Below are 57,671 nucleotides of genomic sequence, written 5' to 3'. Positions count from 1 at the left end.
TCGCCACAAAAGCTGGTTGACCACAAAAGTCCGATACAAAAAAAGGCGACACCCGCAAGGGTGTCGCCTTTTTCACTTACGCCGTCCTGGATCAGTCCGGCAGTTTGTAGGCAATCACATAGTCACCCTGCTTGGTGCCCAGCGAGCCATGGCCGCCGGCGACGACCAGTACGTATTGCTTGCCGTCCTTGCCGGTGTAGGTCATCGGCGTGGTCTGGGCGCCAGCTGGCAGGCGGCCTTCCCACAGTTGCTTGCCGTTCTTCACGTCATAGGCGCGCAGGTACTGGTCGAGGGTACCGCTCAGGAACGCCAGGCCGCTGGCGGTGGTGAACGTGCCGCCCAGGCTCGGGACACCCATGCTCAGCGGGATCGGTACCGGCGAGCTGTCACGCACGGTGCCGTTCTTGTGCTTCCACAGGGTCTTGTGGTTGGTCAGGTCCACGGCCGCCACGTAGCCCCAGGCAGGCGCCTGGCAAGGCAGGCCCATGGGCGAGAGCAGCGCTTCGAGGATCACACCGTAGGGCGCGCCCTTGTTCGGTTGCACGCCCTCGGTTTCGCTCTTGCGACCCGGGCCGCCGGCCACTTCCGCCGCCGGCACCAGCTTGGACTTGAACGCCATGTAGCTCGGGTTGACGAAGGCGATCTGGCGCACCGGATCCACCGAAATACCGCCCCAGTCGAATACCCCGAAGTTGCCCGGGTAGACGATCGAACCCTGCAGCGACGGCGGGGTGAACATGCCGTCATAGCGCAGCGACTTGAAGTCGATCCGGCACAACATCTGGTCGAATGGGGTCACGCCCCACATGTCCTTTTCCTTGAGCACGGGCGGCACGAAGTTCAGGTCGGACATCGGCTGGGTCGGCGAAGTGTGGTCGCCTTCCACCGCGCCCTGGGGCACCGGGATCTCCTTGATCGGGATGATCGGCTGGCCGGTGCTGCGATCGAGCACATAGATACTGCCCTGCTTGGTCGAAGCCAGCACGGCCGGCTTGACCCCGTCGGCGGTCTTCATGTCCATCAGGGTCGGTTGACCGCCAACGTCCATGTCCCACAGGTCGTGGTGGGTGAACTGGAAGTACCAGCGCACCTCGCCGGTGGCGATGTCCAGCGCCGTCAGGCCCGCGGAATATTTTTCCGATTCCGGTGTGCGATGGCCACCGAACTGGTCAGGGGTCTGGTTGCCCATCGGCAGGTAGAGCATGCCGAGTTTTTCATCGACGCTGAACATGGACCACATGTTCGGCGAGTTGCGGGTGTAGGTCTGGCCTTCGGCAATCGGCGTGGTGTCGTCCGGGTTGCCGCTGTCCCAGTTCCATACCAGCTTGCCGGTGTGCACGTCGTAGGCGCGAATCACACCGCTCGGTTCGTCGGTGGAAACGTTATCGGTGACGTGGCCGCCGATCACCACCAGGTTCTGGGTGACCGCCGGTGGCGAGGTGGAGTAGTAGCCGCCCGCCGTGAAGCCGCCGATGTTGGCGCTCAGGTCGACCTGGCCCTTGTCGCCGAAGTCTTCGCACATCTTGCCGGTGTCGGCGTTGAGGGCGATCAGGCGGGTGTCGGCGGTCGGCAGGAAGATCCGGCGCGGGCACACGGTGCTGGCCGGCGTGGTGCTGGCGGTGCCGGTGGGACTCTGCTCGGCCGAGGCGTACACCGCGTCATCGTGGTAGCTCACGCCACGACAGGTCATGTGGGCCCAGCCCTTGAAGTTCTCGGCTTTTTGCGTGGAGAGCTTCGGATCGAAACGCCAGATTTCCTTGCCGGTTTCCGGTTCGAGGGCGATCACCTGGCTGTGGGGCGTGCACACGTAGAGCATGCCGTTGACTTTCAGCGGGGTATTTTCGGCGGTGGTCTCGCCCGGGTCGTTCGGCCCTGGCAGGTCGCCGGTGCGATAGGTCCAGGCCTCCTTCAGCTTGCCGACGTTCCCGGGGGTGATCTGCGCCAGCGGCGAATAGCGGTCGCCGTGGGCGCTGCGCCCATAGGAGTTCCAGTCGCCCTCCGGCATGGCCGGCGCGGTGTTGCTCATGCCCGGTACGGCGTCACGGTCCAGTTGGCCCTTGATTTCACCGGGGTTGGTGAACTGGCTGGCGATGGCCGCGACGCCAGCGATGACCACGGCGGCGCCCAAGGCGCGAGTCCCGGTGGCCGAGGCATCGGCGGTCAACAACGGACGACGGAACCACGGCAGCAACATGACGATGCCCAGAGCGAACAGCATGGCCAGGCGCGGCACCAGTTGCCACCAGTCCAGGCCAACTTCCCACAACGCCCACACGGTGCTGGCGAACAGCACCAGCGCGTACAGGCCCAGGGCCGCACGCCGGGCCATGATCAGCAGCACGCCGGTCAGCGCCAGGCCAATGCCCGCCAGCAGGTAATACCAAGAGCCGCCAAGCGTGCCCAGCTTGATCCCCCCGGCCAACAGGGCCAGGCCCATCAATAGAAGCAGAATGCCGAGCAGGCTCGGTAGCAGACGGCTTCGACTCAAAGCACCCTCAGTGCTCATAGTGTGATTCTCCGTGACGTTTTAAGAAGGCCCGCGCCAGTTGTCACTTTAGATGACGATCTGGCGGGGGCATGGTTCAGTTGGAAAGGCAAATTCGGTTGGCGCTCTCGCAGCCCCGCCGAACAGACAGCGCTGTCTTTGGAAGGCGGAGGCGGCGCGAGAAACGTTTCAGCAGATGGGCGCAAGGATAATGATCCGTTCTCGTTTGAGAAAGGGCTTTAATTGACATGGATCATTTCGGTTTTAGTAACAGTGTGCCAGCCGCCGGGTCGTCCCGACGCCAGCGGGCTTCCACCCCGAGGGCTGCTCGGCTAAGGTGCGCGGCTTTACCTCTCTTTGCGCAGGGCCTCCGATGACCGAACCCAATAACAATCCGCTGCACGGCGTGACGCTGGAGCAGATCCTCAATGCCCTGGTGCAGCACTACGAATGGTCGGGCCTGGCCGAGCGCATCGACATCCGCTGCTTCAAGAGCGACCCGAGCATCAAGTCGAGCCTGACGTTCCTGCGCAAGACGCCGTGGGCACGGGAGAAAGTCGAGCGCCTGTACATCAAGCTCATGCGCACCAAGCGGCCGCAGTGAGCCATGGGCTTCAATAGCGGTCGGCGCCTCACGCTGCGCCAGCGCTTCGTGTCGGTGGTGGCACTGCTGGCTTGGGTGGGCCTTGGCATCCAGCTGTACCTGATCCTGCTCGGTCGCTGGGAGCTGGGCGCCAGCCTGTTGGGCGGGTTGGTCAACTGCTTCAGTTTCTTCACCGTATTGACCAACACCCTGGTGGCGGTGGTGCTGGCCTGGGAGCTGACCCCTCGCCCGTCCCCGGTTCGCCGCTGGTTCCTGGGCCCCGGCGTCAGCAGCGGCATCGCCGTGAGCATCGCCCTGGTCAGCCTGGCCTACAACCTGCTGCTGCGCCACCTGTGGCAACCGGAAGGCTGGCAGTTCGTGGCCGATGAATTGCTGCACGACGTGGTGCCGGTGCTGTACCTCGTCTATTGGTGGCGGTGGGTGCCCAAGGGCAGCTTGCGCCCGGGCCATATCGGGCTCTGGGTGCTCTACCCCCTGGTCTATTTCGCCTATGTGCTGTTCCGGGGCCATGTACTGGCGGCCTACCCCTACCCCTTCATCGATGTGGCGAAGCTGGGTTATCCACAGGTGTTCATCAATGCCGGGGGGATATTGGCGGGGTTCGTCGCGATTGCGTCAGGAGTGGTGGGAGTGGATCGGTGGTTGGGGCGGCACCCGCGCTGACGGCGGCAATATTTTTTGGAATATTCTGTCTTTCCGAATAAATAATGACAGTGCAATAACAGCTGCAATTCTAACTAAAAAATATCCGCCGAGAACTACCCTGCCGCCAAGAGCAAGCTGCGACCTTAGACCCAAAAAGCCACCATGAAATTGCTGTATATATGGAACCTCCCTTATTGCAGCAACTGATAAAAAAATTCAAACCTATTAGAAATCAGCCTATCGAACTGTTATTCCCTACAGTAGATCAAACTTATTTCCGTCCTTATCCTATTAATCATCGCGAACTGACTTGACGCGAGAGGCTGTCCAAAATCATCGGAAACATGAGGTGAGACATGTCATACCCAAAGGATTATAGGGGTTACAAAATATTCGAGGGCCCGACCGGCGGTCGATGGTCTAATGGAGTCTTAGTTGATCAGAAAATTGCGTACAGTTTTGAGGACTCGGATGGAATAAAGAGCACTCTAACTTATGAAACCGAAGAAAGGGCGCGAAAGGATATCGATTATATGCTAGATGGACCCCCTGAACAGAAGGGCTACTAATTTACAACTTTAAGATCTAAACATTGTACGCAGCGACCAACACAATGGTTCGCTGCGTGCAGTTTTACCCTTCCTATAGAACCAACTTATCTGCGTCAATGAGACTTGGTTTTTGGCGCGGTTACCGGATTGGGCAAGAAGTTGAGATTAAGGGAGCGGTTTTGGTATCTGAGTGAGACAATTTTGCTCCACTGTGGTCCTTCGAACTATAAGTCCTTTTGTATCACAGTGCTGATATCAACGCCTCGCCGGCAACATCCACACCAACCCACTGGCCTTGGCCCGTTCATGACACAACGCCAGGACACCCCGGCGCTCGTCATTGTCCATCCGGCTCCAACGGGTGATTTCCGCCACGGTGCGCTGGCAACCGGTGCAGATGTCGTCATCGTCCAGCGCGCAGATGTTCACGCAGGGCGAAGGCACCGGCCGTTCAGGGACGCTCATGGTTCCTGCTCGGCCAGGTCGCGGGCGTAGCGCTGGGAGTTGTGCACATAGTGGGCCGCGCTGGCCACGAGCATGTTCTTCTGCGCCTCGGTCAACTCGCGCACCACCTTGCCGGGCGAGCCCATCACCAGCGAGCCGTCGGGAATCTCCTTGCCCTCGCCGATCAGTGAGTTGGCGCCGATGATGCAGTGCTTGCCGATCCTGGCGCCGTTGAGGATGACCGCATTGATGCCGATGAGGCTGTAGTCGCCCACGGTGCAGCCATGGAGCATGGCGTTGTGGCCGATGGTGACACCGGTGCCGATGGTCAGCGGGTAGCCCATGTCGGTGTGCATCACCGTGCCGTCCTGCACGTTGCTGTTCTTGCCGATCAGGATCAGTTCGTTGTCGCCGCGCAGCACGGCGTTGAACCAGACACTGGCGCCCTCTTCCAGGCGGACCTTGCCCACCAGCGTGGCGTTGGGTGCGACCCAACTCTGCGGGTGGGTTTCGACACGGGCATCGCCCAGGCGGTATTTCATGGGAATCCTCGGGGCGTCAGGTGTTGATGAAGCTCTGGGGTGGGGTGTGCAGGTCGATGCCGGCGTCGTACAGCAGGTTGACCAGCTCGACGATCATGATCGCCGTCAGGCCCCAGATCTTGTACTCGCCGAAACGGTAGCTCGGCACGTACCAGCTACGGCCCTGGTAATCGATGCGATGGGTGTGTTCGCGGGGATCCTTGCGGAAAAACTCCAGGGGCACGCTGAACACCGCGGCGATCTCGGCATCGTTGGCCCGGTACTCGACGAAATCGGGGATCACCCCGACGTACGGCGTGACCTTGATCCCATGCAGCGAGATCAGCGGGCTCAAGGGGCCGATCACTTCCACCAGGCCAGGCGGCAGGCCGATTTCTTCCTCGGCTTCGCGCAGGGCGGTGAAGACCAGGTCGGGGTCCTCCGGGTCGCGACGTCCCCCCGGGAACGCCACTTCGCCGCCGTGGGTCGAGAGCCCGCTGGCACGCAAGGTCAATACCAGCTCCGGCTCGTCACCACGCGTGATCGGCACCAGCACGGCGGCTTCGGGAAAACGACGGTCGGCCTGCAGGTCACGCGGGGTATGGTTGCTTACTCGATGCAGTAGCTCGTCCAGCATGAGACTTCTCGATTCATTCGCTGCCTTGCATCATGCACCAATCGTTCAAGCGGCCCAACCCCCGTGCCGCGTCGTGTCGCGAAACGACAACTTGCCGACCCTGGCCGTGCACGCCAAGATAGGCGCAGCATTCAGGAATCCAAGCATGAAATTCTGCAGCCAGTGCGGTAACCCGGTCACCCAGCGCATACCCGAAGGCGACTCACGCCTGCGTTTCGTTTGCGACACCTGCCACACCATCCATTACCAGAACCCCAACATCGTCGCCGGTTGCGTGCCGACCTGGGGCAGCAAGGTGTTGTTGTGCCGGCGCGCCATCGAACCCCGGCGCGGCTACTGGACGCTGCCGGCAGGCTTCATGGAGAACGGCGAGACGGTCGAGCAGGCCGCCGTGCGCGAAACCGCCGAGGAAGCCTGCGCCCGGGTGCGCAACCTGAGCATCTATACGCTGATAGACGTACCGCATATCAGCCAGGTGCATGTATTCTTCCGCGCGGAGCTGGTCGACGAGGATTTCGCCGCCGGTCCTGAAAGCCTGGAAGTGCAATTGTTCGAAGAAGCCGACATTCCCTGGGATGAGCTGGCGTTCCGCACCGTGGGGCGCACCCTGGAATATTTCTACGCGGACCGTCGCGCCGAGGCCTATCGGGTGCGCTGCGAATCGATTCCGCCGCTGGCTCAACCTGCCAAAACCTGAACCCCAAAGGAATACCCTTTCAATGCGCTGGTTGCTTGTGCTGTTCTGCTTGTCGTTCACCGCTGTGTCCCAGGCCTCCGCTCTGGGCACCTACGACGGCAAGCCCATCGAGAAAGTGCTGGTGCTCAAGTCCGCCCATCAATTGCAGTTGATCAACGACGGCAAGCCGCTCAAGACCTACCGTATTTCCCTGGGCAAGGGCGCCAAGAAAGGCCCCAAGCTGATCGAGGGCGACAAACGCACCCCCGAGGGTTTCTACTGGATCGACTGGCGCAAGACCAGCGACCGCTTCTACCTGTCGATGCACATCTCCTACCCCAACATCAGCGACGCCGCCCGCGCCCGCCGCGAAGGCGTGGAACCGGGGAGCATGATCATGATCCATGGCACCCCGGACACCGAGGAAAACCCCGAGGAACTGTTCCACACCCTGGACTGGACCGACGGCTGCATCGCCATGCGCAACGTCGACATGCGCGAAGTCTGGAACCTGGTGCCGGATGGCACGATGATCGAGATCCGGCCGTAACCCCTGGACGCGGCATGGGGCGCCGGCACACCTGGCGTCCCGAACGGCCAGGTTCGACGAGTGCCGTATCTCCGTGAAAACCCTTGATTAAAAACTGTCGGGCAAACCTTCGCTACTGTCAGAAACAACAGGTATGGGTTTTTTCCGACCCATTGCACCCCCGCTGCTTCACCTGACCCTTCTCGGGCCGCCCCCCTCACAGCAGCTTGTTACAATATCGACCCATCACCCCCGCCTCCGTCATCTATTCTCAGTTCCACGCGGAACCGAGGCGCACCCGAGCGGTGCCTTCGCACTGCGCAATCTGCCTTAACACTGTCAATTCGAAGAATAGGTCGTAATGAAGTATGTGATTCGATTGGCGTCCTCGTCACAGGTGAGGTGTCCATCATGAGTAGACATAACGGTTTCATTCGGGCGGCGGCGGTCGCCTTGGTCCTGGCAGGCGCCTGGCAAGCGGCGCCCCATGCGTGGGCGGCGACCCCGGGCGCCGCCTCGAAGGAAGAACCTTGGTACGAAGCCTGGCGCCAGGTCGCGGCCGATTCGAGTGTGGACATCCGCGCCACCAATCCCTCGCTGCGCTGGCGAACCGACATGGATACGCTCTATCGGGGCGACACCACCAACCAGGGGCTGGAAGCCTTCCAGGAGGGACTGTTGCCCAAATCCGTCGCCTTTCCCGAAGATACCTGGATGTACGACTGGTTCGGTCATGGGGCTGGCGCCCAACGATCCGTCTATAGCAGCACGACCCGTAGCCAGCGTATCGCCCAGAGCTTCGCCAACGAATGGGTGTTCGAGTTCAAGGCGCCCCATGGCGTCGACCAGGCGCAATCGGGCGGGCCCATTCCTGTAGAGGAAGAAATCAGCTACCCCGGTGGGGTCAAGGGTGTCTTCATCAAGCAGGCCTGCAAGAAAACCGACCCGCACGACTGCGTCGCGAACCCGAACTACCGCGAACCCACCGGCCATGAAACGATGCAAGAGGTGGCCGCGACCCCCATCGATTGGACCAGGCTCGTGCCTGTCGAAGGATTGGCCTGGACCACGAGCAAGCAATCGCTGTGGGCGGTGAGCTCTGCGAAGATCAATGCGGTGCAAGGTGCGGATGCAATGGCCCAGGGACTGCGGGGCAAGAACGCCTTGCCGCCGGATCTGCGCCTTTCAACCACGCCTGAATCGCCCTTTGCACGATCGCTCATCATGGCGTTCCGCGACTATAGCGACGCCAAGATCTGGGCCGTCACGGAAGCCGAAAACGGCGGCTGGGTGTATGAAGTCAGGCCCAACAGCGTGGCGGTGGATCTGTCCGGGCGCTACACCGGCAACCGCGAGGGCGCGTTCGCGTTCATCGGCGGTATCAAGGGTGGTCTGTTGATGAACGCCCGGCGTTTTGAAAAAGGCGTGGGTGAACCGGTGGAATGCATTGGCATCGAGCGGGAAGCCTGCCGACTGGAATATCGGCATCAATAGGGCCGACAGGCCGGTGCCGGGGCTGACGGACCGCCCATAAAAAAACCCGCTGAATCAATCAGCGGGTTTCCCATACCAGCGGGTGACGGATCAGAAATCCTCCAACCGCCACACTTCATACGCCGGTGTCTCGTACGGATGGCTCTGCTTCAGCGCGGCCACCACCGGACGAACCCGCTCATCGGCCACGACCAGCTCCACCTTCCATTCCTCGACCTGCTCGACCTGGCCCGCTTCGCCAATGAACGGCTGGCTGCCCTCCAACGGTCGAAACTGGCCCAGGCCCGGCACTTGCCAGGCGCAGCGGTCATAGTCGCCGATCCGGCCGCCACCGGCGGCGAATACGGCGTCCTTGACCTCGTCCAGGTGGCTGGCCGGGACGAAGAAGCAGAGCTTGTACACCGACTCAGTTCACCCAGACGCGAGCGTTGCGGAACATGCGCATCCAGGGCGCGTCTTCGTTCCAGTCGTCCGAACGCCACGAGTTCTGCACCGCGCGGAACACACGCTCCGGGTGCGGCATCATGATCGTGACGCGGCCGTCGCGGCTGGTCAGGCCGGTGATCCCGCGCGGCGAGCCGTTCGGGTTGGCCGGGTAGGTCTCGGTGACCTTGCCATGGTTGTCGACGAAACGCAGCGACACACAACCGGACAGGTCGGCTTCGAGCAGCGCTTCTTCGCTTTCAAATTCCGCGTGGCCTTCGCCGTGGGCGATGGCGATCGGCATGCGCGAACCGGCCATGCCCTGCAGGAAGATCGAGTTCGACTCCTGCACCTGGACCATCGCCACGCGGGCTTCGAACTGCTCGGAACGGTTACGCACGAAGTGCGGCCAGAACTCGCTGCCCGGGATCAGCTCGTGCAGGTTGGACATCATCTGGCAACCGTTGCACACGCCGAGGGTGAAGCTGTCGTTGCGCTCGAAGAAGCCCTGGAACGCGTCACGGGCGCGGCTGTTGAACAGCGCGGACTTGGCCCAACCTTCACCGGCCCCCAGCACGTCACCGTAGGAGAAGCCGCCGCAAGCCACCATGCCCTTGAAGTCGTTCAGGTCGACACGCCCGGCGAGGATGTCGCTCATGTGCACGTCGATCGCGTTGAAGCCGGCGCGGTCGAAGGCCGCCGCCATTTCCACCTGGCCGTTGACGCCCTGCTCGCGCAGGACCGCCACTTGCGGGCGAATGCCTTTCTTGATGTAAGGCGCGGCCACGTCCTGGTTGACGTCGTAGCTGAGCTTGGCGCTCAGGCCCGGGTTGTCTTCTTCCAGCAGGGCGTCGAACTCCTGCTCGGCGCACTCGGCGTTGTCCCGCAGGCGCTGGATCTGGTAGCTGGTTTCAGCCCACTGGCGCTGCAACAGGCGGCGCTGGCCTTCGAAGACGGTGTCGCCGTTGAAGGTGATGTCGATGTGCGCGTTGTTGATCGGCTGGCCGATCACCGAGACGCACTCGGCCAGGCCGGCGGCGCTGAACTGGGCGAGGATGTCCGGAGTGGCGTCCTGGCGGACCTGGATCACCGCGCCGAGCTCTTCGTTGAACAGGATGGCCGGGATTTCATCGGCGGACTCGGCCACGCTGTCGAGGGTCAGGTTCAGGCCACAGTGGCCGGCGAAGGCCATTTCCATCACGGTGGTCAGCAGGCCACCGTCGGAGCGGTCGTGGTAGGCCAGCAGGTGACCGTCGGCATTGAGGCCCTGGATCACGGCGAAGAACGCCTTCAGGTCCTCGGCATCGTCCACGTCCGGCGCTTGCTTGCCGAGCTTGCCGTGCACCTGGGCCAGGATCGAGGCGCCCATGCGGTTCTGGCCACGGCCCAGGTCGATCAGGATCAGGTCGGTGGTGCCCTTGTCCATGCGCAGTTGCGGGGTCAGGGTCTGGCGAACATCGGTCACCGGGGCGAAACCGGTCACGATCAGCGATAGCGGCGAGGTCACGCTCTTGTCCACGCCTTCGTCGTTCCAGCGCGTGGCCATGGACATGGAGTCCTTGCCCACCGGAATGGTGATGCCCAGCTCCGGGCACAGCTCCATGCCAACGGCCTTGACGGTGTCGTACAGGCGGGCGTCTTCACCCGGATGGCCGGCGGCGGACATCCAGTTGGCCGACAGCTTGATGTCGGAGATCTTGCCGATGCGCGCGGCCGCGAGGTTGGTCAGGGCCTCGCCGATGGCCATGCGGCCCGATGCCGGGGCGTCCAGCAGCGCCAGCGGCGTGCGCTCGCCCATGGCCATGGCTTCACCGGTGTAGACGTCGAAGCTGGTGGCGGTTACGGCGACGTCGGCCACCGGCACTTGCCATGGGCCGACCATCTGGTCACGGGCCACGAGGCCGGTGATGGTACGGTCGCCGATGGTGATCAGGAAGCTCTTGCTCGCCACGGCCGGGTGGTGCAGGACCCGCTCGATGGCGTCGGCGAGGTCGAGGGTGGACGGGTCGAAATCATCCCCCAGCTCGGTTTCGCGAACGGCCGAACGGTGCATGCGCGGGGCCTTACCCAGCAGCACTTCCAGCGGCATGTCCACCGGGCTGTTGCCGAAGTGGCTGTCGGTGACGGTCAGTTGCGGCTCGGCGGTGGCTTCGCCGACCACCGCGAACGGGCAGCGCTCGCGCTCGCAGATGGCCTGGAACCGCTCGAAGTCGGCCGGGCCGACCGCCAGGACATAACGCTCCTGGGATTCGTTGCTCCAGATTTCATGCGGGGCCATGCCCGGCTCGTCGTTTGGAATGTTGCGCAATTCGAAGCGGCCACCGCGGCCACCGTCGTTCACCAGTTCCGGGAAGGCGTTGGACAGGCCGCCCGCGCCGACGTCGTGGATGAAGCTGATGGGGTTCTTGTCACCCAACTGCCAGCACCGGTCGATGACTTCCTGGCAACGGCGTTCCATTTCCGGGTTTTCCCGCTGGACCGAGGCGAAGTCCAGGTCCGCCGAGCTGGTGCCGGTGGCCATCGAGGACGCGGCGCCGCCGCCCAGGCCGATGAGCATGGCCGGGCCACCGAGGACGATCAGCTTGGAGCCGACCACGATCTCGCCCTTCTGCACGTGTTCGGCGCGGATGTTGCCCATGCCGCCGGCGAGCATGATCGGCTTGTGGTAGCCGCGCACTTCTTCACCGCGCGGGGTGGCGATGGACTGTTCGAAGGTACGGAAGTAACCGGTCAGTGCCGGACGGCCGAATTCGTTGTTGAACGCCGCGCCACCCAGTGGGCCTTCGATCATGATGTCGAGGGCGTTGACGATGCGCTCAGGCTTGCCATAGGGCTTTTCCCATGGCTGTTCGAAGCCTGGGATCTGCAGGTTCGACACGGTGAAACCGGTCAGGCCCGCCTTGGGCTTGGCACCGCGACCGGTCGCGCCCTCGTCGCGGATCTCACCGCCGGAACCGGTGGAAGCGCCCGGAAACGGGGCGATCGCGGTCGGGTGGTTGTGGGTCTCGACCTTCATCAGGATGTGCACCGGCTCCTGGACCGCACCGTACTGGCGGGTCTCGGGGTCCGGGAAGAAACGACCGGCGACGCTGCCGACGATGACCGAGGCGTTGTCCTTATAAGCAGAAAGAACGCCTTCGCTGTGCATCTGGTAGGTGTTCTTGATCATGCCGAACAGGCTTTTTTCCTGGCTCTGGCCGTCAATGTCCCAACTGGCGTTGAAGATCTTGTGGCGGCAGTGCTCGGAGTTGGCCTGGGCGAACATCATCAGTTCGATGTCGTGGGGGTTGCGCTTGAGGCCCTGGAAGGCGTTGACCAGGTAGTCGATCTCGTCCTCGGCCAGGGCCAGGCCCAGTTCGGCGTTGGCTTTTTCCAGCGCGGCGCGACCGCCGCCCAGCACGTCGATGGCGGTCAGCGGCTTGGGTTCGGCGTGGCTGAACAAGCCCGCGGCGTCTTCCAGGTTGCCCAGCACGATCTGGGTCATGCGGTCATGCAGGCCTTCGGCGATCAGTTGGGCCTCGGCCTCGCTGAATTCACCGGTGACATAGAAGGCAATGCCGCGCTCCAGGCGCTGGACTTTCGCCAGGCCGCAGTTGCGGGCGATGTCGCTGGCCTTGCTCGACCACGGCGAAATGGTGCCGAAACGCGGCAGGACCAGGAACAGGCGACCGGTCGGCTCCTGGACAGGAACACTAGGACCGTACTTCAGAAGGCGCGCGAGCACCTGCTGTTCGTCGCCGGTCAAACCGCCGGTGACTTCGGCGAAGTGAGCGAATTCAGCGTACAAGCCGCTGACAGCCGGTACTTTCTGGCTCAGTTGCTCAAGAAGTTTGCTGTGGCGAAAGGCAGAAAGGGCAGGAGCGCCGCGCAGGATCAACATCTTCGGGACAGCCTCGGGAAGGGGGTGTGCTTTGAGGCCGTGCATTCTAGCCTAAACCGCCGCCGACGGCACCCGAAACGGTACTGCGGATGCGGCCCGAATGTCGGTCTTTGCGCAAAAAACCGGCTTGGACGCCCGTTCCAATGTCTGCCCGCAGATTTTTTTCAACGGTGCAAAACCCGCCGCGCGCCAGCCGGCCTGAGTTGCGGACATGTTTTGCAATCGCTAGCAGACTGGCCATTTGCTGTCGAGATATGGCGGTAAGGGCCGTTTGCGTATACTGCGCAGATGTTTTCCCCAACGGCTTTGCGTCCGCGATATGCCAAGTGGCTGATCGCAACCGGACTCTTCCTGGTGCTCAGTGGTTGTGTTGAGAAACCCAACACACTGGAGCGCGTGAAGGAGGATGGCGTGCTGCGGGTGATTACCCGGAACAGCCCCGCCACCTACTTCGAGGATCGCAACGGTGAAACCGGCTTCGAATACGAGCTGGTGAAGCGCTTCGCCGACGATTTGGGGGTGGAGCTGAAGATCGAGACCGCCGACAACCTCGACGACCTGTTCAGCCAGGTCGGCAAGCCCAACGGCCCGGTACTGGCCGCTGCCGGCCTGGTCAGCAGCGAGCCGCGCAAGAAGCAGGTGCGGTTTTCCCATTCCTACCTCGAAGTCACGCCCCAGGTCATCTACCGCAACGGCCAGTCGCGCCCCACCGACGCGGCGGCGTTGGCGGGCAAGAAGATCATGGTGCTCAAGGGCAGCACCCACGCCGAACAACTGGCGCAGCTGAAACAGCAGTATCCCGGTATCGAGTACGAAGAGTCCGACGCGGTGGAGGTGGTCGACCTGCTGCGCATGGTCGACGAGGGCCAGATCGACCTGACCCTGGTGGACTCCAACGAAGTGGCGATGAACCAGGTGTACTTCCCCAACGTGCGCGTGGCCTTCGACCTGGGTGACGCCCGCAGCCAGAGCTGGGCGGTGGCCCCGGGCGAAGACAATAGCCTGCTCAACGAGATCAACAGCTACCTCGACAAGGTGCAGAAGAACGGCACCCTGCAACGCCTCAAGGACCGTTACTACGGGCACGTCGATGTCCTCGGCTACATGGGCGCCACCACCTTCGCCCAGCACCTGCAGCAACGACTGCCCAAGTACGAGCAACACTTCAAGACCTACGCCAAGCAGGAAAAGGTCGACTGGCGCCTGCTGGCCGCGATCGGCTACCAGGAGTCGCTCTGGCAACCGGCGGTCACCTCCAAGACCGGCGTGCGCGGCCTGATGATGCTGACCCAGAACACCGCCCAGGCCATGGGCGTGTCCAACCGCCTGGACCCCAAGCAGAGCATCATGGGCGGCGCCAAGTACCTGGCCTACATGAAGGACCAACTGGACGAGAGCATCGAGGAGCCGGACCGCACCTGGTTCGCCCTCGCCGCCTACAACGTCGGCAGCGGTCACCTGGACGACGCCCGCAAGCTGGCGGCCAAGGAAGGGCTGAATCCGAACAAGTGGCTGGACGTGAAGAAGATCCTGCCGCGCCTGTCGCAGAAACAGTGGTACAGCAAGACCCGCTACGGCTACGCCCGGGGCGGCGAGCCGGTGCATTTCGTGGCGAACATCCGTCGCTACTACGACATCCTGACCTGGGTCACGCAGCCACAACTCGAAGGCAACCAGGTGGCCGAGGGCAACCTGCATGTGCCGGGTGTCGACAAGAGCAAGCCGAGTACGGAAACCCCGCAGCTCTGATGGCCATACACAACCCTTAATGTGGAAGCAGGTCTGTGGGAGCAAAGCTTGCTCGCGATAGCTGACTGACAGTCACACCATTATCGCGAGCAAGCTTTGCTCCCACAGGCTCGCTCCCACAGGAAGTTGATGGTCGGCTCAGGCCTTGGCAGCCGCCAGGATCAACGCCTTCATCTCCTCCACTGCCGACTTGAACCCGACGAACAACGCATGGGCCACCAGCGCATGGCCGATGTTCAGTTCGTTGATGCCCTTGATCGCCGCGACGGCCTCGACGTTGTGATAATGCAGGCCATGGCCGGCATTGACGATCAGGCCCTGGGCCAGGCCGAAACTGACGCCATCGGCCACCCGCCGCAATTCATCGGCCACGGCCGTGGGGGTCTCGGCATCGGCATAACGACCGGTGTGCAGTTCGATGGCTGGCGCACCCACCCGCTTGGAGGCTGCGATCTGCCGCTCGTCGGCATCGATGAACAGCGACACTTCGGCGCCGGTCTTCGCCAGCCGCTCCACCGCCGCCTTGATCCGCGCTTCCTGCCCCGCCACGTCCAGGCCGCCTTCGGTGGTCAGTTCCTGGCGGGTTTCCGGCACCAGGCAGATGTGCGCCGGGCGGATGCGTTCGGCGAACGCCATCATTTCCTCGGTCACGCCCATTTCGAAATTCATCCGGGTCTGCAGCACATCCTTGAGCAACAGCACGTCGCGCTCCTGGATGTGGCGACGGTCTTCACGCAGGTGCACGGTGATGCCGTCGGCGCCCGCCTCTTCGGCGTCCAGCGCGGCCTTGACCGGGTCCGGGTAGCGCGTCCCCCGGGCCTGGCGGAGGGTGGCGACATGGTCGATGTTCACGCCGAGAAGAATGCGTTGGCTGGTGCTCACGAAAAACGCTCCTGAATGGGCAAAGGTCGGCCCACAGCATACGGGTTGATCAGGGCTTGCGAAACAACTCGCGACTGACCAACGGCTTGCCGCCCAGGTGAACCGCCAGGGCCTGGCGCATCAGGCGCTTGGCCGCCGACAAGGCACCGGGCGCCGTCCAATCGGCCTCGGCCATGGCCAACAGCTCGGCGCCATTGAACAAGCCCGGTTGCAACAGGTAGACCTGTTCGAGGCCGGCATCCACCTGCAAGCGGTACAGGCCATCGGCCGCGATGGGCGCGCCATGCAGGTCGGTGTCCAGGGCGAAGCCATAGCCGAGGTCATCCAGCAGCCGCCATTCGAACGAGCGCAGCAGCGGTTCCAGCGGCCTGCCTTCGGCGAGGGCCAGCAGGGTGGCGGCGTAGTGGTCGAAAACGCCGGGGTGGGGGTCTTCGGCGGGCAGCAGGCGGATCAGCAGTTCATTGAGGTACAGGCCGCTGAACAGCGCCTCGCCGTTGAGCCAGGCGGCAACGCCCTGGCTTTCCATGCGCCCGACATTCTTCAGCTCGCCCCGGCCGCGAAACTCGACCTCCAGCGGCACGAACGGCCGCGCCAGCGTCCCGGCCTTGCCCCGCGCCCCACGCAACACCGCCCGCAACCGCCCTTGCGGCGTGAGGAAGTCCACCAGGGCGCTGCTTTCGCGATAGGCGCGTGAATGCAGCACGTAGGCAGGTTGGGCGATGGGTTGGGTTGGGGGCATGGAAGAGCAGTCTCAATGAGCAAGCACAGTTTAATGAACTACCCACTATCAATGTGGGAGCGGGCTTGCCCGCGAATGCGGTGCGTCAGTTAAAGCAATCGCCAACTGATACACCGCATTCGCGGGCAAGCCCGCTCCCACAAGGTTCATAGCGTGTGCCGTCTGGCGAGTTACAAGTCGCCGTAACCCAGCGACCGCAACGCCCGCTCATCATCGGACCAGCCGCCCTTCACCTTGACCCACAGGTTGAGCATGATCTTGGAGTCGAACAGCAGCTCCATGTCCTTGCGCGCCTCGGTGCCGATGCGCTTGATCCGCTCGCCCTTGTCGCCAATGATGATTTTCTTCTGGCCGTCACGTTCGACGAGGATCAAGGCGTGGATGTGCAAGGTCTTGCCCTGCTGCTTGAACTCCTCGATCTCGACCGTGATCTGGTACGGCAGCTCGGCCCCCATCTGGCGCATGATTTTCTCGCGTACCAGCTCGGCGGCGAGGAAACGGCTGCTGCGGTCGGTGATCTGGTCTTCGGGGAAGAAGTGATCGTTTTCCGGCAAGTGCTCGGCGATCACGCGCTCCAGCGCGTCGAGGTTGTGGCCGTGCTGGGCAGAGATCGGGATGATCTGGGCGTTGGGCAGCTGTTCCTGCAACCAGGTCAGGTGCGGCATCAGCTCGGCCTTGTCTTCGATGCGGTCGGTCTTGTTCAGCGCCACGATAAGCGGGCCGGTCACGTACTGGACGCGCTCGAGGACCATCTGGTCTTCTTCGGTCCACTTGGTGCGGTCGACCACGAAGATCACCACGTCGACGTCCTTCAACGCCGCCGAGGCGGTCTTGTTCATGTAGCGGTTCAGGGCCTTCTCGCCGCCCTTGTGCATGCCCGGGGTGTCGACGTAGATCGCCTGCACGGCGCCCTCGGTCTTGATGCCCAGCATGTTGTGGCGGGTGGTCTGGGGCTTGCGCGAGGTGATCGCCAGCTTCTGCCCGAGGATGTGGTTGAGCAATGTCGACTTGCCCACGTTCGGCCGGCCAACAATGGCGACATAGCCGCAGCGGGTCAGGTTTGTATCAGTCATTGCCATTCTCCACGCCCAGGGCGATCAGTGCTGCGGCGGCCGCTACCTGTTCGGCAATACGACGACTCACACCCTGGCCTCGGCTTTTTTCGTTCAGTAGGACAACTTCGCATTCGACGAAGAAGGTTCGGCAATGCGGTTCGCCCTGGATATCCACGACTTCGTAGCGCGGCAGCTCGCAACTGCGCGATTGCAAGAATTCCTGCAGGCGCGTCTTTGGGTCCTTGTTGGTGTCCACCAGCGTCAGGCTGTCGATCTCGGAGGTCAGCCAGGCCAGCACGCGCTCGCGGGCCTTTTCCATGCCCGAATCCAGGTAGATCGCGCCGATCAACGCTTCCAGGGCATCGGCCAGGATCGATTCGCGGCGAAAACCACCGCTTTTCAACTCGCCGGAGCCCAGGCGCAGATAGTCGCCCAGGTCGAAACCACGGGCCAGCACGGCCAGGGTCTCACCTTTTACCAAGCGCGCGCGCAAACGCGACAACTGGCCTTCGCGGGCCAGGGGAAAGCGCTCGAACAGCGCCTCGCCGGCGACGAAATTGAGGATTGCATCACCGAGGAATTCCAGGCGTTCGTTGTTGCGCCCGGCAAAGCTGCGGTGAGTGAGGGCCAGGAGCATCAGGTCCGGGTCCTTGAAGGTATAGCCGAGCTGGCGCTCGAGACGGCTTAGAGAAACGCTCACGGTTTACCCACGTTGAGTTCGTGGCTGGATTCCACTGCCAGGGCGGCAAGGCGCCATGGGCTTGGGACAATTAACGCTGTGTTCAAGAATAACGTCCTGACTATCATTGGCTTCAGGCTTTCGGGTCGCCTTGTGCAGGCTCCAGAAATGCATTCGGCGCTGTGTTCAACAGCGCCGTGTGGGATTACTTGATCAGGCCAACCCGCGAGAAGTTCGGCAGGTGGCTGAGCTTGGGTTCCGGCCAGCTCATCCAGACTGCGAAGGCCTTGCCGACGATATTGCGGTCGGGAACCATGCCCAGCAGGTCCTTGGGGATGTTCGGGTCATCCCAGTACCGGCTGTCGTTGGAGTTGTCGCGGTTGTCGCCCATCATGAAATAGTGCCCCGCCGGCACGGTCCACGTATGGTCCGGCGTGGCGCGGTAGCGGCTCATTTCCTTGCGGATCAGGTGCTCGACCGCGCCGAGTTTTTCCTTGTACAGCTCGGCGCTGCCCAGGGTGCCCGGCTCGGAACCGAGCAACTGCTCGGCCACCGATTCGCCGTTGACGAACAGGCGCTTGTCGGCGGTGTAGCGGATCGTGTCGCCCGGCAGGCCGACGACCCGCTTGATGTAGTTGACGTTCGGGTCGCTCGGGAAACGGAACACCATGACATCGCCGCGTTGCGGGTCACCCACCTCGATGACCTTCTTGTCGATCACCGGCAGGCGGATCCCGTAGGAAAACTTGTTCACCAGGATGAAGTCGCCCACGTCCAGGGTCGGCTTCATGGAGCCGGACGGGATCTGGAACGGCTCCACCAGGAACGAACGCAGCACCAGCACGATGAACAGCACCGGGAAGAACGACTTGCCGTACTCGACCAGCAGCGGTTCCTTGTTGAGTTTCTCGACCACCAAGCCGTCAGGCTGGCTGACGCTGCCCTGGTAGGAGGCAATGGCCGCCCGGCGCCGGGGCGCCAGGAACAACAGATCAAGCAACGCCAACAGGCCGCAGACAAACACGGCGATGACCAGCAACAGCGGGAAATTTAGCGACATAGGACCTAACTATCCAACCTGAGCACCGCAAGGAAGGCTTCCTGTGGAATTTCCACGTTACCGACCTGCTTCATGCGTTTTTTACCGGCCTTCTGCTTTTCCAGCAGCTTGCGCTTACGGCTGACGTCGCCACCGTAGCACTTGGCCAATACGTTCTTTCTGAGCGCCTTGACGGTTGTACGCGCCACAATCTGCCCGCCAATGGCGGCCTGGATTGCCACGTCGAACATCTGCCGCGGAATCAGTTCCTTCATCTTCTCGGTCAATGCGCGACCTTTGTAGTGCGCGTTGTCACGGTGCACGATCAATGCCAGGGCATCGACCTTCTCACCGTTGATCAGCACATCCAGCTTCACCAGATTAGCCGATTGGTAACGATCGAAATGATAGTCCAGCGAAGCATAGCCGCGACTGGTGGATTTCAGGCGATCGAAGAAGTCCAGCACCACTTCGTTCATCGGCAGGTCGTAGGTCACCTGGACCTGCGAGCCGAGGAACAGCATGTCGTGCTGCACGCCACGCTTTTCAATGCACAGGGTAATGACGTTACCCAGGTGCTCCTGAGGCACAAGGATATTGGCCCGCACGATCGGCTCGCGCATGTCCTCGATCGCCGACAGGTCCGGAAGCTTGGACGGGTTGTCGACGTAGATGGTTTCACCGTTCTTGAGCAACAGCTCGAAAATCACCGTCGGGGCCGTGGTGATCAGGTCCAGGTCGTACTCGCGCTCCAGGCGCTCCTGGATGATTTCCATGTGCAGCATGCCCAGGAACCCGCAACGGAAGCCGAAGCCCAGGGCGTCGGAGCTTTCCGGGGTGTATTGCAGCGACGAGTCGTTCAGGGTCAGTTTCTGGAGGGCTTCGCGGAAGTCCTCGAAGTCGTCGGAGCTGACCGGGAACAGGCCGGCATAGACCTGGGGCTGGATGCGCTTGAAGCCGGGCAGTACATCGACATCGGGGGTGGAGCTCAAGGTCAGGGTGTCGCCGACTGGCGCCCCGTGGATGTCCTTGATACCGGCGATGATGAAGCCCACTTCACCGGCCTTGAGGTCGGTGGTGGCGGTGTGTTTGGGGTTGAACACGCCGACGCTGTCCACCAGGTGGATCTTGCCGGTGGACTTGACCAGGATCTTGTCGCCCTTCTTCACACGGCCCTGGCGCACGCGAACCAGGGAAACCACGCCCAGGTAGTTGTCGAACCAGGAGTCGATGATCAACGCTTGCAGCGGATCCTCGATGTTGCCGGTCGGCGCGGGGATGGTGGCGACCAGGCGTTCGAGCACTTCGTCCACGCCCAGGCCGGTCTTGGCACTGCAGGTCACGGCGTCGGTGGCGTCGATGCCGATGACTTTCTCGATTTCTTCCTTCACCCGGTCCGGATCGGCCTGGGGCAGGTCGATCTTGTTCAGCACCGGCATGACCTCGAGGCCCTGCTCGATGGCCGTGTAGCAGTTGGCAACCGACTGCGCCTCGACGCCCTGGCCGGCATCGACCACCAGCAACGCCCCTTCACAGGCCGCCAGCGACCGGCTGACTTCATAGGTGAAGTCAACGTGGCCGGGGGTATCGATGAAGTTCAGTTGGTAGGTGATGCCGTCGCGGGCCTTGTAGTAAAGGGTGACGCTGTGGGCCTTGATGGTGATCCCGCGCTCACGCTCGAGGTCCATGGAATCCAGCACCTGGGCTTCCATTTCGCGCTCGGCCAGGCCGCCGCACATCTGGATGAAGCGATCGGCCAGCGTCGACTTGCCATGGTCAATGTGGGCGATGATGGAGAAATTGCGGATATGACTCAAATCACTCACGGATCAACACTCAAAAAGGCTGCAGGCATAGCCCGCCGAAAAATAGCCGGCAATTGTACCTGATAGACCGCGCGAGTGGGAGCAAAGCTTGCTCGCGAAACGGCCACCTCGGTTTCTGAAAGACCGCGGTGCCTGTGTCGCGAGCAAGCTTTGCTCCCACATAGCCTTGCGCCCGCAGCCCTTCGCTACGCGACGCGCGCGATCAACCCGCCCGGCGCAGCAGCCAGAGCCCGGCCAAGGCACACACGCCCGCCGGCACCAGTACCGCGAACAGCGGCGAGAAGCCGAACACCAGGCTCGACGGCCCGAGCAGGTCCTGGGCGATGCGGAAAGTGAAGCCCACCAGCACGCCGGTGAACACCCGCTGACCGAGGGTCACCGAGCGCAGCGGGCCGAAGATGAAGGAAATCGCCATCAGGACCAACGCGGCGGTCACCAGCGGCTGCAACACCTTGACCCAGAAAGCCAGCCAGTAGCGACCATTGTTCAGGCCCTGGTCGGCCAGGTAGTGGATATAGCCCCACAAACCGGTGATCGACAGGGACTCGGGCGCCATCACCACCGTGCTGAGCAGTTGCGGGCTGATGGACACATCCCAGTTTTCCTGGGCGGCGGCGACCACCTCGGTGCCCTTGTCGTGGAACAGGGTGGTGGTGACGTCGCTCAGTTGCCAATGGTCCTCGGCAAACGTGGCCCGCTTGGCGAAGCTCGACGAAAGCATGTGCCGCTGATCGTCGAAGCGGTAGCGGGTCACGCCGTAGAGAATGCCGTTGGGCTGGACCGAGTTGATATGGATGAACTCGTCGCCCTGGCGGTGCCACAGCCCATGCTTGGCGCTTTGCGCATCGCCGCCGCCCTGGGCCAGGGAACGGTTGGCCTGGGCCGTGTTTTCGGTGGCCGGGGCGACGTATTCGCCGATCAGCACGCCCACCAGCATCAGCACCAGCATCGGCTTCATCACCGCCCACACGATCCGACCAATGGACACGCCGGCGGCGCGCATGATGGTCAGCTCGCTGTTGCTGGCCAGGCTGCCCAGGCCGATCAGGCAGCCGATCAGCGCGGCCATCGGCAGCATGTCGTAGAGCCGGCGCGGCGCGGTCAGCAGCACGTAGCTCGCCACGTCCGCCAGGGTATAGGTGTCGCTGACGTCGCTCATTTCGTCGATGAAGGCGAACAGGGTCGCCAGGCCAAGGATGATCCCCAGTACCGCGAGGATCGCCATGAACACGCTGCTGCCGATGTAGCGGTCGAGCTTAACCACGGGCCACCTCCGGCGCGCTGCGACGACTGGCCAGCTTCAGGCGCAGGGGCTCCCAGTAGAGCAGCCCCAGGCCGATGGCCAGGAAGATCCCGTGCACCCACCACAGGCCCAGCGTGGGCGGGATCTTGCCTTTTTCCAGGGCACTGCGGGCGGAAATCAGGATAGTCAGGTAGGCCATGTACAGGAGAATCGCCGGCAGCAACTTGAGGAAACGGCCCTGGCGTGGGTTGACCCGCGCCAGCGGGACCGCCATGAGGGTCACGATGAACACCAGCAGCGGCAGCGACAGGCGCCATTGCAGCTCGGTGCGGGCACGCAGGTCATTGCTGCCCAGCAGGCTGGCGGTGGGCATGGCGTCGCGGTCGGTGACTTCCTCGCTGACTTCCGGCTTGGGCAGCAATACGCCATAGGTGTCGTACTTGACGGCCCGGTAATCGGCCTGCCCCGGCTTGCCGTCGTAGCGGTAGCCGTTTTCCAGGATCAGGTAGCGGTTGCCCTCGGGACTGATCTGCTGCTTGCCCTTCTCGGCCACCAGCACGGAAATGCCACGGTCCTTGCCACCGTCGGAAGACAGGTTCTTCTGCGTGATGAAGACACCGCCCAGGTTGATCCGGTCGTCCGACAGCTGTTCGGTGTAGGTGACCCGCGTGCCGTCGCGCAGCGCCTGGAAGCGCCCCGGCACCAACGTGTCGAATTCGGTCATTGCGTCCTGCTGGTTGATCAGCAGCTGGAACTGGTTGGCGCCCTGGGGCGACAGGCTCAGGCTCAGCCACGCCACCAGCAGCGCAACCAGTGCGGCCGGGAAAAGGGTAATGCGCAACAGGCGTTGCTGGCTCATGCCGGTGGCCGACAGCACGGTCATCTCGCTGTCCAGGTACAAGCGGCCATAGGCCAGCAGGATACCGAGGAACAACCCCAGCGGCAGGATCAATTGCAGGAAGCCCGGCAGGCGGAAGCCCATGATCAGGAACAGGGAGCCCGGATCCAGGGCACCGGAAGCCGCCTGGGCCAGGTATTTGATGAAGCGCCCGCTCATGATGATGACCAGCAGCACGGCACTGACCGCGCTCAGGGTCAGCAGGACTTCGCGGGATAGATAACGGAAGACGATCAAACCAGACACTCCAGGGTTGTCAGGCTAGGCCCTGCACGAAAGTGCCTGCGCAACGTTCCATGCAGGCCTAAGGCGGCCAAACAAGCAAACAGATCGAGCCGGCCCACCACAGCGCGCCGCCGAAAAAAGAGCCGCATTATCCTGTGATTGGAGGCGCCTGTCACTTCGCACGCTTTAAGCCGCTGCTCAAAGCCACGAAGTTGGCACCGCCGAGGGTTGTCAGGCTCGGGCGCCGGGGTTCAAACTGCGGCCTTTGTCGCCGGCGCGACACCGTGACGTTGCTTCGCTCAAGACGTGTGGCGCCTGGCATCTTGACCAATCACTCAGGGATCCGGACATGGAACTGGTTGTAAAAAGCGTCAGCCCAGAAACGTTGAAAACCGCCACGCTGGTGGTTGCCGTCGGTGAGAACCGCAAGCTCGGCGTCGTCGCCACCCAGCTCGACGCCCTGAGCGGCGGGGCCATCACCGCGGTGCTCAAGCGCGGCGACCTGGCCGGCAAGGTCGGCCAGAGCCTGTTGCTGCACAGCCTGCCCAACCTCAAGGCCGAGCGCGTGCTGCTGGTGGGCGTGGGCAAGGATGCCGAACTGGGCGACCGTCCGTTCCGCAAGATCATCGCCGGCGCGCTGGGCACCCTCAAGGGCCTGGGCGGTGGCGAAGCCACGCTGGCCCTGGATGAACTGGTGGTCAAGGGCCGCGACAGCTATGGCAAGAACCGCCTGCTGGCCGAGACCCTGGTGGACGGCGACTACCAGTTCGACCGTTTCAAGAGCCAGAAGGCCGAACCCCGCGCCCTGAAGAAAATCACCCTGCTGACCATCAAGGCCGCCCAGGCCGAGGTCCAGCGCGCCGTGACCCACGCCACCGCGATCGCCAACGGCATGGCCTTCACCCGCGACCTGGGCAACCTGCCACCGAACATCTGCCACCCGACGTTCATGGGTGAACAGGCCAAGGCCCTCGGCAAGGAATTCAAGGGCCTGAAGGTCGAAGTCTTCGACGAGAAGAAGATCAAGGACCTGGGCATGGGCTCGTTCTACGCCGTCGGCCAGGGCAGCGCCCAGCCGCCGCGCCTGATCGTCATGCAGTACAACGGCGGTAAGAAATCCGAGAAGCCGTACGCGCTGGTCGGCAAGGGCATCACCTTCGACACCGGCGGCATCAGCCTCAAGCCGGGCGCCGGCATGGATGAGATGAAGTACGACATGGGCGGCGCCGCCAGCGTGTTCGGCACCCTGCGCGCCGTGCTCGAACTGCAGTTGCCGATCAACCTGGTGTGCATCCTGGCCTGCGCCGAGAACATGCCGAGCGGCACCGCCTCGCGCCCTGGCGACATCGTCACGACGATGAGCGGCCAGACCGTGGAAATCCTCAACACCGACGCCGAAGGCCGCCTGGTGCTGTGCGACGCCCTCACCTACTCCGAGCGCTTCAAGCCACAGGCCGTGATCGACATCGCGACCCTGACCGGCGCCTGCGTCGTTGCCCTCGGCGCCCACACCTCCGGGCTGCTGGGCAACAACGACGAACTGATCGGCCAGTTGCTCAATGCCGGCCAGCTCGCCGACGACCGCGCCTGGCAACTGCCGTTGTTCGACGAGTACCAGGAACAACTGGACAGCCCGTTCGCCGACATCGCCAACATCGGTGGCCCGAAAGCCGGGACCATCACGGCGGCGTGCTTCCTGTCGCGCTTCACCAAGAACCTGAACTGGGCGCACCTGGACATCGCCGGCACGGCCTGGACCAGCGGTGGCAAGGACAAGGGCGCCACCGGTCGCCCAGTGCCGCTGCTGACCCAATACCTGCTGGACCGCGCCAAGGCCTGACACCAATGACCGCCGTCGGCGTCGCCCGCGGGTGACGCCGACGGCGGCTCAGGAACCGCAATGACCAAAGTCGATTTCTATATCCTGCCCAGCGCCGATCCGTCGGCGCGGCTGGATTTTGCCTGCAAGCTCACGGAAAAGGCCTGGCGCATGGGGCACCGCATCTACCTGCATTGCAGCGATGCCGCCCAGCGCGAGGACCTCGATGCGCGCCTGTGGGCGTTCAAGGGCGAGAGCTTCGTGCCCCACGGCGCGGCCGAGAGCGAACCCGACGGGCTGATCGTCCTGGGGTTGGGGACCGATTGCGGCCAGCACCAGGACCTGCTGGTCAACCTCGACCTGAAGGTCCCGGCCTTCGCCCAGCGCTTCGCCCGGGTGGCGGAAGTGGTGGTGGAAGACCCGGTCATCCGGCAAGCCGCGCGGGAGAGTTTCCGTTTCTACCGCGAACAGGGCTATCCTCTGCAAGACCACCGTTTACAGCGACTCTGAGCCTACGATGGACACTCCAAAACCGCCGCAAAAACCCGCGCACTTGCTGGACGACCTCGAGTCGATCCGCCAACTGCTCGGCGACGACAACCTGCAACCGCCGCTGCTGACCGACACGGTCGTGCATGAACCCGTGCACGAGGAACAGATCCCGCTGCTGTTCGACCCGATCGCCGGCCAGCCCGAGCCCAAGCCCGCCGCCAAGGCCGAGCCCAAGGGCCCCGACGCCCTGCTGCACCTGGACAGCGAACTGCGCGCCGCCGCACAGCTGATCCTGCAAGACGTCATCGACGACTTCGCCCCGCACATCGAGACCGAGATCAAGCGCCGGCTGGATGCACGGATGGAACGGCTGCTGAGCCAGTACGAATAACCCAGTGATCGGCTGATCACCGGCCCCCTGTGGGAGCGAGCTTGCTCGCGATGGGGCCGGCACATCCAGTATCAATGCAGGCTGAACCACCGCTATCGCGAGCAAGCTCGCTCCCACAGGGTTCCCAATACCCACACATAGGCCCGACTTGCTGCTCGCAGCCTGTGGCCTGCACCCGCCCCGCCCGCTATACTTCCCGGCTTTTCCTGAATAAATGCCAATAGGGTCCCGCCGCGCATGGATAAGACCTACCAGCCGCACGCCATTGAAACTTCCTGGTACAACACCTGGGAGTCCGAGAATTATTTCGCTCCGCAAGGCGCGGGCGATTCCTACACCATCATGATCCCGCCGCCGAACGTCACCGGCAGCCTGCACATGGGCCACGGTTTCAACAACGCGATCATGGACGCCCTGATCCGTTTCCGCCGCATGCAAGGCCGCAACACCTTGTGGCAGCCGGGCACCGACCACGCCGGTATCGCCACGCAGATGCTGGTGGAGCGTCGCCTCGAGGCCCAGGGCCAGAACCGCCATGACCTGGGTCGCGAAAAATTCCTCGAGAAGATCTGGGAATGGAAGGCTGAGTCCGGCGGCAACATCAGCCGCCAGATCCGTCGCCTCGGCTCGTCCGTGGACTGGAGCCGCGAGCGCTTCACCATGGACGACGGCCTCTCCGAAGCGGTGAAGGAAGCCTTCGTGCGCCTGCACGAGGACGGGCTGATCTATCGCGGCAAGCGCCTGGTCAACTGGGACACCAAGCTGCACACCGCCATTTCCGACCTCGAAGTGGAAAACCATGACGAGAAAGGTTTCCTCTGGAACCTGAAGTACCCATTGGCCGATGGCGCCAAGACCGCCGAGGGCAAGGACTACCTGATCGTCGCCACCACCCGTCCGGAAACCATGCTCGGCGACTCGGCCGTGGCGGTGAACCCGAACGACGAGCGCTACAAGGCGCTGATCGGCCAGTTCGTGGAGCTGCCGCTGGTGGGCCGGCGCATCCCGATCATCGGCGATGATTACTGCGACCCCGAGTTCGGCACCGGCTGCGTGAAGATCACCCCGGCCCACGACTTCAACGACTACGAAGTCGGCAAGCGTCACAACCTGCCGCTGCTCAATATCTTCGACAAGAACGCCAACGTCCTGCCGGCAGCCCAGGTGTTCAACCTGGACGGTACGCTGAACGAACAGGTCGACGGCCAGATCCCGGCCGAATACGCCGGCCTCGACCGCTTCGAAGCGCGCAAGCAGATCGTCGCCGCGTTCGATGCCGCCGGCCTGCTGGTCAGCGTCGACGACCACGCCCTGAAAGTCCCGAAAGGCGACCGCTCCGGCACCGTCATCGAGCCGTGGCTGACCGACCAGTGGTACGTGTCCACCAAGCCGCTGGCCGAACCGGCGATTGCCGCGGTGGAAGACGGCCGTATCCAGTTCGTGCCCAAGCAGTACGAAAACATGTATTTCTCCTGGATGCGCGACATCCAGGATTGGTGCATCAGCCGCCAACTGTGGTGGGGCCATCGCATCCCGGCCTGGTACGACGAGTCGGGCAAGGTCTATGTCGGCCGCGACGAAGCCGAAGTCCGCGCCAAGCACAACCTCGGTCCGGACGTAGCGCTGCAACAGGATAACGACGTCCTCGATACCTGGTTCAGCTCCGGCCTGTGGACGTTCTCGACCCTGGGCTGGCCGCAGCAGACCGAGTTCCTGAAGAACTTCCACTCCACCGACGTGCTGGTCACCGGTTTCGACATCATTTTCTTCTGGGTCGCCCGGATGATCATGCTGACCATGCACCTGATCAAGAACCCCGACGGCACGCCACAGGTCCCGTTCAAGACGGTCTACGTCCACGGCCTGGTGCGCGACGGCCAGGGCCAGAAGATGTCCAAGTCCAAGGGCAACGTCCTTGACCCGCTGGACATCATCGACGGCATCGATCTGGAAGCGCTGGTGGAGAAACGCACCACCGGCCTGATGCAGCCGACCCCCAAGCTGCTGAAGAAAATCGAGAAGCAGACCCGCGAGGAATTCCCGGACGGCATCGCCAGCTTCGGCACCGACGCGATGCGCTTCACGTTCTGCTCCCTGGCGTCCACCGGACGCGACATCAAGTTCGACATGGGCCGCGTCGAAGGCTATCGCAATTTCTGCAACAAGATCTGGAACGCCGCGCGCTACGTGCTGGACAAAGGCGAAGACTGCGGCCAGAACGGCGAAGCCTACGAGCTGACCCTGGCCGATCGCTGGATCATCTCGCAGTTGCAACGCACCGAAGCCGAAGTGACCCGCCAGTTGGAGCAGTTCCGCTTCGACCTGGCCGCCCAGGCCTTGTACGAGTTCATCTGGAACCAGTATTGCGACTGGTACCTGGAACTGTCCAAGCCGGTGCTGTGGGACGAGAACGCCCCGGCCGAACGCCAGCGCGGCACCCGCCGCACCCTGGTGCGCGTGCTGGAAGTGGCGTTGCGCCTGGCGCATCCGTTCATGCCGTTCATCACCGAGGAAATCTGGCAGCGCATCGCGCCGCTGGCCGGTGCCGAAGGCAAGACGATCATGCTGCAGCCGTGGCCGGTGGCCAATGAAAGCCGCATCGATCCAGCGGCCGAAGATGACATCGAGTGGCTCAAGACCTTCATGCTCGGCCTGCGCAACATCCGCGCCGAAATGAACATCGGCCCGGGCAAGCCGCTGACCCTGTTCCTGAACAACGCCAACGCCGAAGACCTGCGCCGTCTCAACGAGAACGAGGCGCTGCTCAAGAAGCTGGCGAAGCTCGAATCGGTGACGGTCCTGGCAGCCGGTGAAGAAGCGCCTCTTTCGGCCACCGCCCTGGTTGGCGAGATGGAAGTGCTGGTGCCGATGGCCGGCCTGATCGACAAGGCCGCCGAACTGGCGCGCCTGGACAAGGAAATCGCCCGCCTCAAGGGCGAAGTCCAGCGGGTCGGCGGCAAGCTGTCCAACGCCGGCTTCGTCGACAAGGCTCCGGCCGACGTCATCGAGAAGGAACGAGCCAAACTGGCCGAGGCTGAACAGGCCCTGGGCAAGCTGGCCGAGCAGCATGCGCGGATTGCCAGCCTGTAACGGCACGCCGCAATGAAGAAGGAGGCCCCGGTGGCCTCCTTTTTTCTACCTGATACTTTCTTCTGTGGGGGCGAGCCTGCTCGCGAAGGCGGTGGGTCAGCCAATGGCCAGGGGCTGATGCGCGCCCTTCGCGAGCAGGCTCGCTCCCACATTGAACGACGCAGGCCTCAAGGCACAGCCAGATGTGGGACAATGCCCGCCACTTTTTGAACCCTCCCCGAATCGACTCGACCATGACCGCCCCCCGCCCCCCCAAGCCTGCACGCCCGAAGCCCAAGCCCGCTCCCGACCTAAAAGCGCCGCGGGAAAAGGCCAGCCTGCATCCACGCAATCGGCACCAGGGCCGCTATGACTTTCCAGCGCTGATCAAATCCACGCCCGAATTGGCCAGGTTCGTCATCATCAACCCTTACGGCAAGGAGAGCATCGACTTCGCCAGCCCCGAAGCCGTGCGGGTGTTCAACCGCGCGCTGCTCAAGTCGTTCTACGGCATCGCCCATTGGGATATCCCGGCCGACTACCTGTGCCCGCCGGTACCGGGGCGGGCGGACTACGTGCACTTCCTCGCCGACCTGCTGGCCCGCCACAACGACGGCGAAATCCCCCGCGGGGCGGCGGTGAAGGTGCTGGACATCGGCACCGGCGCCAACTGCATCTACCCGCTGGTCGGCTACAGCGACTATCGCTGGCATTTCCTCGGTTCGGAGATCGATCCCACGGCCATCGCCTCGGCCAAGGCCATCGTGCAATCCAATGGACTGAACAAAGTCATCCAGCTGCGCCAGCAAACCAACCGCAAGCAAATTCTGCTCGGCCTGCTGGACGACGCCGAGCGCTTCGACCTGACCCTGTGCAATCCGCCCTTCCACGCCTCCCTGGAGGAAGCCACCAAGGGCAGCCAGCGCAAGTGGCGGGCACTGGGCAAGGCTGACCCGAAACGCAAGTTGCCCGTGCTGAACTTCGGCGGCCAGGCCGCCGAGCTGTGGTGCGAAGGTGGGGAAGCGCGGTTCGTGACGCAACTGATCAGCGAAAGCGCCCAGGTGGCCGGGCAGGTGCTGTGGTTCAGCACGCTGGTGTCGAAGGCGTCGAACCTGCCGGCGATCCAGGCCGCGCTGAAAAAGGCCGGCGCACTGCACAGCGAGGTGGTGGAAATGTCCCAGGGGCAGAAACAGAGCCGCTTCGTGGCCTGGACGTTCCAGGACGAGGCCCGGCAACAGGCCTGGCGCCGGGCTCGCTGGGTACGCAAGGACTGAGTGGGAGCAAGCCTTGCCCCCACAAAATCCCCTCGCCACAGCCCCCTTTTTTCAAGGCAATAAAAAACCGTGCCCGGATCGCTCCGTGGCACGGCTTCACGTGCAGCGGTCTTACTTGTTGACCGCGTCGGTCAGGCCTTTGGCCACAACCAGCTTGATCACTTTCTTGGCAGCGATTTCGATGGCGGCGCCAGTCGAAGGGTTGCGGCCGGTACGGGCAGGACGCTCGGTGACCTTCAGCTTGCCAACGCCCGGCAGAGTGATCTCGCCGCCGTTTTCCAGCTGATCGGCAACGATTTGGCCCAGTTGGTCCAGCAGTGCACGCACGGTGGTTTTCGGCGCGTCTACAGCTTCAGCCAAATCAGCGATCAGTTGGTCTTTAGTAAGAGCCATGTAGTGTTCCTTCCCTATCAAATTCATATGGATTGCAGAGTGCAGTGTCAGCCATCGAGCCCGATCCATCTTGATCAGGCACCCTCGGCAATCACCACGACGGATCGGGGTAATAGATGCCAAAAACCGGGTTTGGTTCGACCTGACAAATGCTGAATGCACGCTTAACGCAGTGACTTCGCGTAAGACCGGGCAAAACTAGCACAACGCCTGTGAAATATCCGCCTCTAGCTACCCATTTGGTCAGCTTTCTTGCGCTAAAACGGTAAAAAAATACATATGGGCTGTCGGACGGCTCTGAAAGAGGCTTTCCGGGGTTTCAAAACCAGTGATTGCGGTACACTGGGCCCTTTTTCGGGGAGCGCGCCCTCCTCTCTTTCACCAGCCGAGATACCCATGCCGATCCGTCACTGCATCGTCCACCTGATCGACAAGAAACCCGACGGCAGCCCCGCCGTGCTCCATGCCCGCGACTCCGAATTGAAAGAGTCCACGGCCATCGAGAACATGCTCGCCGACCTCAACGAGAGCTACAACGCCAAGCAAGGCAAGGCCTGGGGTTTCTTCCATGCCGAGTCCGGGGCGCACCCGTTCAGCGGCTGGCTGAAGGAGTACCTGGAGGGTGGCAAGGATTTCACCGCCTTCAGTCGCGTGGCGGTGGAACACCTGCAAAAGCTGATGGAGGAATCCAACCTGTCGGTGGGCGGCCATGTGTTGTTCGCCCATTACCAACAGGGCATGACCGATTACCTGGCGATCGCCCTGCTGCACCACAGCGAGGGCGTGGCGGTGACCGAGGAACTGGACGTGACGCCGTCGCGCCACCTGGACCTTGGCCAGTTGCACCTGGCGGCCCGGATCAACGTCTCGGAATGGCAGAACAACAAGCAGTCCAAGCAATACATTTCCTTCATCAAGGGCAAGAACGGCAAGAAAGTCTCGGAGTATTTCCGCGATTTCATCGGTTGCCAGGAAGGCGTCGACGGCCCCGGCGAGACCCGCACGCTGCTCAAGGCCTTCAGCGATTTCGTCGAGAGCGAGGACCTGCCCGAAGACGATGCCCGGGAAAAAACCAAGACCCTGGTGGACTATGCCAGCAGCCAGGCCAAGCTCGGCGAGCCCATGGGCCTGGAAGAGCTGTCCGAACTGATCGACGAAGACCGCCCCAAGGCCTTCTACGATCACATCCGCAACAAGGACTACGGTCTGTCGCCGGAGATCCCGGCGGACAAGCGCACCCTCAACCAGTTCCGTCGTTTCACCGGCCGCGCCGAAGGGCTGTCCATCAGTTTCGAAGCGCACCTGCTGGGCTCGAAGATCGAATATGACGAGGAAGCCGGTACGTTGATCATCAAAGGGCTGCCGACTTCGCTGACTGATCAGCTCAAGCGCCGTAACTGATGCTCGGCGGGGGCTGAAGATGTTGATTCGAGGGCCTCATCGCGAGCGAGCTCGCTCCCACACGGATTGTGGCGACTACACATCCGATGTTCGTCGCAGATCCAATGTGGGAGCGAGCTTGCTCGCGATGGCGGTGGTCCAGTCAGAGCACAAGCCCTAGGTAGACGGTAAGCGCCCATTGATCGGGACTAGAAGCCGGTACGTTGGTCATCAAGGGGTTGCCGACTTCGCGGACTGATCAGCTCAAGCCCCCTACTTGAAGCCTTGACCTGTTAAGATGAGCAGACGTTATTTTATCAAAACGCGCAAAAACCCCAAGGTGCGCGCATGATATACGCACACCTTGGAGCACCTCTAAAAGGTTCCAACCTTATTTCATTGCTCCACTTAGCCTAATTAGGCTGCAAAGAAAGCGGCGCGGACCAAGGCGACCACCCGACGCCATCGGTATAAGTTCGAGCGACTATTACCATGAGGCGAGAAAGCGGCACCGTAAGATTCCAAGTTCCACTTCCATCGATCACCCCTCTAGTTAGCTCACCACCGTTGTGCTCATTAATTACAATTGTGGAGCCAGCGGGCGCATCACTCGTACCACTGACCGTAGGGGTCGGACCAAGTCCTGTAGTGTTCTGTTCCGGGCGTGTAAATACTGGTGCGGTAGCCATGTTTTTCTCCTGACCGATTTTTAGGTGAGCGCCAGATACATCCGTAACTACACCTTCAGCTCACAGAAAATATATTTTTGTTTCACACGACTAACCACTGTCACTGTTGACAGTATTTTATATGTTATAGCAATAAGACTTATTCCAAAACATCAACACTGAAAAATTAGATTTACTCGCCGAGCAAATAACAACTTGAAAGTCATTCAAGCCGCCACTTCAATTGCAAAGTCTTCATTCAACTCGAACATCAGTTTGACAACCTAAAACTCAGCCGTGGAAAGTGCACATGCACCACCCCGCCACGCTCGTCTTCGCGACGCAGAATCAATTCTTCGCTGCCGGCAAACAACAACTTCCCGGCCACCGGATCGACGCCATAGTCCGTCGCGGCAATGGTCACCTGCTGCCCTGCCGCGAATCCGTTCGGCTCATCGAATACCTCATCCGGCAGCGCTGCCGGTGTCGCGTTGCGGGCAACGTCCAAGGCTTCTTCGGCACTCATCTGGCTCGACGCGCCATGGCCGAAACCCAGCACCCTTGCCAACCATGCCGAAACAGCCGGATACGCGTCCACCAGCGGCGAGGTCACCGGGGTGCCCTTGAGGAACCACAGCGGATGGGCCATGGCGAAGTCGGCGATCGAGGGCTCGCCCAGCAGGAAGTCCCCTGCCTCGCGCTGCAACTGCTGTTCCAGACGTGCCATGATCGTGGGCCATTGATGCTTGGCCTGCTCGGCCGCCAAACGCGTGGCGCTACCGCCGCTGAAAAGACCGGCACGGTCGGTGATGAACGCCTTGATGGCCTCGGGCGGCAGTTTGGCGAAGCGCACAGCGATGGATTCTGGCTGGAATACCAGGCTCACCGCATGCTGGAACACCACCGAATCGGCCCACGTCGCAAAGGACGCCGCGATCATTTCCCGGCCTTCGGGGAATAACGCCGGCGAGGCCTTTTCCTGCTCCAGGCGGCGGGCGATCAGGGACGTGTCGCAATAGACATCGGCGCCGACCTGCAACACCGGCGTCTTGCGATAACCCCCCGTCAATGCCGTAAGGTCGGGCTTGGGCATCATCGGCGGAATGTGCACCGAGCGCCAGGACAGGCCCTTGAACCCCAGCAGCAGCCGGGCTTTTTCCGCGAAAGGAGACGTCGGGTAATGATGAAGGATCAGCTCTGACATGGAATTGGCCACTGCAGGAATGAGGCTAGCAGCTTAGCGCGCCACGTCGAGGCAGCCTACTGGCCTGATGAAGGTGTATCAGTGCCGTTGATGAGCGGCGCGACACTGGCCACCAGGCACTCCTTGGCGCTTTTCCTGAGCTTCTTGATCAAGCGTTCCTGGCGCAGGGCCTCGCCCTTGTCGCGGCACGCTTCGGTGTACACCAGCGCCACGGCCGGGCTGGACAGGAAGAAACGCGCGCCCTTGCCACTCCGGTGCTTGGCAAAACGCCTTACCGGGTCATCGCTGATGCCACAGTACAGCGAGCCATTGGCGGCGCGCACCAGGTAGACGAACCAGGGCTTGCCCGGTTCGGCGGGGTTCTCGACAGGCAGGTCGGACAGTTCGTTGGCGGTCGTCACGGGATGTTCAACAGGGACGCAGAAACAAGCCGCGATCTTATCAGCGACTGGCCTGGAACGCCCGCAGCCCCTTGAGCGCCTGGGCCCGGACCGCGTTGCGCACCAGTGGCGTCCAGCCCAGCAACAGGCCCTTGGTGCCCAGTGCCTGGCGGGACCAGCGCCACAAATCGAAACTGTCGTGGTGCTCGCAGATCTTGCCATCGCGGAAAACGAAGCGCGCCTGGATGTCGTTGATCACGACGTTACCGGTCTGGCTGAACAGGTAGGTGGCCACCCAATGGGCGCCGCCGGTGCGTTCATCGCTGCGCACGCCGTCGAAGGTCAGGGAAAAGTCCTTGGCCCGGGTGGTGAGCATGCGCCACATGTCGCCCGCGTCACGGCCGCGCAGCACGCCGAACGCCGGGTCGCTGAACACCACGTCGTCGGTGTAGCAGGCGCTCATGGCTTCGGCGTCCAGCCGCTGGAAGGCCTGGTAAAAACGGGTGATCAGGGCGTTGTGGGCATCACTCATGGACAGACTCCGGCATTCGTTTCAGTAGACCTGCACGATAATCTGCCTTGGCGATGAAGACTATCGTCATTCGCCATGAAAATGACATCAACGAAGCCCGGTGACCCGCTCGCTGCTGACGCCGACGTACCGCGCCCTGCCAGCCCCGACGCCGGCGATGATCGCACCCAGGCCGACCAGGCCGAAGATCCAGCCCAGGGCGTCCCAACCGCCGGTCAAGTCATGGACCACACCCACCGCGAACGGCCCCAGCGATGCCAGGGTGTAGCCAAAGCCCTGGGCCATGCTGGACAGGTTCGCCGCCACGTGGGCATCCCGCGAGCGCAGGACGATCAGCGTCAGCGCCAGGCTGAACGTGGCGCCCTGGCCCAGGCCCAGCAGGATCGCCCAGCCCCACAGGCCGTCGATCGGCGCATAAAGGCAACCGAACAGCCCGCCGAGGGTCATGAGCATGACGAGCACGATGGCCAGCCGTTGGTCCTTGCCGCGCGTCGCCAACCAGGGCGCGGCCAGGGAGCTGACCAGCTGGACGATGACCGAGCCGGACAGCACCAGCCCGGCCTGGGTCGGGCTCAGGCCGCGCCCGATGAGGATCGATGGCAGCCAGCCGAACACGATGTAGGCCAGGGACGACTGCAGCCCCATGTACAGCGTGACTTGCCAGGCCAGCGGATCGCGCAGCAAGCCGCGGACCCGATACGCCACCTGGTGGGCCCCGTGCTTCTGCCCCACTTGCGGCAGCCAGCACAGCGCAGCCAGCAACGCCGGCACCGCCCAGAAGCCCAGGCCGAGGGTCCAGCGATGGTCCAGGTGTTCGCTCAAGGGCACGGTGGCCCCGGCGGCCATCGCCGCTCCCAGGCACAGGGCCATGGTGTAGACGCCGGTCATGGTGCCGGCCTGCCTGGCGAAGTCGCGCTTGACGATGCCCGGCAGCAGCACGCCGATCACCCCGATGCTGGCGCCCGCCAGGAGACTGCCGACGAACAATCCGACCTGGCCGAACGAACTGCGCAGGATGATCCCCCCGGCCAGTGTCAGCAGGATGCCCAGCACCACACGCTCGGCGCCGAACCGTCGCGCCAGTACCGGCGCCAACGGCGCGAACAGGCCCAGGCACAACACCGGCAGCGTCGTCAGCAAACCGGCCTGGGCCGCCGAAAGCCCGAGGCTCCTGGACACTTCACTGAGCAGCGGCGCCATGCTCGACAATGCCGGGCGCAAGTTCAGCGCTACCAGAATCAGGCCAACCAGCAGCAACCAGGGCCGGCGCACGAGCGGAGGGCTCGCCTGCGCCTGCTCGTCGTCAGCTTCGGCGTCGATCAACAATTCTTCGAGTTCGGCGGCGCGCCGGGGCGTTGTCGAGGGGCTGCGGTGTAGCGGGTCACGGGACATGGAAAACTCGGTTTCAGGGTTCATTGATCAACTGCCGGCACAGGGACTTGGCCCGTTGCGGATCCTGTTGCTCGACGGCATCGAGGATGTCGACGTGCAGGTCGAACACGTGTTGATGACGGGGGGCGATGTTGAGGGTCTGGCGCAACTGTGCGCCGATCACGCTGGAAAAATAGCCATACAGCTCGCTGAGCGCCGGGTTGTGCGCGGCATCCACCAAGCGCCGGTGGAACACCAGGTCGCAGGCGATGTAGTGCTCCAGGTCGCCATGGTAGTGCTCACCGCTGGCAGCCAGGGCCTGGCGCAACCCAAGCAGGTCGTCGTCGGTGCGGCGCAATGCGGCCAGGCCGATGGCTTCGACTTCAAGGATATGGCGGGTCTCGCGGGCCTGATCCAGTGAGCAGCGCGACAACACCTTGACGGTGTCCAGCGGATCGACCGTCGCCCGGACATAACTCCCGTCCCCCTGGCGGATCTCGATCAACCCGGAAAACGCCAGCACCCGCATGGCCTCGCGCACGGTATTGCGACTGATCCCCAGCTCGGCCACCAACTCCGGCTCGGTAGGCAAGCGCTGGCCGACGGCCCAGACACCCTCACGGATGCGCTGGCGTAACTGTTCCAGGGCTTGGTCGACCAGGGAGCGCTTTATGAGTGGAGAAATATCTGACATTGGACTCGCCTTTTCATCCAATCATAGGATGAATTTCCTGACATGTTAGTCAGCTTCGCGTAGGACGGCAACCGCCTAGGGTCATGGAACGGCAAACGAGCGAAATTTTCGATTAGTCAGCATTACCCTTTAAGGGTAATTTAAGGACAAGGCATACCGTTCCATGGAAAAGAACACACCCCATTACGCCTTGGTGGCGATACAGGCGGATGTCAGGCGGCTTAAAGGGAAAGCTTTCACCAGCACTGCGAAGAACACTGCTCGGACGCTCGGTTTGAACGTCTCGGACATGCAGCAGGTCATCCATGGGCTTGGGCGAAAACAGTTCTATAAATCGATGACCACCTATGACGACCATCGAGTCTGGCATGACGTCTACCACGCCAATTCACACGGCCTGCAGATTTACCTGAAGGTGACGTACCGTCCCAGCGGAGGCCCACCGGTAATTTCCTTCAAGGAGAAAAACTCATGAAACACCAGCAATGCTTCAGCTGTGGTGCCCCGGAGGGCATGTTGCATTTCGAAGGTCGCGGCGAAACCATGAGCGTCAAGGGACTGGAACGCCGGGTCGATGACTTGTCTGGCTGGGAATGTCAGATGTGCGGCGAAGTCGAGCTCGATTCAAGCTGCTCGGATCGCTACGACCACGCAGGTGATGAGCTGGTCAACGCGGCCAGGCGAATGATCGGCGAAGAGATCAAACGTGTCCGGCGCAAACTGCATCTATCGCAAAAGGAAGCGGTACTGCTGCTATCGGGCGGAGGACACAATGCGTTTTCCCGCTACGAGCGCGGCGAGGTAGTGCCACCCAAGGCGTTGATCTTGCTGATGCGCCTGCTTGATCGCTATCCGCATTTGCTTGCCGATGCCCATGCCTTCGCTGAAGACGCAGACTTGCGGCAATTCAAAACGACGGTGCACAAGGAACACGAGACCCTCACGGCTTGCTGAGCGGTCCATTAAAAATAAACCCGGACAAGTCCGGGTTCATTTCACTGCCTAAGGTCGGATCAATGCAGGATCTGGCTCAGGAACAGCTTGGTGCGGTCGTTCTGCGGGTTGTCGAAGAAGTCGTTCGGCGCGGCCTGCTCGACGATTTCACCCTTGTCCATGAAGATCACGCGGTTGGCCACGGTGCGGGCGAAGCCCATTTCGTGGGTCACGCATAGCATGGTCATGCCGTCCTCGGCCAGGCCGATCATGGTGTCGAGTACTTCCTTGACCATTTCCGGGTCGAGGGCCGAGGTCGGTTCGTCGAACAGCATGATCTTCGGCTTCATGCACAGGGCACGGGCGATGGCCACACGCTGCTGCTGGCCGCCGGAGAGCTGGCCCGGGTATTTGTGCGCCTGCTCTGGAATGCGCACGCGCTCCAGGTAATGCATGGCGATTTCCTCGGCCTTGCGCTTGGGCATCTTGCGTACCCACATCGGCGCCAGGGTGCAGTTCTGCAGGATGGTCAGGTGCGGGAACAGGTTGAAGTGCTGGAACACCATGCCGACTTCACGGCGGATCGCTTCGATCTGCTTGAGGTCGTTGGTCAATTCAACGCCGTCCACCACGATGCGGCCCTGCTGGTGTTCTTCCAGGCGATTGAGGCAGCGGATGGTGGTGGATTTGCCGGAGCCCGACGGACCGCACAGCACGATACGCTCGCCCTGCTTGACGTTCAGGTTGATGTCCTTCAACACGTGGAACTGGCCGTACCATTTGTTGACGCCCTGCATCTGAATAATGCCTTCAGGGCTCACAGGCTGTTTGATCGCTTCACTCATGAGTCAACTCCTAACGCTTGTGGCCAGTGTCCAGCTTGCGTTCCAAATGCATGGAATAGCGGGACATACCAAAACAGAAAATCCAGAACACCAGGGCGGCGAACACGTAGCCTTCAGTCGCCATGCCCAGCCATTTCGGGTCGGCGGCGGCTTGTTTCACGCTGTTGAGCAGGTCGAACAGGCCGATGATGATCACCAGGCTCGTGTCCTTGAACAGGGCGATGAAGGTGTTGACGATACCCGGGATCACCAGCTTCAGGGCTTGCGGCAGGATCACCAGGCCCATGCTGCGCCAGTAACCGAGGCCCATCGCCGCGGCCGCTTCGTACTGCCCCTTGGGAATGGCTTGCAGGCCGCCCCGCACCACTTCGGCCACGTAGGCCGACTGGAACAGGATCACCCCGATCAGTGCCCGCAGCAGCTTGTCGAAGTTCATGCCCTCGGGCAGGAACAGCGGCAGCATCACCGACGACATGAACAGCACCGTGATCAATGGCACGCCGCGCCAGAACTCGATGAAGGTAACGCAGACCACCCGGATCGCCGGCAGGTTCGAACGCCGGCCCAGGGCCAGGACGATGCCCAGCGGCAGGGCGCCGGCGATGCCGACGGTGGCGATCACCAGGGTCAGCATCAGGCCGCCCCATTGGCTGGTCGCCACGGTATCGAGGCCGAACACGCCACCGTGCAGCAGGCACCAGGCGACAATCGGGTACACCACCAGGAAGCTCAGGCCGTAGATCGCCTTGCGCGGGAAGCGCGAGATGAACAACGGCGCCGCGCCGATCACGGCCAGCCACACCGTGAGGTCCACGCGCCAGCGCAGCTCCGTCGGGTAATAGCCATACATGAATTGGCCGAAACGCTGCTGGATGAACACCCAGCAGGCGCCTTCCTTGGTGCAGTCGGCGCGCGTGGTGCCGACCCAGTTGGCATCCAGGATCGCCCAGTGCAGCAGCGGCGGGATGATCAGGTAGATCAGGTAGAACGCGAACAGGGTCAGCAGCGTGTTGATCCAGCTGGAGAACATGTTGGCGCGCACCCACGCCACCACACCGATGCTGTTGCTCGGTGGCGGCATGTCAGGCTTGAAAGTATGGGATGTCATGCGCGTTTCCTCACCGCTCGATCAGCGCAATGCGCTTGTTGTACCAGTTCATCAGCAAGGAAATGCTGATACTGATCGCCAGGTACACACTCATGGTGATCGCGATCACCTCGATGGCCTGGCCGGTCTGGTTCAACACCGTGCCGGCGAACAGCGAGACCATTTCCGGGTAGCCGATGCCGGCGGCCAGGGAGGAGTTCTTCGCCAGGTTCAGGTATTGGCTGGTCAGCGGCGGAATGATCACGCGCAGGGCTTGCGGGATGATCACCTTGCGCAGGGTCGGACCGTTGCGCAGGCCCAGGGAGCGAGCCGCCTCGGTCTGGCCATGGCTGACCGACTTGATGCCCGAACGCACGATCTCGGCGATGAACGCCGCGGTGTACACCGTCAAGGCCAGGGTCAAGGCCAGCAGTTCCGGGATCAACACCCAGCCGCCGACGAAGTTGAAGCCCTTGAGCTGCGGCATCTCCCAATGCACCGGCGCACCGAACAGCAGCGCGCTCAAGGCCGGGATCACCAGGAACAGCGCCAGGCCGGCCCAGAACTTGTGGAACGGCTCGCCGGTCGCTTCGAAACGCTTGTTGGCCCAGCGGGTCATCAGCACGATGGCGACGATCGCCAGCACCACGCTGACAACGAACGGCCAGAACCCGTCCGCCACCAGGGCGGCCGGCATGTTCAAGCCACGGCTGCTGACGAAGAAAGTGTCGCCGAAGTTGTGGGCGGCCCGCGGCCCCGGCATGCTCAGGAATACCGCGAAGTACCAGAACAGGATTTGCAGCAGCGGCGGGATGTTGCGGAAAACCTCCACGTAGACCGTCGCCAGCTTGGAGATGATCCAGTTCTGCGACAAGCGTGCGACACCGATGATGAAGCCGAGGATGGTTGCCAGGATCACGCCGATGAAGGTCACCAGCAGCGTGTTGAGCAAACCGATCACGAAGACGCGGGCATAGCTGTCCGCTTCGGTGTAGTCGATCAGGTGTTGGGCAATGCCGAACCCGGCACTGCGTTCCAGGAAGCCGAAACCGGAGGTGATGCCCCGGTGCTGAAGGTTGGTCTGCGTATTGTCGAACAGGTACCAGCCCAACGCGATGACCGCCACGACCGTGACGATCTGAAATACCCACGCACGCACTTTTGGATCGCTGAGGCTGAGCCTCTGCTTTGGTGCGCCGATTGAATTTTGCATGAAGTGCCCCGCAAAGAATGGAACAGAACATCACCCGGTGGTTGGCCCACCGGGTGATAGAACCATCAGCGCACTGGTGGTGCGTATTGGATGCCGCCAGCGTTCCACAGCGCGTTCAGGCCGCGGTCGATTTCAAGCGGAGTGCTCTTGCCCAGGTTGCGCTCGAACATTTCACCGTAGTTGCCGACTTGCTTGACGATCTGGACGACCCAGTCCTTCGGCAGTTTCAGGTCCTTGCCGTACTCACCGTCGGCGCCCAGCATACGAGCGACGTCAGGGTTCTTGGTGGACTTGGCTTCGGCCTCGACGTTCTTCGAGGTCACGCCCGCTTCTTCGGCGTTGAGCAGCGCGTAGCCGGTCCAACGCACGATCGCCAGCCACTCGTCGTCGCCGTTACGCACGACCGGGCCCAGTGGCTCCTTGGAAATGGTTTCCGGCAGGACGACGTAGTCCTTCGGCGAAGCCAGCTTGCTGCGCTGGGCGAACAGCTGGGACTTGTCGGAGGTCAGCACGTCGCAACGACCGGATTCCAGCGACTTGGCGCTTTCATCGGAGGTGTCGAAGGTGATCGGGGTGTACTTCAGGCCGTTGGCGCGGAAGTAGTCGGACACGTTCAGCTCGGTGGTGGTACCGGCCTGGATGCAGATGGTCGCGCCGTCCAGTTCCTTGGCGCTCTTCACACCCAGCTTGTTGTTCGCCAGGAAGCCGATGCCGTCGTAGTAGGTGATGAAGCCTGGAAACTTCAGGCCCATGCCCGCGTCACGGGAGCTGGTCATGGTGGAGTTGCGCGAAAGTACGTCGATTTCGCCCGATTGCAGCGCGGTGAAGCGCTCCTTGGCGTTCAACTGGCTGAACTTGACCTTGGTCGCGTCGCCGAACACGGCAGCGGCCACGGCGCGGCAGAAGTCAGCGTCGATGCCGACGATCTTGCCGGACGAGTCAGGCACCGAGAAACCCGGCAGGCCGTCACTCACGCCGCATTGCACGAAACCCTTCTTCTGTACCGCGTCCAGGGTTGCACCCGCCTGCGCGAAACCGCTGACACCGAGCACAGCTGCTGCAGTCACGACAGCCAGGGTGGATTTCAGTAACTTCATTCAAACCTCCAGTTTTGCTCTTGTTGTGTCGGAGCTTGAGTCCTGTCGCACCCTTTTGAGGCATTGCCGACCCTTGTTGGCTTTTTTTAGGGTCAACCGACGTCTGGACCTTCGCTATGAGTCTATTAATGAGAACGTCCACGCATCGGTGGTCGCGCCCACTTCTCACCAATCGGCCGAACGGGCTGTAGCCCTTCACGTTCGCGAAGCCCGTAGCGGCTGTTGGCGAACATCCATCACCGGATTTCCGATATCCCATGCGTCGCGGCAAGCTGATAGTGTTACCGCGCAGCGTAAGAATCATCACTCAGGCATCCTCATAGCAAAGCCCGTACCACACCGCTGCGCTTGGGCCTTGCGAAACACGTCAAGACAAAAAGTTGCAAGTTTGCGACATCTAATTAACTGAGACACCGGCCGCGCACCGTAACAATGCACTGATAGGGCGCAGCCGCACAGATTTGGAGCAACGCCATGACCGACCCCTTGATTCTCGAGCCCAGCGGCACCGCCGATGCCTGCGTTATCTGGCTCCACGGCCTGGGCGCCGATCGCTTTGATTTCCTGCCAGTGGCCGAGATGCTGCAGCAAAGCCTGCTCACCACGCGTTTCGTTCTGCCCCAGGCACCGACCCAGCCCGTAACGATCAATGGCGGCTATGCCATGCCCAGCTGGTACGACATCCGCGCCCTGAGCCCGGCGCGGGCCATCGACGAACAGCAACTGGAAGCCTCGGCACAACGGGTCATCGACCTCGTCGAAACCCAGCGAGCCGGCGGAATAGACGCCTCGCGGATTTTCCTGGCGGGGTTCTCCCAAGGCGGCGCGGTGGTCTATCACACGGCGTTCGTGAAATGGCAGGGCCCGCTGGGCGGTGTGGTCGCCCTGTCCACCTATGCCCCGACGTTTGGCGAAGAGCTGCAATTATCGGCCAGCCAGCAACGCATCCCGGTGCTGGCACTGCACGGGCAGTACGACGAAGTCGTGCTCAACCCGATGGGTCGCACCGCCAAGGAGTACCTGAAGCAGCATGGTGTCACCGTGACATGGCAGGAATACCCAATGGGCCACGAAGTGTTACCCGAGGAGATTCGCGACATTGGCCAGTGGCTGGCCGAACGCTTGCGCTGAGAGGCCCCTGGTCACCCCGGGCCTTTGACGAACCCACTACGCCGCGCCCGTTTCTTGCATTACACTGGCCGGCGTACATTCCTTAACCAATCGATGAGATGACCGTGCTCAAAGCACTCAAGAAGATGTTCGGTAAAAGCGAGGCCGAACAGCTCGCGCCCGCCGCCAGCGCGCCAGTCCCCAGCCCGAGCCGTCCCGATGCGCAGCAACCGCGCCGGACCGCCCCTGGGGTGCAGGAGAAAAAACAGCCGGCAGCCCCACCCGCGGCCAAGCCCGCCGCAGCGCCGGCACCGGAGAAACCACGCAACGAATCCCCCCGGCCACGCCGCGAACGGGCGCCGAAATCGCCGGTCGTCGCCTGGAAGCTGGAAGATTTCGTCGTGCCTCCCCAGGAAGGCAAGACCCGCTTCCACGACTTCAAACTGGCCCCGGAACTGATGCACGCCATCCAGGACCTGGGCTTCCCGTACTGCACGCCCATCCAGGCGCAGGTGCTGGGCTATACCCTCGCCGGCAAGGACGCCATCGGTCGCGCCCAGACCGGCACCGGCAAGACCGCCGCGTTCCTGATCTCCATCATTACCCAGTTGCTCCAGACCCCGCCGCCCAAGGAACGCTACATGGGTGAGCCGCGGGCGCTGATCATCGCCCCGACCCGCGAACTGGTGGTGCAGATCGCCAAGGACGCCGCCGACCTGACCAAGTACACCGGCCTGAACGTCATGACGTTCGTCGGCGGCATGGACTTCGACAAGCAACTCAAGCACCTCGAGGCCCGCCATTGCGACATCCTGGTGGCAACCCCGGGCCGCCTGCTGGACTTCAACCAGCGCGGCGACGTGCACCTGGACATGGTCGAAGTGATGGTCCTGGACGAAGCCGACCGCATGCTCGACATGGGCTTCATCCCCCAGGTCCGCCAGATCATTCGCCAGACCCCGCCGAAGAGCGAACGCCAGACCCTGCTGTTCTCCGCCACCTTCACCGACGACGTGATGAACCTGGCCAAGCAGTGGACCACCGACCCGGCCATCGTCGAGATCGAAGCCGAGAACGTCGCCAGCGAAAACGTCGAGCAGCACATCTATGCAGTGGCCGGTGCCGACAAGTACAAGCTGCTCTACAACCTGGTCAACGACAACGGCTGGGAACGGGTGATGGTGTTCGCCAACCGCAAGGACGAAGTGCGACGCATCGAGGAACGCCTGGTGCGCGATGGCGTCAACGCGGCGCAACTGTCGGGCGATGTGCCGCAGCACAAGCGCATCAAGACCCTCGAAGGCTTTCGCGAGGGCAAGGTTCGTGTGCTGGTGGCCACCGACGTGGCCGGTCGTGGGATCCACATCGACGGCATCAGCCACGTGATCAACTTCACCCTGCCGGAAGTCCCGGACGACTACGTGCACCGGATTGGCCGTACCGGTCGTGCCGGGGCCGCCGGGGTTTCGATCAGCTTCGCCGGTGAGGATGACTCCTACCAGTTGCCGTCGATCGAAGCGTTGCTGGGGCGCAAGATCAGTTGTGAAATGCCACCGACTCACCTGTTGCGGCCGGTTGAGCGTAAGCGCACTTAACCGCAGACTCTATAAAGGCGTCCCACGCCGCTTGAGGTTAGAACGACGCAGTCGTAAGAGGCTGCGTTTTCTCACATGGGTATCGACCACATCGAACATGATATCTCGATGAAATACCCCATCAACATAACCCGTTAACGTCGGCGTATGAGGCGATTTCGCGGCAAGCTACTTCAACAACCTAACGGCTAAAATTCCTGGCGTCACATTGCTTGCTCAACCAATAGCGTCAACCCATCTTATAAATGAAAGTTTTGCCTGAAAACATCACTTAGCAACAGCGCGGCTAATGCAAGACTATCAGCATTACGCGCAGCTATATACGCACGCAAGCCAGGGTAAGCATTATGGTAAGACATTGAAACCAGTTCCTCACCCCATAAAACGTCCTCCGACCCTACTGCTGCCTGCCTTCCCCACTCCTCGACACCCGCTGTAAAACGTCTCATATCTACGATATTACTCCACCGCAGATCGCCCCTCTCGGCAATATTAGCGGCATACTCCCTAGGAGAACTTGAGGAACCGAGAACATAATAAAAATCCTGGGTACCAGGGCCCACTCCGCTAAATCGTCTAACACGAGAAAGGTGGCTAACTTCATGTATCAGAGTGCCCACCCTTTCTTGGGGAGCTTGGCGCATAAACGCATCTCCAATAAATATATGGCCTTGGGGATCAGCGCTGCTGACGAAGGCTGTCGATCTGTCTACCCCCTCGCTCCTAACGAACTTTCCCCTTCCGAATCCGCTATTGTGATATTGCCTTGACAGATTTTCCGTACGCGCCCAAGCATTGGTGATGGTTGAATGCTGTTGACCGTGCTCCGGCCCGAAGACATCTCGCAAGACAGGTTCACTTAGTACGGGTAGATACCGCTGCATCCATTGGGCTTCCTGCAATACTAACGGAGCTTGGAATAATGTATCCGATACCGCCCCCCGTGCATCATCAGCAAATTTATCCAAGCCAAGGGCAGTGGCTGACTGATTGTTTGCTATTTCAATCAGTGAGACCTCCTGGCCCTCATGTATTGCCTGTGGAGGATTCGTTCTGAAATAGCTTAACTTTTTATCCTCATCTCCCCACAAGCCGTAGCTATCAATTCGACCAACAGGACCTCCCCGCAAAAAATTATAGCGATTCAGTCCATCCACGTTCCCAGCCGGATCTGGATTGATCCAACGCTGTAACCACGGCGCGTAGTATCTGAACCCATAATAATAAAGCCCCGTCGCATCCCGCTCCTTGCCTGAATAACGCACGGTCTTGTAACTGGCCTCCACTTCACTGCGCCCAGCAAACCAGGCCGTACTGCCAAATGGGTGATAAGTTTCCCGGCTGATCACCTCAGCCTCACTGTCCAGTTCCAAGCTGCTGGAGCCCAGATGGTCGGTCAGGTTGTAGCGATATTGGTCATTGGCGATACCCAACGGCGGTGTTGTTTCCCAATGCAGCACTTGCATGGCGCTGCGTCCGGCCTGCACGCAGATCACTTGCAACACTTCACCAGTGCTTTCGTGGGTGCGGATCTCCAGGCCTGGCAGATAACGCACTTGCGAGATCAGAGAGCGGCTGTTGGTCTGGATAGAGCGGATCTTGCGCCGCCGCAGGCCATCGCCCCCGTACAGGTACAGTTCGCGATCATCGTCGGCACCTTCACGCTCAACCGGTCGCACTTCGCCGAGTTGATTCCGTAGATCCCAATTCATCGCCTGGCCCGGTTGCAGTTCCAACAAATTGCCGTTGCCGTCAAAAGCGGCGGCGATTTCATCCTCAGTCGGGGGTCGGCCATTGTGTTCAGGCAGGCAGCGATTGCTGTAACGAGCAGCAGTCAGTTTGCGGCTGTGACTTTGCGGACCGACATGGATCAGCTCAACCAGGTTGCCCCCAGCGTCATAGCGGTAGGTTTGATGGTAATTGGCAACGGCGCCCGAATCGTCGAAACGATTGAATCCCGGTCCTCGATTGGCGCTGCCCGCCTCCCAACCTGTTGCTTCGTTCAGTTGGTAAAGGCTGTCGTAGCCAAAACATTTGATCGGCTCAATCCGTTGATTGGCGAAATAACGAATCGGCAGGGCGGCATCTTCAATGCTCAGCACATTACCGACTGGATCGTAGGCATAACGCAGGTCCTGTAGCGCTTCAGTTCCGCGTCGAGCCTCCAGCCGAAGCAAACGCCCGTCTTCGGGACGATAGGTCAGCGTGCTGATCACACCGTTGCCGACCGTTTCCCGTTCAACCTGACTGTAGGCGTTGTAGGCAATGGCGCTGACCAGGGTTTGAGAACTTGGCTGACCGCTAAGTTGCAGATGGCTCGCGAACAACTGACCGTCGAAGGTGTAATCGAACTGCTGTCGATTGCCCCTAGCATCGGTTTGTTCCAATACATCGCCTAGTGGATTGAACCTTGAAGAACTGATCGCGACCTCGGGCTCCAGCAAGGCCTCTCTCTCCGGCAACCCTGGCGGCCAATCCGGAATTTCCAGCGCACTCAAAAAGCGCTGGGTCTGTTCGAGCACTCCCCCCGTCAGGGCGTACTCGTCCAAGGTTTGAGTGCCTGCCGGATCATCGTGTCGGATCAATTGCCCGCATTGGTTGTGCTCGGCAAAACTGGCGCTGCCATCGGCATATTCATATCGTTCGGTGCTGCGCGCCACTTCGCCCTCGCCCTGCTCGAAGATCGTCAGTGGTCGCAGCAGGTCGTCATACTCGATCTGCCGCGCACTCCCTCGGCCATCCCAGGCCTGGACGAGCTGATCGCCATCGCCAAACAGGCTGATCCGCTTCCCAGCATCGACACTGATCGACTCCAGCACCTTGCCCGACAATGAGTACCGGTTGCTGAGATTGGCCGGTGCGGCGGCATCTTCCGCACGTAAAGCCCATAGCCTGGGATCCCACTGCTCGACCAAATGCCCCTGCGCATTATAGCCACTGCGGTTGACCCGTTCTTCGGCCTCTTGCTGTTCGACGGAGCGGCAATAAGCGAGCGAACGCACGGTTAATCCGCGCGGATCGCAGACCGTCAGCGTGGGTGTATGAAGGTGGATGCCCTGCTCTTGGATCGGCATGGTTCACGTCCCTCGCCTGCTCTCGCCTCCAGAGACCATCGACACTGATGCCCAAGGCGTCCCGCTGTTCCAGCTACCTGCAAGAATGAGTGTGAATGCAACACGGCGCTTCAGGTACTGGCAGGTCCGACAGTTTTTTAGAACCTGATGAAATAAGAGAAAAGCAAAGTGGATATATCTCCGTCGGGCCTGGGAGCACAGACAACGCGCTTTTTTCTCCGGGATATTGCTCAAACAAACAAAAAGTCCATAATGGACAAATTAGTTTACGCAAAACATTCCGGAGCCCCTCCATGTCCACCACGCCCTATGTGATGACCCAAGCCCAGGCCCGCGAACTGCTCGCACACCTCGACGTGCCGCAAATCCTGCGAAAGCTGTTTCTTGACCTCGCGGCCGGGCAAGCGGTGCAGCCGCCTCAGCAACTGGTGGTATTTCCCCAGGGCGCCGGGGACTTCATCAACTACCTGGGCGTACTGGCTGAAGAGCAGGTCTACGGGGTCAAGACCTCACCCTATATCGTGCGCGAGCAAGGCCCACTGGTCACAGCCTGGACCTTGTTGATGTCGATGCAGACCGGCCAGCCGCTGCTACTGTGCGATGCCGCCGAACTGACGACCGCCCGCACCGCCGCCACCACGGCTGTTGCCGTCGATGCCCTCGCCCCGCACACCGCCCGGCGCCTGGCGGTGATCGGCAGCGGCGCGGTGGCGCGGGCCCACGTGCAGTACGTCAAGGGCCTGCGGGACTGGCAAGCTATCAGCCTCTATTCGCCAGGCCTGAAGACCAAGTCGGCACAAGAACTTGCCGCCATTACCGATCTGGACCCTCGCCTGCACATCGCCGAGAGCCTTGAAGTGGCGCTGCACGACGCCGATGTGGTGATGCTTTGCACCTCGTCAGCCAAAGCGGTACTCGACCCGCAGACCCTGGGCAAGCCGGCGCTGATCACCTCCATCAGCACCAACGCCCCACGCGCCCATGAAGTCCTGCCGCAAAGCCTCAACGGCATGGACGTGTTTTGCGATTATCGTCAGACCTCCCCCGGCTCGGCGGGTGAAATGCTGATCGCCGGCGAACAGCATGGCTGGCAGGCGTCAAGGATCGTCGGCGATTTGCCTGAATTGCTCAGCGAACACGTGGCGCGCCCCGACTACCAACGCCATGTATTCTTCAGGTCCATTGGCCTGGGGCTGGAGGATGTGGCGCTGGCGAATGCGCTTTACAAGCTGCACCAACACTGACACTACTCGAATCCTGTGGGAGCGGGCTTGCTCGCGAAAGCGGTGTACCAGCCACATCAATGTTGAATGTGCTGCCGCCTTCGCGGGCAAGCCCGCTCCCACAGATCCCGTGAACGTCATCCAATGTGTTCGACAGGAGCACTTCATGACCTCAGCAGATTTCATCATCATCGGCGGCGGTATCGCCGGGGCATCCACCGGGTATTGGCTGGCGCCCCACGGCCGGGTCGTCGTGCTCGAACGCGAATCCCATCCGGCCTACCACTCCACCGGACGCTCGGCGGCGCTGTACACGGCCGCCTACGGCACGCCCCAGGTGCGGGCGCTGACCCAGGCCAGCCGGGCGTTTTTCGACGCGCCGCCGGCCGGCTTCTGCGAACACCCGCTGCTGACCCCTCGGGGCGAAATGACCGTGGACTTCAGCGGCGACCCGGCCGAGCTGAACAACCAGTACCTGAGCGCCAAGGCCACGGTGCCGCAGATGCAATTGCTCAGCACCGAAGAGGCCTGCGTACGCCTGCCGATCCTGCGCCGGGACAAGGTCCACGGCGCGATCTACGACCCCACGGCCTGCGACATCGACACCGACGCATTGCACCAGGGCTACCTGCGCGGTATTCGTCGCAATGGCGGTGAAGTGCACACCGACAGCGAAGTGCAGCAGTTGAGCCGCGATGATCAGGGGCTGTGGCAGGTGCAAACCGCCAACCAGACGTTCACGGCACGGGTTCTGATCAACGCTGCCGGCGCATGGGCCGATCACATCGGCGAAATGGCCGGTGCCCGGAAGCTGGGGTTGCAACCCAAGCGGCGCGCAGCGTTCATTTTTGCCGGGCCCGAGGGCGTGGATATCCATGGCTGGCCGATGCTCGTAAGCCTGGACGAATCCTTCTATATGAAGCCCGACGCCGGCATGTTCCTCGGCTCGCCGGCCAACGCCGATCCCGTCGAGCCGCATGACGTGCAGCCGGAAGAACTGGACATCGCCATGGGCATCTACCAGATCGAGGAAGCCACCACGCTGACCATCCGCCGCCCGACCCGCACCTGGGCCGGATTGCGCAGTTTCGTGCCCGACGGCGATCTGCTGGCCGGCTTCGATCCGCAAGTGCCCGGCCTGTTCTGGGTCGCGGCCCAGGGTGGCTACGGCATCCAGACCTCACCTGCCATGGGCCAGGCCAGCGCGGCACTGGTGCGCGGCGAACCGCTGCCCGAAGCGCTTGCCGGTTTCGGCTTGAGCAGTGCCATGTTGTCCCCCGAGCGCCTGCGCCCCAGGTGACGCATCGCCACGATTGCGGCACACTCCCCGCGCCCCTGTCCCACGGGGCGCAGACGCTGCCTGGAGCCCCGACATGACTGCCCCGCACCCCGATCCGGCGCTGGAAAACTTCCGCACCATCGCCGACGCCATCGCCACGCTGTTCTATCCCCACGCCGAAGTGGTGCTGCACGACCTGCGCACGCAGAAAGTCGACTACATCGCCAACAACCTGTCCAAGCGCGAGATCGGCGATGACTCGTCCCTGGAGGACATGCTCAGCGAGGACGTCAGCGAACGGAATATCGGGCCGTACGAAAAACTGAACTGGGACGGCCAGAAGATCCGCAGCCTCAGCAGCGTGCTACGGGACGCCAAGGGCCATCCGCTGGCGGTGCTGTGCATCAACCTGAACATCTCGCTGTTCGAGAACGCCAAGGCCGCCCTGGATCTGTTCCTCTCGCCGAACAAGTTGATCCCCCAGCCGGACTCGCTGTTCCGCGATGATTGGCAGGAGCGGATCAACACCTTCCTGCATGCCTGGATGCGCGAGCGTCAGTTGAGCCTGAACCTGCTGACCCGCGACCATAAGCGCGAACTGGTGCTGGCGCTGCACGCCGAAGGCGCCTTCAAGGGCAAGAGCGCCTCCAACTATGTGGCCAATGTGCTGAACATGGGGCGGGCGACGGTGTACAAGCATTTGAAGGAATTGAAGGGCTGAGTTTCTTGTTGCCTGGCCTGGCGCCATCGCGAGCAAGCTCGCTCCCACATCGGATCTCATTGAATACCGATCCCCGTGGGAGCGAGCTTGCTCGCGATGGCGATTAATCAGTCGCCATAGATATCCGACTTGAAATACTTGGCCTGGATCTTCTGGTACTCGCCATTGGCCCGAATCCCATCGATGGCCTTGTTCAAGTCAGCCACCAACTGGGTGTTGCCCTTGCGCACCGCGATGCCGGCGCCTTCGCCCACGTATTGCGGATCCTTGAGTTCAGGCCCGACAAACGCGTAGCCCTTGCCCCGGGGCATCGACAGGAAGTCTTCCAGCGGGATCGTGTCGGCGAAGATCGCATCCAGGCGGCCCGACGCCAGGTCCATGTAGATTTCTTCGTTATTGCTGTAGCGCTTGACCACGACCCCCTTGGGTTCCAGCACCTCAGTGGCGTAGCGGTCCGTGGTGGTGGCGCGCTGCACACCGATGGTCTTGCCCTTGAGGCTGGCGTACTGGTCATCCACCACCGCCCCTTCCTTCATGACCAGCCGCGAGGAAGTAAAGTAGTACTTGTGGGTGAAGTCCACCGACTTCTTGCGTTCCTCGGTAATGGTCATGGACGACAGCGCCATGTCGATCTTCTTCACCTTCAGCGACGGGATCAGCCCGTCGAACTCGCCCTCGATCCACTGGCACTTGACCTTCATCTGTGCGCACAGCGCATTGCCGATGTCGTAGTCGAAACCTTCGATCTTCCCTTCCGACGTCTTGGAGGCAAACGGCGGATAGGCCGCCTCGATGCCGATGCGCAAGGTCTTATCGGCGGCGAACAGGCTGCTGGAGGCCAGCAGGCTCAAGGCCAGGCCGGTGACAAGGGGGAATCTCTTCATGATCGATCTCTCGCGGGTTGTTGTTGGTTTGGCAGAGAAAGGTAAGGACAGGCAGTTGTGTACTTATAAATCCATACTGGACTTTAATGTACAGATCGTCAATCGACGGGCAGGAGAATGTGATGGGAGGCTCAAGGCCTCATCGCGAGCAGGCTCGCTCCCACAGTAGGTCTGACAACCCAGGAACCCTGTGGGAGCGAGCCTGCTCGCGAAGACGGACTGACAGTCACTGAAGCAGCAACAGGCTGCCTACCGCTTCCAGCGATCCGCCGCCGCATGATCACTGTCCCGCCCCTCGACCCAGCGCGGGCCGTCGGCGGTGTTCTCTTTCTTCCAGAACGGTGCACGAGTCTTGAGGTAGTCCATGACAAAGGCGCAGGCGTCGAATGCCGCCTGGCGATGGGCGCTGGCAGCAGCCACGAAGACGATCGGCTCGCCCGGTTCCAGGGCGCCAATGCGATGCAGCACCTCCAGCTTGAGTAGCGGCCAGCGCTGCTCGGCTTCGACGGCGATCTTGCCCAGGGCCTTTTCGGTCATGCCCGGGTAATGTTCCAGGAACATGCCGGATACATCGAGGCCGTCGTTGAAGTCGCGCACGTAGCCGACAAAACTTACCACCGCCCCCACGCCGACGTTGGCCGCGTGCATCGCGTTGACTTCGGCCCCCGGGTCGAACGGATCGGCCTGCACACGAATCGCCATGGCTCAGCCTCCGGTCACGGTGGGGAAAAACGCCACTTCGTCACCGTCTTCCACTGGCTCGTCGAGTTGGCAGAGGTCCTCGTTACGGGCGCACATCAGGTTCTGCTCGCGCAGTACGTCGGCGCCGTCACGTCGGGCGAGCAGCGCGCGCACATCGTCGACCGTGGCGAACTCGCCGTCCACGGTGACCGCTTCCACGCCCAGCGCTTCCCGATAACGGGCGAAGAATTTCACATGGATCTTCATCGTGCGTCCGCCTGGAAATGACCACTCTTGCCGCCGAGCTTTTCCAACACCCGAACGCCTTCGATGACCATGCCCCGATCCACGGCCTTGCACATGTCGTAGATCGTCAGCGCGGCGACGCTGGCGGCCGTCAGCGCCTCCATCTCCACCCCGGTCTGCCCCGACAGCTTGCAGCGGGCGACGATACGGACCTGGTCCGTGCCCTCGGAATTGATCTCGACCTTGACGCTGGTGAGCATCAACGGATGGCAGAGCGGAATCAGGTCGCTGGTTTTCTTCGCGGCCTGGATGCCGGCAATGCGCGCCACGGCGAACACATCGCCCTTGGGGTGACCGCCGCTGACGATCATCTGCAGCGTCTCGGGCAGCATGCGCACAAAGGCTTCGGCGGTGGCCTCACGGAACGTCACGGCCTTGTCGGTGACGTCGACCATGTTGGCGCGACCTTGGGAATCGAGATGAGTCAGCACAGGGTTACTCCTGATCGGGAGTGTCGATTGTAAACCTGTGGGTCAGATTCCGGCAGGACTGATTGTCGCACTTGGGGTGAGCAGCAATTTCCTGAACACTGCGATTCCCTTGTGGGAGCGAGCTTGCTCGCGATGGCGGTAGGTCAGACTCCTGTTTTATCTGATACACCGCCATCGCGAGCAAGCTCGCTCCCACAGTTTTTTTTCAATGGACGGGTAAAATCGGGCGGCCTGCTGGCCGCCCGGTTCGCTGGGGTTACAAGTGGGATTCGGCGTATTCGGCGAGGATCGAGCGCGGTACGCCTTGCAAGGTGATATGGACGCCGTTGGGGAAGTCCTTGAAGCGTTCGGTCAGGTACGTCAGCCCGGAGCTGGTCGCGGACAGGTAGGGGGTGTCGATCTGCGCCAGGTTGCCCAGGCACACCACTTTGGAACCGGCACCGGCACGGGTGATGATGGTCTTCATCTGGTGCGGGGTGAGGTTCTGGCATTCGTCGATCAGGATCAGGCTCTGCTGGAAGCTGCGGCCCCGGATGTAGTTGAGGGATTTGAACTGCAACGGCACTTTGCTGAGGATGTAGTCGACGCTGCCATGGGTACTTTCGTCATCCATGTGCAAGGCTTCGAGGTTGTCGGTGATCGCGCCCAGCCAAGGCTCCATCTTTTCCGCCTCGGTGCCGGGCAGGAAGCCGATTTCCTGGTCCAGGCCCTGCACGCTGCGGGTGGCGATGATGCGCCGGTAGCGCTTGCTGACCATGGTCTGCTCAATGGCGGCGGCCAGGGCCAGGATGGTCTTGCCCGAACCGGCGGCGCCGGACAGGTTGACCAGGTGGATGTCCGGGTCGAGCAAGGCGAACAGCGCCAGGCTCTGGTAGATATCACGGGGCTTGAGGCCCCAGGCTTCCTGGTGCAGCAGGGGTTCCTGGTGCAGGTCGAGGATCAGCAGCTTGTCGTCCTGGATTTCCTTGATCCAACCGACGAATCCCTGCTCGTCGATGATGAATTCATTGATGTGCACCGCCGGCAGGTTGTCGATCAGTTGCACCTGGTGCCAGGTGCGACCGTGGTCCTGGCGGGTCTCGACCTTGCTCACCCGGTCCCAGAAGGAGCCGGTCATGGTGTGGTAGCCATTGGGCAACAGCGAGACGTCGTCGACCAACTGGTCGGTGCTGTAGTCCTCCGCCGCGATCCCGCAGGCGCGGGCCTTGAGGCGCATGTTGATGTCTTTGGTCACCAGCACCACGGCTTGGTCCTTGTTGCGCGCGTGCAGGTCGATCAACTGGTTGATGATGATGTTGTCGTTGAGGTGTTCGGGCAGCACCAGGTTCGGTTCGGTGCGCTTGCTCATCAGGATCGACAGCAGGCCCTTGGGGCCGCTCTTGCCACGCTGGATCGCCACGCCCAGCTCGACGTCCTCGGGGGAGGCATCGCCCAGGGTCTTGTCGATCAGGCGAATGGCCTGGCGGCATTCGGCGGCAACGCTGTGATGCCCGCTCTTGAGCTTGTCCAGCTCTTCGAGCACGGTCATCGGGATGGCGACGTGGTGTTCTTCGAAATTCAGCAGCGCGTTTGGATCGTGGATCAATACGTTGGTATCGAGTACATACAGGATTGGCTGGTTGGAGGAAGGGCTACGTCCGTGGTCATCCATACTCGGTCACCTTTGTGGGGGCCATTCGACGCAATACCGTGACAGTGCTGCGCCTCGAGGTAGCCACCGAATTCACCCGCGAGGGTTCAGGTGAACTGCACACAATCTGGGTCTTGGAAGACGCCACCTGTGTTGCAGGTTTCGGCGGTCTGACTTCTTGATACTCCAAAAACCATGACAGGAAAAAGCACTTTGACGCTTTTTTGAAGTTTATTTTTCAGAGTGACGAATAACCCTTGGCGTACCGCCCTCGCACCGTTAAAGTCGGAAGTCGGGTTGCCCCGAATGTGCGCCAAGATTTCCGCCTTCCCCAATGTTTCCGGGCCTTTTCCAGGTTTCAGCGAAACGCCTCCTGGCAGTCCTCCCAACCGATCCCGCTTTGCGCCGTCTGCGTCACCAGCCACGGCAGCGCCGTCTTCACTCCGTCCTGCTTGGCATTGAAATTGATCACCCCGCGGCGCCATAGCAGCATCAGCGTCAGCGCCCGCTGGGCACTCTGCTCGGGCTTGAGCCGCAGGCTGCCGTCCTGGGGATCGATGTCCCACAACGCCACTTGCAGGCCCTGTTGCCGGAAGAACCCTTCGGCGTCGCCACGACGCTGACCCTGGGGCGGACGGAACAGCGGCACGAAGTTCTCCGGCAGCTTGCCCTTGACCAGGTCGACGCTGCGCCGCACCGAATCCTGCCAGTCCTGCCAATAGCTGTGGGAACGGAACTCCCAGCCCTGGACACCCACGCATTGCCCGGAATACAAGGTCTGGAGACCGTTGACCGACTGCTCTGCCAGCCGCGCCTGGATGTCCTTGCCCAGCACGAAGAACGTGCCATTCACGTTCGCCTTGCGCAGGTAGTCCGCCAGCCACGGGGTATTGTCCGGCGCCACGTTGGCACCGCTGTCGAAGGTCAGCAGGAACAGCCGGTCATGCATGTCTTCGCCATTGCGCTCGTAATCCCCGAAACGGGCGATTTCGCTGCTGGTTTGCGGGAATAGCGCAGCTTTTCGCAACAACTCGTCGCGGTACTGGGTATGAAAGACCTGGCTCGGCCCGGCCCATTTGAAATAGAACGAGCTTTCATCGAGGTGGAACCGGCGCGCCTCTTCCCGCAGGGTTCCCATGTTTTCCACCAGGTAACAGAAGGACGCATCCTGGTCACAGCTCCGCTGGGCAAAGTTGTAGTTGTCCAGCAGCCGCTGCCACAACCGTGCGCGGAGCGCGTCGACCGCGGCCATGTTGACCGTGCGCAGGCCCAGGTACTGCTTGAGGGCGATTTCATCCATGGCATCGACGTCCAGCATGACCCGCGCGAACATCAGGATCTCGGCCCGCGAAGCCACGTCGAACAGGGTCGGGCTGGTGAGCTGTTCCGGCCAGGTGCTGCGGTCCAGGCTCGCGATGTCGTTGGGCGCGGCAATGACGCTGCAACTCAACAGCCAGGCCGATAACAGAAGGGCAATGCGCAAAAGGGATGTCTCCATAACGAAACCCGCGCGGCATGATAGCCGATCCCCTTGCCACAAAATTCGGCAAATCGCACTTCACCACTCATCCCTATCACCCCAATAGCTGGAGTCCACCCGGACAACCTCCTAGAATCGCCGCACCTTTGAAGGAGACGACTACATGCTGATGGTGATTTCCCCCGCCAAGACCCTCGACTACGAAACACCACCGGCCACGACGCGGTTCACCCAGCCGCAGTACCTGGACCACTCCCAGGAACTGATCGAGCAGTTGCGCACCCTTTCCCCCACCCAGATCAGCGAACTGATGCACGTCTCCGACAAGATCGGCGGCCTCAACGCCGCGCGGTTCGGCAGTTGGACACCGGCGTTCACCCCGGCCAATGCCAAGCAGGCCCTGCTGGCTTTCAAGGGTGACGTGTACACCGGCCTGGACGCCCAGAGTTTCGGCGAAGCCGATTTCGACTACGCCCAGCAGCACCTGCGCATGCTCTCCGGCTTGTATGGCCTGCTGCGCCCGCTGGACCTGATGCAGCCCTACCGCCTGGAAATGGGCACCAAGTTGGCCAATGCCCGGGGCAAGGACCTCTACGCGTTCTGGGGCACGCGCATCAGCGAATGGTTGAACGAAGCCCTGGCCGAACAAGGCGATGACGTCCTGTTGAACCTGGCGTCCAACGAGTACTTCTCGGCGGTCAAGCGCAGCGCACTGAAAGCGCGCGTCATCGACACCGAATTCAAGGACCTCAAGAACGGCCAGTACAAGATCATCAGTTTCTACGCCAAGAAGGCCCGGGGCCTGATGAGTCGCTTCGTCATCCAGGAACGCATCGACGACCCGGCCTCGCTCAAGCAGTTCGACTTACAGGGTTATCGTTTCAATGAACAACAATCGAGTCCGGACAAACTGGTCTTCCTGCGTGACCATGCTCCGGAATAAAGCATGACTTTATAAGGCCCCCCGATTGGGGGCCTCGATCAACTGCCTACTTGTCATCCTCCTTCCCCGCCCACTTTGCCAGTTCCATGGCGCCAATAAATCGTCCCACCCTGACGCTAACTTTTCTTTCACTCGACACTCGTCAGTTTTTTGCGTAGTGGCACGCATTTTTTTCTTCTGTAGTGGCACAAAACTATCCACCCCTGCTAACTCCCCATTTACAAAGGCCGAAATGGCAAGTGCCATCA

At 61.9% G+C, this 57,671-nt stretch carries 51 protein-coding genes; 20 read left to right on the top strand and 31 right to left on the bottom strand.

What is annotated here, in order from left to right:
• Positions 1-91: 91 nt before the first annotated feature.
• Complete coding sequence (locus Q6A48_RS12765; RefSeq protein ID WP_304554464.1) at positions 92-2,506, bottom strand: glucose/quinate/shikimate family membrane-bound PQQ-dependent dehydrogenase; 2,415 nt, start codon at positions 2,504-2,506, stop codon at positions 92-94.
• A gap of 352 nt (positions 2,507-2,858) precedes the next feature.
• Between Q6A48_RS12765 and Q6A48_RS12760 the strand changes: the two genes are divergently transcribed.
• Positions 2,859-3,089: a VF530 family protein gene (locus Q6A48_RS12760; protein ID WP_304554463.1), complete on the top strand. Its 231-nt coding sequence runs from the start codon at positions 2,859-2,861 to the stop codon at positions 3,087-3,089.
• A 3-nt stretch (positions 3,090-3,092) separates the two neighbouring features.
• Positions 3,093-3,752 (top strand): Pr6Pr family membrane protein, encoded by a 660-nt coding sequence (locus Q6A48_RS12755; RefSeq protein ID WP_304554462.1) that lies wholly within the window; start codon positions 3,093-3,095, stop codon positions 3,750-3,752.
• A 788-nt stretch (positions 3,753-4,540) separates the two neighbouring features.
• Here the strand turns inward: Q6A48_RS12755 and Q6A48_RS12750 are convergent.
• Genes Q6A48_RS12750 through Q6A48_RS12740 form a run of 3 tightly spaced genes read right to left on the bottom strand, consistent with a single transcriptional unit; the run spans position 4,541 to position 5,887 of the window.
• Complete coding sequence (locus tag Q6A48_RS12750) at positions 4,541-4,750, bottom strand: DUF1289 domain-containing protein (RefSeq protein WP_304554461.1); 210 nt, start codon at positions 4,748-4,750, stop codon at positions 4,541-4,543.
• The gene (locus Q6A48_RS12745; protein WP_304554460.1) at positions 4,747-5,271 is read right to left on the bottom strand and encodes a gamma carbonic anhydrase family protein; all 525 of its coding nucleotides are present in this window, start codon (positions 5,269-5,271) and stop codon (positions 4,747-4,749) included. The genes Q6A48_RS12750 and Q6A48_RS12745 overlap by 4 nt, the downstream gene beginning before the upstream one ends.
• Positions 5,272-5,287: 16 nt before the next feature.
• A complete protein-coding gene (locus Q6A48_RS12740; RefSeq protein WP_304554459.1) occupies positions 5,288-5,887 on the bottom strand; it encodes a CoA pyrophosphatase in 600 nt (199 codons plus the stop codon).
• Positions 5,888-6,032: 145 nt separating this feature from the next.
• Between Q6A48_RS12740 and Q6A48_RS12735 the strand changes: the two genes are divergently transcribed.
• The 3 genes from Q6A48_RS12735 to Q6A48_RS12725 all read left to right on the top strand — a co-directional run bounded on the left by Q6A48_RS12735 (position 6,033) and on the right by Q6A48_RS12725 (position 8,586).
• Complete coding sequence (locus Q6A48_RS12735; protein ID WP_304554458.1) at positions 6,033-6,584, top strand: NUDIX hydrolase; 552 nt, start codon at positions 6,033-6,035, stop codon at positions 6,582-6,584.
• 22 nt (positions 6,585-6,606) lie between these two features.
• A complete protein-coding gene (locus Q6A48_RS12730; protein WP_304554457.1) occupies positions 6,607-7,113 on the top strand; it encodes a L,D-transpeptidase family protein in 507 nt (168 codons plus the stop codon).
• A 390-nt stretch (positions 7,114-7,503) separates the two neighbouring features.
• On the top strand, positions 7,504-8,586 hold the full coding sequence (locus Q6A48_RS12725; RefSeq protein WP_304554456.1) for a scabin-related ADP-ribosyltransferase: 1,083 nt from the start codon (positions 7,504-7,506) through the stop codon (positions 8,584-8,586).
• 90 nt (positions 8,587-8,676) lie between these two features.
• On the opposite strand, the gene Q6A48_RS12720 is transcribed toward Q6A48_RS12725, so the two are convergent.
• Positions 8,677-8,988: a YqfO family protein gene (locus Q6A48_RS12720; RefSeq protein WP_304554455.1), complete on the bottom strand. Its 312-nt coding sequence runs from the start codon at positions 8,986-8,988 to the stop codon at positions 8,677-8,679.
• 4 nt (positions 8,989-8,992) lie between these two features.
• On the bottom strand, positions 8,993-12,889 hold the full coding sequence (gene purL, locus Q6A48_RS12715) for a phosphoribosylformylglycinamidine synthase (RefSeq protein ID WP_304554454.1): 3,897 nt from the start codon (positions 12,887-12,889) through the stop codon (positions 8,993-8,995).
• Between the two features lie 288 nt (positions 12,890-13,177).
• Between purL and mltF the strand changes: the two genes are divergently transcribed.
• A complete protein-coding gene (mltF, locus tag Q6A48_RS12710; RefSeq protein WP_304554453.1) occupies positions 13,178-14,638 on the top strand; it encodes a membrane-bound lytic murein transglycosylase MltF in 1,461 nt (486 codons plus the stop codon).
• Between the two features lie 138 nt (positions 14,639-14,776).
• Here the strand turns inward: mltF and pdxJ are convergent, their stop codons facing one another.
• The 8 genes from pdxJ to lptF form a co-directional block, all read right to left on the bottom strand.
• Positions 14,777-15,520, bottom strand: a complete 744-nt coding sequence (gene pdxJ / locus Q6A48_RS12705) for a pyridoxine 5'-phosphate synthase (RefSeq protein ID WP_304554452.1) — start codon at positions 15,518-15,520, stop codon at positions 14,777-14,779.
• Between the two features lie 49 nt (positions 15,521-15,569).
• Complete coding sequence (gene recO, locus Q6A48_RS12700; protein WP_304554451.1) at positions 15,570-16,259, bottom strand: DNA repair protein RecO; 690 nt, start codon at positions 16,257-16,259, stop codon at positions 15,570-15,572.
• Between the two features lie 170 nt (positions 16,260-16,429).
• Complete coding sequence (gene era, locus Q6A48_RS12695) at positions 16,430-17,332, bottom strand: GTPase Era (protein ID WP_304554450.1); 903 nt, start codon at positions 17,330-17,332, stop codon at positions 16,430-16,432.
• Positions 17,325-18,014, bottom strand: coding sequence for a ribonuclease III (gene rnc / locus Q6A48_RS12690; protein WP_304554449.1), 690 nt, complete (start codon positions 18,012-18,014; stop codon positions 17,325-17,327). The genes era and rnc overlap by 8 nt, the downstream gene beginning before the upstream one ends.
• Before the next feature lie 184 nt (positions 18,015-18,198).
• Positions 18,199-19,053 (bottom strand): signal peptidase I, encoded by an 855-nt coding sequence (gene lepB, locus Q6A48_RS12685; RefSeq protein ID WP_304554448.1) that lies wholly within the window; start codon positions 19,051-19,053, stop codon positions 18,199-18,201.
• A gap of 5 nt (positions 19,054-19,058) precedes the next feature.
• Positions 19,059-20,858: a translation elongation factor 4 gene (gene lepA, locus Q6A48_RS12680; protein ID WP_304554447.1), complete on the bottom strand. Its 1,800-nt coding sequence runs from the start codon at positions 20,856-20,858 to the stop codon at positions 19,059-19,061.
• Between the two features lie 202 nt (positions 20,859-21,060).
• On the bottom strand, positions 21,061-22,122 hold the full coding sequence (gene lptG, locus Q6A48_RS12675) for an LPS export ABC transporter permease LptG (protein ID WP_304554446.1): 1,062 nt from the start codon (positions 22,120-22,122) through the stop codon (positions 21,061-21,063).
• Positions 22,115-23,236 carry an LPS export ABC transporter permease LptF gene (lptF, locus tag Q6A48_RS12670; protein ID WP_304554445.1) on the bottom strand — a complete coding sequence of 374 codons (1,122 nt, stop codon included), beginning with the start codon at positions 23,234-23,236 and terminating at the stop codon, positions 22,115-22,117. Before lptF ends, lptG begins: the two co-directional genes overlap by 8 nt.
• Positions 23,237-23,573: 337 nt before the next feature.
• On the opposite strand from lptF, the gene Q6A48_RS12665 reads away from it, so the two are divergent.
• From Q6A48_RS12665 to rlmF, 5 genes are all read left to right on the top strand, one after another.
• Positions 23,574-25,064: a leucyl aminopeptidase gene (locus tag Q6A48_RS12665; protein WP_304554444.1), complete on the top strand. Its 1,491-nt coding sequence runs from the start codon at positions 23,574-23,576 to the stop codon at positions 25,062-25,064.
• A gap of 60 nt (positions 25,065-25,124) precedes the next feature.
• Complete coding sequence (locus Q6A48_RS12660; protein WP_304554443.1) at positions 25,125-25,553, top strand: DNA polymerase III subunit chi; 429 nt, start codon at positions 25,125-25,127, stop codon at positions 25,551-25,553.
• Between the two features lie 7 nt (positions 25,554-25,560).
• On the top strand, positions 25,561-25,926 hold the full coding sequence (locus tag Q6A48_RS12655) for a DNA polymerase III subunit chi (RefSeq protein WP_304554442.1): 366 nt from the start codon (positions 25,561-25,563) through the stop codon (positions 25,924-25,926).
• A 237-nt stretch (positions 25,927-26,163) separates the two neighbouring features.
• Entirely contained in the window at positions 26,164-29,016 is a 2,853-nt protein-coding gene (locus Q6A48_RS12650) for a valine--tRNA ligase (RefSeq protein WP_304554441.1), read from the top strand.
• A 233-nt stretch (positions 29,017-29,249) separates the two neighbouring features.
• Positions 29,250-30,269, top strand: a complete 1,020-nt coding sequence (gene rlmF, locus Q6A48_RS12645) for a 23S rRNA (adenine(1618)-N(6))-methyltransferase RlmF (RefSeq protein ID WP_304554440.1) — start codon at positions 29,250-29,252, stop codon at positions 30,267-30,269.
• A gap of 111 nt (positions 30,270-30,380) precedes the next feature.
• Here the strand turns inward: rlmF and Q6A48_RS12640 are convergent, their stop codons facing one another.
• Positions 30,381-30,662 carry an HU family DNA-binding protein gene (locus Q6A48_RS12640; protein WP_053149369.1) on the bottom strand — a complete coding sequence of 94 codons (282 nt, stop codon included), beginning with the start codon at positions 30,660-30,662 and terminating at the stop codon, positions 30,381-30,383.
• Positions 30,663-31,058: 396 nt separating this feature from the next.
• Here Q6A48_RS12640 and yejK point away from each other — a divergent pair, with 396 nt between their 5' ends.
• Positions 31,059-32,063: a nucleoid-associated protein YejK gene (yejK, locus tag Q6A48_RS12635; protein WP_304554439.1), complete on the top strand. Its 1,005-nt coding sequence runs from the start codon at positions 31,059-31,061 to the stop codon at positions 32,061-32,063.
• A 918-nt stretch (positions 32,064-32,981) separates the two neighbouring features.
• On the opposite strand, the gene Q6A48_RS12630 is transcribed toward yejK, so the two are convergent.
• From Q6A48_RS12630 to Q6A48_RS12610, 5 genes are all read right to left on the bottom strand, one after another.
• The gene (locus Q6A48_RS12630; RefSeq protein ID WP_304554438.1) at positions 32,982-33,914 is read right to left on the bottom strand and encodes a glutathione S-transferase family protein; all 933 of its coding nucleotides are present in this window, start codon (positions 33,912-33,914) and stop codon (positions 32,982-32,984) included.
• Positions 33,915-33,970: 56 nt separating this feature from the next.
• A complete protein-coding gene (locus Q6A48_RS12625; RefSeq protein ID WP_304554437.1) occupies positions 33,971-34,315 on the bottom strand; it encodes a GIY-YIG nuclease family protein in 345 nt (114 codons plus the stop codon).
• 40 nt (positions 34,316-34,355) lie between these two features.
• A complete protein-coding gene (locus Q6A48_RS12620; protein WP_304554436.1) occupies positions 34,356-34,826 on the bottom strand; it encodes a nuclear transport factor 2 family protein in 471 nt (156 codons plus the stop codon).
• 87 nt (positions 34,827-34,913) lie between these two features.
• The gene (locus tag Q6A48_RS12615; protein WP_304554435.1) at positions 34,914-36,242 is read right to left on the bottom strand and encodes a CynX/NimT family MFS transporter; all 1,329 of its coding nucleotides are present in this window, start codon (positions 36,240-36,242) and stop codon (positions 34,914-34,916) included.
• Positions 36,232-36,891: a FadR/GntR family transcriptional regulator gene (locus Q6A48_RS12610; RefSeq protein ID WP_304554434.1), complete on the bottom strand. Its 660-nt coding sequence runs from the start codon at positions 36,889-36,891 to the stop codon at positions 36,232-36,234. The genes Q6A48_RS12615 and Q6A48_RS12610 overlap by 11 nt, the downstream gene beginning before the upstream one ends.
• Before the next feature lie 163 nt (positions 36,892-37,054).
• Between Q6A48_RS12610 and Q6A48_RS12605 the strand changes: the two genes are divergently transcribed.
• Positions 37,055-37,366, top strand: a complete 312-nt coding sequence (locus tag Q6A48_RS12605; protein WP_304554433.1) for a type II toxin-antitoxin system MqsR family toxin — start codon at positions 37,055-37,057, stop codon at positions 37,364-37,366.
• Positions 37,363-37,845: a type II toxin-antitoxin system MqsA family antitoxin gene (locus Q6A48_RS12600; RefSeq protein ID WP_304554432.1), complete on the top strand. Its 483-nt coding sequence runs from the start codon at positions 37,363-37,365 to the stop codon at positions 37,843-37,845. Before Q6A48_RS12605 ends, Q6A48_RS12600 begins: the two co-directional genes overlap by 4 nt.
• Before the next feature lie 59 nt (positions 37,846-37,904).
• On the opposite strand, the gene Q6A48_RS12595 is transcribed toward Q6A48_RS12600, so the two are convergent.
• The 4 genes from Q6A48_RS12595 to Q6A48_RS12580 all read right to left on the bottom strand — a co-directional run bounded on the left by Q6A48_RS12595 (position 37,905) and on the right by Q6A48_RS12580 (position 42,066).
• Positions 37,905-38,669, bottom strand: coding sequence for an amino acid ABC transporter ATP-binding protein (locus Q6A48_RS12595; RefSeq protein WP_003178331.1), 765 nt, complete (start codon positions 38,667-38,669; stop codon positions 37,905-37,907).
• Between the two features lie 10 nt (positions 38,670-38,679).
• Positions 38,680-39,777, bottom strand: a complete 1,098-nt coding sequence (locus Q6A48_RS12590; RefSeq protein ID WP_304554427.1) for an amino acid ABC transporter permease — start codon at positions 39,775-39,777, stop codon at positions 38,680-38,682.
• Positions 39,778-39,787: 10 nt separating this feature from the next.
• The gene (locus Q6A48_RS12585; protein ID WP_304554426.1) at positions 39,788-40,969 is read right to left on the bottom strand and encodes an amino acid ABC transporter permease; all 1,182 of its coding nucleotides are present in this window, start codon (positions 40,967-40,969) and stop codon (positions 39,788-39,790) included.
• Between the two features lie 65 nt (positions 40,970-41,034).
• Positions 41,035-42,066, bottom strand: coding sequence for an amino acid ABC transporter substrate-binding protein (locus Q6A48_RS12580; protein WP_304554425.1), 1,032 nt, complete (start codon positions 42,064-42,066; stop codon positions 41,035-41,037).
• Positions 42,067-42,540: 474 nt separating this feature from the next.
• On the opposite strand from Q6A48_RS12580, the gene Q6A48_RS12575 reads away from it, so the two are divergent.
• Together Q6A48_RS12575 and rhlB are read left to right on the top strand one after the other, a co-directional pair.
• Entirely contained in the window at positions 42,541-43,197 is a 657-nt protein-coding gene (locus Q6A48_RS12575; RefSeq protein WP_304554424.1) for an alpha/beta hydrolase, read from the top strand.
• 98 nt (positions 43,198-43,295) lie between these two features.
• Entirely contained in the window at positions 43,296-44,771 is a 1,476-nt protein-coding gene (gene rhlB, locus Q6A48_RS12570) for an ATP-dependent RNA helicase RhlB (protein WP_304554423.1), read from the top strand.
• 239 nt (positions 44,772-45,010) lie between these two features.
• Here rhlB and Q6A48_RS12565 read toward each other — a convergent pair whose 3' ends face one another.
• A complete protein-coding gene (locus tag Q6A48_RS12565) occupies positions 45,011-47,845 on the bottom strand; it encodes an RHS repeat-associated core domain-containing protein (protein ID WP_304554422.1) in 2,835 nt (944 codons plus the stop codon).
• Positions 47,846-48,138: 293 nt separating this feature from the next.
• Here Q6A48_RS12565 and Q6A48_RS12560 point away from each other — a divergent pair, with 293 nt between their 5' ends.
• The 3 genes from Q6A48_RS12560 (at position 48,139) to Q6A48_RS12550 (ending at position 51,068) form a co-directional block, all read left to right on the top strand.
• Positions 48,139-49,089: an ornithine cyclodeaminase family protein gene (locus Q6A48_RS12560; RefSeq protein ID WP_304554421.1), complete on the top strand. Its 951-nt coding sequence runs from the start codon at positions 48,139-48,141 to the stop codon at positions 49,087-49,089.
• 145 nt (positions 49,090-49,234) lie between these two features.
• On the top strand, positions 49,235-50,368 hold the full coding sequence (locus Q6A48_RS12555) for an NAD(P)/FAD-dependent oxidoreductase (RefSeq protein WP_304554420.1): 1,134 nt from the start codon (positions 49,235-49,237) through the stop codon (positions 50,366-50,368).
• 73 nt (positions 50,369-50,441) lie between these two features.
• Positions 50,442-51,068, top strand: coding sequence for a helix-turn-helix transcriptional regulator (locus Q6A48_RS12550; RefSeq protein WP_304554419.1), 627 nt, complete (start codon positions 50,442-50,444; stop codon positions 51,066-51,068).
• Between the two features lie 107 nt (positions 51,069-51,175).
• Here the strand turns inward: Q6A48_RS12550 and Q6A48_RS12545 are convergent, their stop codons facing one another.
• The 6 genes from Q6A48_RS12545 to Q6A48_RS12520 form a co-directional block, all read right to left on the bottom strand.
• Positions 51,176-51,952 carry an ABC transporter substrate-binding protein gene (locus Q6A48_RS12545; RefSeq protein WP_304554418.1) on the bottom strand — a complete coding sequence of 259 codons (777 nt, stop codon included), beginning with the start codon at positions 51,950-51,952 and terminating at the stop codon, positions 51,176-51,178.
• Between the two features lie 249 nt (positions 51,953-52,201).
• Entirely contained in the window at positions 52,202-52,654 is a 453-nt protein-coding gene (gene moaE / locus Q6A48_RS12540) for a molybdopterin synthase catalytic subunit MoaE (RefSeq protein WP_304554417.1), read from the bottom strand.
• Positions 52,655-52,657: 3 nt separating this feature from the next.
• Positions 52,658-52,900 carry a molybdopterin converting factor subunit 1 gene (moaD, locus tag Q6A48_RS12535; protein ID WP_304554416.1) on the bottom strand — a complete coding sequence of 81 codons (243 nt, stop codon included), beginning with the start codon at positions 52,898-52,900 and terminating at the stop codon, positions 52,658-52,660.
• Positions 52,897-53,370, bottom strand: coding sequence for a cyclic pyranopterin monophosphate synthase MoaC (gene moaC, locus Q6A48_RS12530; RefSeq protein WP_304554415.1), 474 nt, complete (start codon positions 53,368-53,370; stop codon positions 52,897-52,899). The genes moaD and moaC overlap by 4 nt, the downstream gene beginning before the upstream one ends.
• 256 nt (positions 53,371-53,626) lie before the next feature.
• Positions 53,627-55,021: a PhoH family protein gene (locus Q6A48_RS12525; protein ID WP_304554414.1), complete on the bottom strand. Its 1,395-nt coding sequence runs from the start codon at positions 55,019-55,021 to the stop codon at positions 53,627-53,629.
• Positions 55,022-55,358: 337 nt separating this feature from the next.
• Complete coding sequence (locus Q6A48_RS12520) at positions 55,359-56,483, bottom strand: polysaccharide deacetylase family protein (RefSeq protein WP_304554413.1); 1,125 nt, start codon at positions 56,481-56,483, stop codon at positions 55,359-55,361.
• Positions 56,484-56,643: 160 nt separating this feature from the next.
• Between Q6A48_RS12520 and yaaA the strand changes: the two genes are divergently transcribed.
• Positions 56,644-57,423, top strand: a complete 780-nt coding sequence (gene yaaA, locus Q6A48_RS12515; protein WP_304554412.1) for a peroxide stress protein YaaA — start codon at positions 56,644-56,646, stop codon at positions 57,421-57,423.
• Positions 57,424-57,671 lie beyond the last annotated feature (248 nt).

This window comes from Pseudomonas citrullilanati, assembly GCF_030580855.1.
Taxonomy (GTDB): Bacteria; Pseudomonadota; Gammaproteobacteria; order Pseudomonadales; family Pseudomonadaceae; genus Aquipseudomonas; species Aquipseudomonas citrulli.
Note: the sequence above shows the minus strand (reverse complement) of the source record. Positions and strands in the feature narration are given on the sequence as shown.

Excerpts from the sequence above, each read along its gene's own strand:
- Q6A48_RS12525 (WP_304554414.1), bottom strand. The coding sequence starts at position 55,021 with ATGGATGACCACGGACGTAGCCCTTCCTCCAACCAGCCAATCCTGTAT.
- Q6A48_RS12745 (WP_304554460.1), bottom strand. The coding sequence starts at position 5,271 with ATGAAATACCGCCTGGGCGATGCCCGTGTCGAAACCCACCCGCAGAGT.
- Q6A48_RS12545 (WP_304554418.1), bottom strand. The coding sequence starts at position 51,952 with ATGAAGAGATTCCCCCTTGTCACCGGCCTGGCCTTGAGCCTGCTGGCC.
- Q6A48_RS12585 (WP_304554426.1), bottom strand. The coding sequence starts at position 40,969 with ATGCAAAATTCAATCGGCGCACCAAAGCAGAGGCTCAGCCTCAGCGAT.
- Q6A48_RS12630 (WP_304554438.1), bottom strand. The coding sequence starts at position 33,914 with ATGTCAGAGCTGATCCTTCATCATTACCCGACGTCTCCTTTCGCGGAA.
- Q6A48_RS12620 (WP_304554436.1), bottom strand. The coding sequence starts at position 34,826 with ATGAGTGATGCCCACAACGCCCTGATCACCCGTTTTTACCAGGCCTTC.
- Q6A48_RS12750 (WP_304554461.1), bottom strand. The coding sequence starts at position 4,750 with ATGAGCGTCCCTGAACGGCCGGTGCCTTCGCCCTGCGTGAACATCTGC.
- Q6A48_RS12575 (WP_304554424.1), top strand. The coding sequence starts at position 42,541 with ATGACCGACCCCTTGATTCTCGAGCCCAGCGGCACCGCCGATGCCTGC.
- Q6A48_RS12760 (WP_304554463.1), top strand. The coding sequence starts at position 2,859 with ATGACCGAACCCAATAACAATCCGCTGCACGGCGTGACGCTGGAGCAG.
- rhlB (WP_304554423.1), top strand. The coding sequence starts at position 43,296 with ATGACCGTGCTCAAAGCACTCAAGAAGATGTTCGGTAAAAGCGAGGCC.
- mltF (WP_304554453.1), top strand. The coding sequence starts at position 13,178 with ATGTTTTCCCCAACGGCTTTGCGTCCGCGATATGCCAAGTGGCTGATC.
- Q6A48_RS12640 (WP_053149369.1), bottom strand. The coding sequence starts at position 30,662 with ATGGCTCTTACTAAAGACCAACTGATCGCTGATTTGGCTGAAGCTGTA.
- Q6A48_RS12550 (WP_304554419.1), top strand. The coding sequence starts at position 50,442 with ATGACTGCCCCGCACCCCGATCCGGCGCTGGAAAACTTCCGCACCATC.
- Q6A48_RS12600 (WP_304554432.1), top strand. The coding sequence starts at position 37,363 with ATGAAACACCAGCAATGCTTCAGCTGTGGTGCCCCGGAGGGCATGTTG.
- Q6A48_RS12660 (WP_304554443.1), top strand. The coding sequence starts at position 25,125 with ATGACCAAAGTCGATTTCTATATCCTGCCCAGCGCCGATCCGTCGGCG.
- Q6A48_RS12755 (WP_304554462.1), top strand. The coding sequence starts at position 3,093 with ATGGGCTTCAATAGCGGTCGGCGCCTCACGCTGCGCCAGCGCTTCGTG.
- Q6A48_RS12595 (WP_003178331.1), bottom strand. The coding sequence starts at position 38,669 with ATGAGTGAAGCGATCAAACAGCCTGTGAGCCCTGAAGGCATTATTCAG.
- lepB (WP_304554448.1), bottom strand. The coding sequence starts at position 19,053 with ATGTCGCTAAATTTCCCGCTGTTGCTGGTCATCGCCGTGTTTGTCTGC.
- Q6A48_RS12560 (WP_304554421.1), top strand. The coding sequence starts at position 48,139 with ATGTCCACCACGCCCTATGTGATGACCCAAGCCCAGGCCCGCGAACTG.
- Q6A48_RS12665 (WP_304554444.1), top strand. The coding sequence starts at position 23,574 with ATGGAACTGGTTGTAAAAAGCGTCAGCCCAGAAACGTTGAAAACCGCC.
- Q6A48_RS12605 (WP_304554433.1), top strand. The coding sequence starts at position 37,055 with ATGGAAAAGAACACACCCCATTACGCCTTGGTGGCGATACAGGCGGAT.
- Q6A48_RS12725 (WP_304554456.1), top strand. The coding sequence starts at position 7,504 with ATGAGTAGACATAACGGTTTCATTCGGGCGGCGGCGGTCGCCTTGGTC.
- Q6A48_RS12580 (WP_304554425.1), bottom strand. The coding sequence starts at position 42,066 with ATGAAGTTACTGAAATCCACCCTGGCTGTCGTGACTGCAGCAGCTGTG.
- Q6A48_RS12615 (WP_304554435.1), bottom strand. The coding sequence starts at position 36,242 with ATGAACCCTGAAACCGAGTTTTCCATGTCCCGTGACCCGCTACACCGC.
- recO (WP_304554451.1), bottom strand. The coding sequence starts at position 16,259 with ATGCCCCCAACCCAACCCATCGCCCAACCTGCCTACGTGCTGCATTCA.
- Q6A48_RS12740 (WP_304554459.1), bottom strand. The coding sequence starts at position 5,887 with ATGCTGGACGAGCTACTGCATCGAGTAAGCAACCATACCCCGCGTGAC.
- Q6A48_RS12610 (WP_304554434.1), bottom strand. The coding sequence starts at position 36,891 with ATGTCAGATATTTCTCCACTCATAAAGCGCTCCCTGGTCGACCAAGCC.
- moaE (WP_304554417.1), bottom strand. The coding sequence starts at position 52,654 with ATGGCGATTCGTGTGCAGGCCGATCCGTTCGACCCGGGGGCCGAAGTC.
- yaaA (WP_304554412.1), top strand. The coding sequence starts at position 56,644 with ATGCTGATGGTGATTTCCCCCGCCAAGACCCTCGACTACGAAACACCA.
- Q6A48_RS12555 (WP_304554420.1), top strand. The coding sequence starts at position 49,235 with ATGACCTCAGCAGATTTCATCATCATCGGCGGCGGTATCGCCGGGGCA.
- Q6A48_RS12735 (WP_304554458.1), top strand. The coding sequence starts at position 6,033 with ATGAAATTCTGCAGCCAGTGCGGTAACCCGGTCACCCAGCGCATACCC.
- Q6A48_RS12565 (WP_304554422.1), bottom strand. The coding sequence starts at position 47,845 with ATGCCGATCCAAGAGCAGGGCATCCACCTTCATACACCCACGCTGACG.
- yejK (WP_304554439.1), top strand. The coding sequence starts at position 31,059 with ATGCCGATCCGTCACTGCATCGTCCACCTGATCGACAAGAAACCCGAC.
- Q6A48_RS12730 (WP_304554457.1), top strand. The coding sequence starts at position 6,607 with ATGCGCTGGTTGCTTGTGCTGTTCTGCTTGTCGTTCACCGCTGTGTCC.
- era (WP_304554450.1), bottom strand. The coding sequence starts at position 17,332 with ATGACTGATACAAACCTGACCCGCTGCGGCTATGTCGCCATTGTTGGC.
- purL (WP_304554454.1), bottom strand. The coding sequence starts at position 12,889 with ATGTTGATCCTGCGCGGCGCTCCTGCCCTTTCTGCCTTTCGCCACAGC.
- Q6A48_RS12765 (WP_304554464.1), bottom strand. The coding sequence starts at position 2,506 with ATGAGCACTGAGGGTGCTTTGAGTCGAAGCCGTCTGCTACCGAGCCTG.
- moaD (WP_304554416.1), bottom strand. The coding sequence starts at position 52,900 with ATGAAGATCCATGTGAAATTCTTCGCCCGTTATCGGGAAGCGCTGGGC.
- Q6A48_RS12655 (WP_304554442.1), top strand. The coding sequence starts at position 25,561 with ATGGACACTCCAAAACCGCCGCAAAAACCCGCGCACTTGCTGGACGAC.
- rlmF (WP_304554440.1), top strand. The coding sequence starts at position 29,250 with ATGACCGCCCCCCGCCCCCCCAAGCCTGCACGCCCGAAGCCCAAGCCC.
- Q6A48_RS12590 (WP_304554427.1), bottom strand. The coding sequence starts at position 39,777 with ATGACATCCCATACTTTCAAGCCTGACATGCCGCCACCGAGCAACAGC.
- Q6A48_RS12650 (WP_304554441.1), top strand. The coding sequence starts at position 26,164 with ATGGATAAGACCTACCAGCCGCACGCCATTGAAACTTCCTGGTACAAC.